49 protein-coding genes and 2 pseudogenes are annotated in these 53,810 nt (G+C 71.1%); 16 read left to right on the top strand and 35 right to left on the bottom strand.

The annotated features are described in order from the left end of the window. From dapD to RZ84_RS08825, 11 genes are all read right to left on the bottom strand, one after another. Positions 1 to 997: 2,3,4,5-tetrahydropyridine-2,6-dicarboxylate N-succinyltransferase (dapD, locus tag RZ84_RS08775; RefSeq protein ID WP_043269433.1), on the bottom strand; the 997-nt coding region annotated here is incomplete at its 3' end. Positions 998 to 1,137: 140 nt separating this feature from the next. Further along, entirely contained in the window at positions 1,138 to 1,677 is a 540-nt protein-coding gene (locus RZ84_RS08780; protein ID WP_043263825.1) for a TetR/AcrR family transcriptional regulator, read from the bottom strand. Beyond that, positions 1,677 to 1,997 carry a DMT family transporter gene (locus RZ84_RS08785; protein ID WP_043263826.1) on the bottom strand — a complete coding sequence of 107 codons (321 nt, stop codon included), beginning with the start codon at positions 1,995 to 1,997 and terminating at the stop codon, positions 1,677 to 1,679. The genes RZ84_RS08780 and RZ84_RS08785 overlap by 1 nt, the downstream gene beginning before the upstream one ends. A 118-nt stretch (positions 1,998 to 2,115) precedes the next feature. Next, positions 2,116 to 2,454 carry a metal-sulfur cluster assembly factor gene (locus tag RZ84_RS08790; protein WP_043263827.1) on the bottom strand — a complete coding sequence of 113 codons (339 nt, stop codon included), beginning with the start codon at positions 2,452 to 2,454 and terminating at the stop codon, positions 2,116 to 2,118. Continuing rightward, entirely contained in the window at positions 2,451 to 2,909 is a 459-nt protein-coding gene (sufU, locus tag RZ84_RS08795) for a Fe-S cluster assembly sulfur transfer protein SufU (RefSeq protein WP_043263828.1), read from the bottom strand. The genes RZ84_RS08790 and sufU overlap by 4 nt, the downstream gene beginning before the upstream one ends. A gap of 19 nt (positions 2,910 to 2,928) precedes the next feature. Then, on the bottom strand, positions 2,929 to 4,185 hold the full coding sequence (locus RZ84_RS08800) for a cysteine desulfurase (RefSeq protein ID WP_043263829.1): 1,257 nt from the start codon (positions 4,183 to 4,185) through the stop codon (positions 2,929 to 2,931). Between the two features lie 88 nt (positions 4,186 to 4,273). Continuing rightward, complete coding sequence (sufC, locus tag RZ84_RS08805; RefSeq protein WP_043263830.1) at positions 4,274 to 5,038, bottom strand: Fe-S cluster assembly ATPase SufC; 765 nt, start codon at positions 5,036 to 5,038, stop codon at positions 4,274 to 4,276. A gap of 7 nt (positions 5,039 to 5,045) precedes the next feature. Further along, positions 5,046 to 5,363, bottom strand: a complete 318-nt coding sequence (locus RZ84_RS08810) for a non-heme iron oxygenase ferredoxin subunit (RefSeq protein WP_043263831.1) — start codon at positions 5,361 to 5,363, stop codon at positions 5,046 to 5,048. Next, positions 5,360 to 6,544: a Fe-S cluster assembly protein SufD gene (gene sufD, locus RZ84_RS08815; protein ID WP_043263832.1), complete on the bottom strand. Its 1,185-nt coding sequence runs from the start codon at positions 6,542 to 6,544 to the stop codon at positions 5,360 to 5,362. Before sufD ends, RZ84_RS08810 begins: the two co-directional genes overlap by 4 nt. A gap of 59 nt (positions 6,545 to 6,603) precedes the next feature. Then, entirely contained in the window at positions 6,604 to 8,025 is a 1,422-nt protein-coding gene (sufB, locus tag RZ84_RS08820; protein WP_043263833.1) for a Fe-S cluster assembly protein SufB, read from the bottom strand. Next, complete coding sequence (locus tag RZ84_RS08825) at positions 8,022 to 8,882, bottom strand: helix-turn-helix transcriptional regulator (protein WP_043263834.1); 861 nt, start codon at positions 8,880 to 8,882, stop codon at positions 8,022 to 8,024. The genes sufB and RZ84_RS08825 overlap by 4 nt, the downstream gene beginning before the upstream one ends. Before the next feature lie 301 nt (positions 8,883 to 9,183). Here RZ84_RS08825 and RZ84_RS08830 point away from each other — a divergent pair, with 301 nt between their 5' ends. The 3 genes from RZ84_RS08830 (at position 9,184) to RZ84_RS08840 (ending at position 12,184) form a co-directional block, all read left to right on the top strand. Then, positions 9,184 to 10,173 carry an ABC transporter ATP-binding protein gene (locus tag RZ84_RS08830; RefSeq protein WP_078893645.1) on the top strand — a complete coding sequence of 330 codons (990 nt, stop codon included), beginning with the start codon at positions 9,184 to 9,186 and terminating at the stop codon, positions 10,171 to 10,173. An 88-nt stretch (positions 10,174 to 10,261) separates the two neighbouring features. Next, positions 10,262 to 11,035, top strand: coding sequence for an ABC transporter permease (locus tag RZ84_RS08835; protein WP_043263835.1), 774 nt, complete (start codon positions 10,262 to 10,264; stop codon positions 11,033 to 11,035). Positions 11,036 to 11,188: 153 nt separating this feature from the next. Further along, positions 11,189 to 12,184, top strand: coding sequence for a COX15/CtaA family protein (locus tag RZ84_RS08840; RefSeq protein WP_043269437.1), 996 nt, complete (start codon positions 11,189 to 11,191; stop codon positions 12,182 to 12,184). Here RZ84_RS08840 and RZ84_RS08845 read toward each other — a convergent pair. The 3 genes from RZ84_RS08845 to RZ84_RS08855 form a co-directional block, all read right to left on the bottom strand. Further along, on the bottom strand, positions 12,157 to 13,203 hold the full coding sequence (locus RZ84_RS08845) for an amidohydrolase (RefSeq protein WP_043263836.1): 1,047 nt from the start codon (positions 13,201 to 13,203) through the stop codon (positions 12,157 to 12,159). The genes RZ84_RS08840 and RZ84_RS08845 overlap by 28 nt on opposite strands. A 132-nt stretch (positions 13,204 to 13,335) precedes the next feature. Beyond that, positions 13,336 to 13,725 carry a hypothetical protein gene (locus tag RZ84_RS08850; RefSeq protein WP_043263837.1) on the bottom strand — a complete coding sequence of 130 codons (390 nt, stop codon included), beginning with the start codon at positions 13,723 to 13,725 and terminating at the stop codon, positions 13,336 to 13,338. A 60-nt stretch (positions 13,726 to 13,785) separates the two neighbouring features. Next, positions 13,786 to 14,736 carry a heme o synthase gene (locus tag RZ84_RS08855; RefSeq protein ID WP_043263838.1) on the bottom strand — a complete coding sequence of 317 codons (951 nt, stop codon included), beginning with the start codon at positions 14,734 to 14,736 and terminating at the stop codon, positions 13,786 to 13,788. A gap of 485 nt (positions 14,737 to 15,221) precedes the next feature. Here RZ84_RS08855 and tkt point away from each other — a divergent pair, with 485 nt between their 5' ends. The 5 genes from tkt to pgl are packed head-to-tail and all read left to right on the top strand — an operon-like array spanning position 15,222 to position 21,853. Next, the gene (tkt, locus tag RZ84_RS08860) at positions 15,222 to 17,324 is read left to right on the top strand and encodes a transketolase (RefSeq protein ID WP_043263839.1); all 2,103 of its coding nucleotides are present in this window, start codon (positions 15,222 to 15,224) and stop codon (positions 17,322 to 17,324) included. Positions 17,325 to 17,358: 34 nt separating this feature from the next. Then, positions 17,359 to 18,477 (top strand): transaldolase, encoded by a 1,119-nt coding sequence (gene tal, locus RZ84_RS08865; protein WP_043263840.1) that lies wholly within the window; start codon positions 17,359 to 17,361, stop codon positions 18,475 to 18,477. A 6-nt stretch (positions 18,478 to 18,483) separates the two neighbouring features. Then, positions 18,484 to 20,016, top strand: coding sequence for a glucose-6-phosphate dehydrogenase (zwf, locus tag RZ84_RS08870; RefSeq protein ID WP_043263841.1), 1,533 nt, complete (start codon positions 18,484 to 18,486; stop codon positions 20,014 to 20,016). Further along, positions 20,013 to 21,074, top strand: coding sequence for a glucose-6-phosphate dehydrogenase assembly protein OpcA (opcA, locus tag RZ84_RS08875; protein WP_043263842.1), 1,062 nt, complete (start codon positions 20,013 to 20,015; stop codon positions 21,072 to 21,074). The genes zwf and opcA overlap by 4 nt, the downstream gene beginning before the upstream one ends. Continuing rightward, positions 21,071 to 21,853: a 6-phosphogluconolactonase gene (gene pgl, locus RZ84_RS08880; protein ID WP_043263843.1), complete on the top strand. Its 783-nt coding sequence runs from the start codon at positions 21,071 to 21,073 to the stop codon at positions 21,851 to 21,853. The genes opcA and pgl overlap by 4 nt, the downstream gene beginning before the upstream one ends. A gap of 60 nt (positions 21,854 to 21,913) precedes the next feature. On the opposite strand, the gene pgi is transcribed toward pgl, so the two are convergent. The 13 genes from pgi to RZ84_RS08945 form a co-directional block, all read right to left on the bottom strand. Further along, the gene (pgi, locus tag RZ84_RS08885) at positions 21,914 to 23,590 is read right to left on the bottom strand and encodes a glucose-6-phosphate isomerase (RefSeq protein ID WP_043269439.1); all 1,677 of its coding nucleotides are present in this window, start codon (positions 23,588 to 23,590) and stop codon (positions 21,914 to 21,916) included. Positions 23,591 to 23,647: 57 nt separating this feature from the next. Beyond that, the gene (locus RZ84_RS08890) at positions 23,648 to 24,922 is read right to left on the bottom strand and encodes an MFS transporter (RefSeq protein WP_052230450.1); all 1,275 of its coding nucleotides are present in this window, start codon (positions 24,920 to 24,922) and stop codon (positions 23,648 to 23,650) included. A gap of 284 nt (positions 24,923 to 25,206) precedes the next feature. Next, a complete protein-coding gene (locus RZ84_RS08895; RefSeq protein ID WP_016578660.1) occupies positions 25,207 to 25,542 on the bottom strand; it encodes an RNA polymerase-binding protein RbpA in 336 nt (111 codons plus the stop codon). A 154-nt stretch (positions 25,543 to 25,696) separates the two neighbouring features. After that, positions 25,697 to 25,933, bottom strand: coding sequence for a preprotein translocase subunit SecG (secG, locus tag RZ84_RS08900; RefSeq protein ID WP_030411885.1), 237 nt, complete (start codon positions 25,931 to 25,933; stop codon positions 25,697 to 25,699). A 142-nt stretch (positions 25,934 to 26,075) separates the two neighbouring features. Then, positions 26,076 to 26,831 (bottom strand): triose-phosphate isomerase, encoded by a 756-nt coding sequence (gene tpiA, locus RZ84_RS40805; protein ID WP_043269441.1) that lies wholly within the window; start codon positions 26,829 to 26,831, stop codon positions 26,076 to 26,078. Positions 26,832 to 26,870: 39 nt separating this feature from the next. Then, entirely contained in the window at positions 26,871 to 28,082 is a 1,212-nt protein-coding gene (locus tag RZ84_RS40810; protein ID WP_043263845.1) for a phosphoglycerate kinase, read from the bottom strand. Positions 28,083 to 28,197: 115 nt separating this feature from the next. Then, positions 28,198 to 29,202: a type I glyceraldehyde-3-phosphate dehydrogenase gene (gap, locus tag RZ84_RS08915; RefSeq protein ID WP_043263846.1), complete on the bottom strand. Its 1,005-nt coding sequence runs from the start codon at positions 29,200 to 29,202 to the stop codon at positions 28,198 to 28,200. Between the two features lie 251 nt (positions 29,203 to 29,453). Next, positions 29,454 to 30,443, bottom strand: coding sequence for a DNA-binding protein WhiA (whiA, locus tag RZ84_RS08920; protein WP_030282946.1), 990 nt, complete (start codon positions 30,441 to 30,443; stop codon positions 29,454 to 29,456). Further along, positions 30,434 to 31,495 carry a gluconeogenesis factor YvcK family protein gene (yvcK, locus tag RZ84_RS08925; RefSeq protein WP_043263847.1) on the bottom strand — a complete coding sequence of 354 codons (1,062 nt, stop codon included), beginning with the start codon at positions 31,493 to 31,495 and terminating at the stop codon, positions 30,434 to 30,436. The genes whiA and yvcK overlap by 10 nt, the downstream gene beginning before the upstream one ends. Beyond that, positions 31,492 to 32,466, bottom strand: coding sequence for an RNase adapter RapZ (gene rapZ / locus RZ84_RS08930; protein ID WP_241777627.1), 975 nt, complete (start codon positions 32,464 to 32,466; stop codon positions 31,492 to 31,494). The genes yvcK and rapZ overlap by 4 nt, the downstream gene beginning before the upstream one ends. Next, the gene (gene uvrC, locus RZ84_RS08935; RefSeq protein WP_043263849.1) at positions 32,463 to 34,514 is read right to left on the bottom strand and encodes an excinuclease ABC subunit UvrC; all 2,052 of its coding nucleotides are present in this window, start codon (positions 34,512 to 34,514) and stop codon (positions 32,463 to 32,465) included. Before uvrC ends, rapZ begins: the two co-directional genes overlap by 4 nt. Positions 34,515 to 34,899: 385 nt before the next feature. After that, positions 34,900 to 35,778: a hypothetical protein gene (locus RZ84_RS08940; protein WP_043263850.1), complete on the bottom strand. Its 879-nt coding sequence runs from the start codon at positions 35,776 to 35,778 to the stop codon at positions 34,900 to 34,902. Between the two features lie 4 nt (positions 35,779 to 35,782). After that, positions 35,783 to 36,373, bottom strand: a complete 591-nt coding sequence (locus RZ84_RS08945) for a papain-like cysteine protease family protein (RefSeq protein WP_043263851.1) — start codon at positions 36,371 to 36,373, stop codon at positions 35,783 to 35,785. 238 nt (positions 36,374 to 36,611) lie between these two features. On the opposite strand from RZ84_RS08945, the gene RZ84_RS08950 reads away from it, so the two are divergent. Next, the gene (locus RZ84_RS08950; protein WP_198539957.1) at positions 36,612 to 37,571 is read left to right on the top strand and encodes a hypothetical protein; all 960 of its coding nucleotides are present in this window, start codon (positions 36,612 to 36,614) and stop codon (positions 37,569 to 37,571) included. Positions 37,572 to 37,598: 27 nt separating this feature from the next. On the opposite strand, the gene RZ84_RS08955 is transcribed toward RZ84_RS08950, so the two are convergent. The 4 genes and pseudogenes from RZ84_RS08955 to RZ84_RS36330 form a co-directional block, all read right to left on the bottom strand. After that, complete coding sequence (locus RZ84_RS08955) at positions 37,599 to 38,012, bottom strand: Rieske (2Fe-2S) protein (protein WP_043263852.1); 414 nt, start codon at positions 38,010 to 38,012, stop codon at positions 37,599 to 37,601. Between the two features lie 35 nt (positions 38,013 to 38,047). After that, entirely contained in the window at positions 38,048 to 38,278 is a 231-nt protein-coding gene (locus RZ84_RS40815) for an MFS transporter (protein WP_043263853.1), read from the bottom strand. Beyond that, the gene (locus RZ84_RS40820) at positions 38,275 to 38,370 is read right to left on the bottom strand and encodes a hypothetical protein (RefSeq protein WP_241778027.1); all 96 of its coding nucleotides are present in this window, start codon (positions 38,368 to 38,370) and stop codon (positions 38,275 to 38,277) included. The genes RZ84_RS40815 and RZ84_RS40820 overlap by 4 nt, the downstream gene beginning before the upstream one ends. 108 nt (positions 38,371 to 38,478) lie before the next feature. Beyond that, positions 38,479 to 38,760: pseudogene (locus RZ84_RS36330) on the bottom strand (alcohol dehydrogenase catalytic domain-containing protein); the annotation flags it as partial. Positions 38,761 to 38,939: 179 nt separating this feature from the next. Between RZ84_RS36330 and RZ84_RS08970 the strand changes: the two are divergent. After that, positions 38,940 to 40,001, top strand: a complete 1,062-nt coding sequence (locus RZ84_RS08970; RefSeq protein ID WP_043263854.1) for a LacI family DNA-binding transcriptional regulator — start codon at positions 38,940 to 38,942, stop codon at positions 39,999 to 40,001. Beyond that, positions 39,998 to 40,957, top strand: a complete 960-nt coding sequence (locus RZ84_RS08975; RefSeq protein WP_043263855.1) for a carbohydrate kinase family protein — start codon at positions 39,998 to 40,000, stop codon at positions 40,955 to 40,957. Before RZ84_RS08970 ends, RZ84_RS08975 begins: the two co-directional genes overlap by 4 nt. A gap of 89 nt (positions 40,958 to 41,046) precedes the next feature. On the opposite strand, the gene uvrA is transcribed toward RZ84_RS08975, so the two are convergent. Continuing rightward, positions 41,047 to 44,088, bottom strand: coding sequence for an excinuclease ABC subunit UvrA (uvrA, locus tag RZ84_RS08980; protein ID WP_043263856.1), 3,042 nt, complete (start codon positions 44,086 to 44,088; stop codon positions 41,047 to 41,049). Positions 44,089 to 44,331: 243 nt separating this feature from the next. Further along, entirely contained in the window at positions 44,332 to 45,063 is a 732-nt protein-coding gene (locus RZ84_RS08985; RefSeq protein ID WP_052230451.1) for a TetR/AcrR family transcriptional regulator, read from the bottom strand. Positions 45,064 to 45,143: 80 nt separating this feature from the next. On the opposite strand from RZ84_RS08985, the gene RZ84_RS08990 reads away from it, so the two are divergent. The 3 genes from RZ84_RS08990 to RZ84_RS09005 all read left to right on the top strand — a co-directional run bounded on the left by RZ84_RS08990 (position 45,144) and on the right by RZ84_RS09005 (position 48,322). Next, the gene (locus RZ84_RS08990) at positions 45,144 to 46,694 is read left to right on the top strand and encodes an FAD-dependent monooxygenase (protein WP_043263857.1); all 1,551 of its coding nucleotides are present in this window, start codon (positions 45,144 to 45,146) and stop codon (positions 46,692 to 46,694) included. A 223-nt stretch (positions 46,695 to 46,917) separates the two neighbouring features. Further along, complete coding sequence (locus RZ84_RS09000; protein WP_043263859.1) at positions 46,918 to 47,655, top strand: maleylpyruvate isomerase family mycothiol-dependent enzyme; 738 nt, start codon at positions 46,918 to 46,920, stop codon at positions 47,653 to 47,655. Between the two features lie 10 nt (positions 47,656 to 47,665). Continuing rightward, positions 47,666 to 48,322, top strand: coding sequence for an MBL fold metallo-hydrolase (locus RZ84_RS09005; RefSeq protein ID WP_043263860.1), 657 nt, complete (start codon positions 47,666 to 47,668; stop codon positions 48,320 to 48,322). A 57-nt stretch (positions 48,323 to 48,379) separates the two neighbouring features. On the opposite strand, the gene RZ84_RS09010 is transcribed toward RZ84_RS09005, so the two are convergent. Both RZ84_RS09010 and uvrB read right to left on the bottom strand, forming a co-directional pair. Next, a complete protein-coding gene (locus RZ84_RS09010) occupies positions 48,380 to 49,408 on the bottom strand; it encodes a TerC family protein (protein ID WP_043263861.1) in 1,029 nt (342 codons plus the stop codon). A gap of 480 nt (positions 49,409 to 49,888) precedes the next feature. Further along, positions 49,889 to 52,030 (bottom strand): excinuclease ABC subunit UvrB, encoded by a 2,142-nt coding sequence (gene uvrB / locus RZ84_RS09015; RefSeq protein ID WP_043263862.1) that lies wholly within the window; start codon positions 52,028 to 52,030, stop codon positions 49,889 to 49,891. Positions 52,031 to 52,543: 513 nt separating this feature from the next. Between uvrB and RZ84_RS09020 the strand changes: the two genes are divergently transcribed. Both RZ84_RS09020 and RZ84_RS40825 read left to right on the top strand, forming a co-directional pair. Then, positions 52,544 to 53,428 carry a glycerophosphodiester phosphodiesterase gene (locus RZ84_RS09020; RefSeq protein ID WP_043263863.1) on the top strand — a complete coding sequence of 295 codons (885 nt, stop codon included), beginning with the start codon at positions 52,544 to 52,546 and terminating at the stop codon, positions 53,426 to 53,428. Positions 53,429 to 53,516: 88 nt separating this feature from the next. Continuing rightward, positions 53,517 to 53,810 (top strand): annotated as a pseudogene (locus RZ84_RS40825) (cysteine methyltransferase); the annotation flags it as partial.

Below are 53,810 nucleotides of genomic sequence, written 5' to 3' on the forward strand. Positions count from 1 at the left end.
GGCTGTGCAGGATCTCGTTCAGACCGCCCCAGACCGCCTTGTTCGGGCGGGCCTCGACGGCGCCCGTGGTGGAGTTGCGGCGGAAGAGGATGTTGTCGCCGCCGGACAGCTCCAGCGCCTTGACGATCTGGCCGTCGGGCATGGTGACCCGGGTGCCGGCGGTGACGTACAGACCGGCCTCGACGACGCACTCGTCGCCCAGCGCGATACCGATACCGGACTCCGCGCCCAGCAGGCAGCGCTCGCCGATCGAGATGATCTGCTTGCCGCCGCCGGACAGGGTGCCCATCGTGGAGGCGCCGCCGCCGATGTCGGTGCCGTCGCCGATGACCACGCCCGCGCTGATCCGGCCCTCGATCATGGAGGTGCCCAGCGTGCCGGCGTTGAAGTTGACGAAGCCCTCGTGCATGACGGTGGTGCCGGCCGCGAGGTGGGCGCCCAGCCGCACCCGGTCGGCGTCCGCGATCCGCACGCCGGCGGGCGCCACATAGTCGGTCATCCGCGGGAACTTGTCGACACTGGTGACCTGGAGGTGCAGGCCCTCAGCACGGGCGTTCAGCCGCACCGTCTCCAGCCGGTCGACGGGCACCGGGCCGAGCGAGGTCCAGGCGACGTTGCTCAGCAGCCCGAAGATGCCCTCCAGGTTCTGGCCGTGCGGCTTGACCAGCCGGTGGCTCAGCAGATGCAGGCGCAGGTAGGCGTCGTGCGCGTCCAGCGGCTTGTCGTCGAGCGAGGCGATGACCGTGCGGACGGCCACGACCTCCACCTCGCGGACCGGGTCGGGACCGATCGCCTTGAGCACGGCGGCACCCAGGAGCTCGGTGGCGCGCTGGTCCGCCAGCCGCTCGGTGCCGGCCGGGCCGAGGTCCTCGGCGGTCAAGGAGACCAGCTCGGGCTTGGGGAACCAGGTGTCGAGAACGGTGCCGTCGGAGGTGACGGTGGCGAGCCCGGCGGCGACGGCGCCGGTCGTACGGGGGGAAGCAGCAGCATCGGTCATGCTGGAAACCTAACCGGAGGTCACCCGCCGAGGCGAACCGGTCTCAGCGATCGGGCCGCGCCCGTAGGGTCGCACAACCGCCTTCGTGCGCTCGCACGAGCCGGCCGCTCCCGCCGCCGTCCTCCGCCGGGGCTCCGGCCTCAGCCGAGCACACCGGCCAACCCGTCCTGGACCAGGGCCCGTTCGAAGGGCTGACCGGTGAGCAGATGCTGCAGGAGCAGCCCGTCGGCGAACGCCACCACGGCCCGTGCGGTGGCCGGGTCACCGATCCGCCGGCCGAGCAGCGCCACCATCTCGTCCAGGCACTCCGCCGCGATCGGCCGCACCGCCTCGTGCCGCAGCGCCGCCAGATACAGCTCGTACTCCAGCTCCACCCGCGACCGGTCGCCGGCCAGCGCCCCCTCGACCAGCCGCGCCACCTCGTCGGCCAGCGGCACCGCCGGGTCGATCCCCTCCACCCAGCGCGCGAAGTCCGCCAGCCACCAGCCGTTGGCCTGCCGCAGCGCGGCGACCAGCAGCTCGTCCAGCGTCGCGAAGTGATACGTCGTCGAGCCCAGCGGCACATCCGCCGCAGCCGCCACCGCGCGGTGACTGAGCCCGGCGATGCCCCGCTCGCCGACCACCGCGATCGCCGCGTCGATGATCCGCTGCCGCCGGTCCGGGTCGTACCGCCGTGCCATCAGTGCGCACCGTCCAGATTCAGTACGACCACCCCGGCGATGACCAGCAGCACCCCGAGGATCCTCAGCGGGCTGGTGCTCTCCCCCAGGAACACCATCCCGATCGCCGCGACGACGGCGGTGCCCGCCCCGGACCAGATGGCATAGGTCGTCCCCACGCTCATCGACTTCAGGGTCTGCGCGAGCAGCGCGAACGCCACCAGGTACCCCAGCGTGGTCCCCACCGACGGCCACAGCTTGCTGAACCCGTCGCTGTACTTCATCGCCGTGGTCGCCAGGATCTCGGAGAGGATCGCCCCGGCCAGCGTCAGATAGACCATGCGTACGAGCGTACACAACGATGCGTACGGTCGTACACAACCGCTTCCCGGAAATACGGAACGGCCGTGCCCGCCAGGGGTGACTGGCGGGCACGGCCGGATCGCGGTGGCGGATCGGTCAGACGTTGAACCCCAGCGCGCGCAGCTGCTCGCGGCCGTCGTCGGTGATCTTGTCCGGGCCCCACGGGGGCATCCACACCCAGTTGATCTTCAGCTCGCTGACGATGCCGTCCGTGGCGGACTTCGCCTGGTCCTCGATGACGTCGGTCAGCGGGCAGGCCGCGGAGGTCAGCGTCATGTCGATGGTGGCGATGTTGGCGTCGTCGATGTGGATGCCGTAGATCAGGCCGAGGTTGACCACGTCGATACCCAGCTCGGGGTCGACGACGTCGTAGAGGGCCTCGCGGACCTCCTCCTCGGAGGCCGGCTTGGTGGTGGTGGCGGGGGTCTCGGTCATGCGGTCTTCGCCTCCTCGGAGAGGGCCTTGGCCGTGGCGTCCTTCCAGGCCATCCAGCTCAGCAGTGCGCACTTCACGCGCGCCGGGTACTTGGAGACGCCGGCGAACGCCACCGCGTCCTCCAGCACCTCCTCCATCGCGTCGTCGGGCTCGACCTGGCCCTTCGACTGCATCAGCTCCAGGAACGTCTCCTGGATCCGCTGCGCCTCGCCGAGCTGCTTGCCGACCAGGAGGTCGTTGAGCACCGACGCGCTGGCCTGGCTGATGGAGCAGCCCTGGCCCTCGTAGGACACGTCCTCGATGGTCGTGCCCTCCAGCCGCACGCGCAGCGTGATCTCGTCACCGCACGTGGGGTTGACGTGGTGCACCTCGGCGTCGCCGTCCCGGAGACCGCGCCCATGGGGGTGCTTGTAGTGGTCCAGGATGACGTCCTGGTACATGGAATCCAGCTTCACGACTCAGTCAGTCCTGTCCTCATCCGAAGAAGTTGCGGACGTGCTCCAGACCCTCGACCAGGGCGTCGACCTCGGCCGGGGTGGAGTACAGATAGAACGACGCCCGCGTGGTCGCAGGAATTCCGTAGCGCAGGCAGACCGGACGCGCGCAGTGGTGCCCCACCCGGACCGCGATGCCCTGCTCGTCCAGCACCTGGCCCACGTCGTGCGGATGGATGTCGCCGAGCGTGAAGGAGATCGTCGCCCCGCGGTCCTCGGCCGTGCTCGGGCCGATGATGCGCAGGTCGGGAACCTCCAGCAGCCGCTTGACGGCGTACTCGGTGATCGCGTGCTCATGCGCCGCGATCTTGTCCATGCCGATCGAGGTGAGGTAGTCCACGGCCGCGCCGAGGCCGACGGCCTGCGCGATCGGGGGCGTACCGGCCTCGAACTTGTGCGGCGCGGGCGCGTAGGTCGAGGAGTGCATGGACACCGTCTCGATCATCTCGCCGCCGCCGAGGAACGGAGGCAGGTCCTCCAGCAGCTCCTGGCGGCCCCACAGCACACCGATACCGGTCGGGCCGCACATCTTGTGGCCGGTGAAGGCCACGAAGTCGGCCTGCAGCGCCTGGACGTCCAGGACCATGTGCGGCGCGGCCTGCGAGGCGTCGATGCACACCAGCGCACCGACCTCCTGGGCCCGCCGGACGATCGTCTCGACCGGGTTGACGGTGCCCATGATGTTGGAGACCAGCGTGAAGGAGACGATCTTCGTCTGCTCCGTGATGATCTCGTCGATGTCGGACAGGTCGAGGCGGCCGTCGTCGGTGATGCCGAACCACTTCAGCTTCGCGCCGGTGCGCTGCGAGAGCAGCTGCCACGGGACGATGTTGGAGTGGTGCTCCATCTCCGTGATGACGATCTCGGTCTCGCGGTCCACGCGGTACGGCTCGTCGGCCCAACCCAGCATGTTGGCAACGAGGTTGAGCGACTCCGAGGCGTTCTTGGTGAAGATCACCTCGTCCCGGCTGGGCGCGTTGATGAAGGCGGCGACCTTGTCGCGGGCGCCTTCGTACAGCGCCGTGGCCTCCTCGGCGAGCACATGCACGCCGCGGTGGACGTTGGCGTTGTGGCGTTCGTAGTAGGCGCTCAGGGCGTCGAGGACCTGGCGCGGCTTCTGCGAGGTCGCCGCGTTGTCCAGGTACACGATCTTCTTCCCGTCGTGGACCAGACGGTCCAGGACGGGGAAGTCCTTGCGGATCGCCTCTGTGTCGAGGAGGCCCGGCAGCTGTGTCACACCCGTGCCCTTTCGTTCGCTTCTCCGCCCGCGAGGCGAACCCGCGGGTAGCAGGTCATCCGCGGGCCGGTGGCCTCGCGTGCGTCGCTCACAGGCTGGTACCACCCTTCACATATGCCTCGTAGCCCTCGGCCTCCAGCTTGTCCGCCAGCTCGGGGCCGCCGGACTCGGCGATCCGCCCGTTGGCGAAGACGTGGACGTGGTCGGGCTTGATGTAGCGGAGAATCCGGGTGTAGTGGGTGATCAGCAGGGTGCCCACCCGGCCGGTCTCGCGGACGCGGTTGACGCCCTCGGAGACGATCCGCAGCGCGTCGACGTCGAGGCCGGAGTCGGTCTCGTCGAGGATCGCGATGGCCGGCTTCAGCAGCTCCAGCTGGAGGATCTCGTGGCGCTTCTTCTCACCGCCGGAGAAGCCCTCGTTGACGTTGCGCTCGGCGAACGAGGGGTCCATCTGGAGGCGCTCCATGGTCTCCTTGACCTCCTTGACCCACAGCCGCAGCTTGGGGGCCTCGCCGCGGATCGCGGTGGCGGAGGTGCGCAGGAAGTTGGAGACCGAGACACCGGGGACCTCGACCGGGTACTGCATGGCGAGGAAGACGCCGGCCCGGGCGCGCTCGTCGACGGACATCGCGAGGACGTCCTCGCCGTCGAGGGTGACGGTGCCACCGGTGATCGTGTACTTCGGGTGACCCGCGAGGGAGTAGGCGAGGGTCGACTTGCCGGAGCCGTTGGGGCCCATGATGGCGTGCGTCTCGCCCTGCTTCACGGTCAGGTCGACGCCCTTCAGGATCTCGCGCTGGCCGTTCTCGGCCTCGACGGAGACGTGCAGGTCGTGGATCTCAAGCGTTGCCATGGGTGACTCAGGACTCCTGGGTGACGGAGACGAGCACGTCGTCCCCTTCGATCTTTACGGGGTATACGGGGACGGGGCGCGTCGCGGGAAGGCCGGACGGCTTGCCGGTGCGCAGGTCGAAGCTGGAGCCGTGCAGCCAGCACTCGATCGAGCAGTCCTCGACCTCGCCCTCCGACAGGGAGACGTTCGCGTGCGAGCAGATGTCGTTGATCGCGAACACCTCGCCCTCGGTGCGGACCAGCGAGATCGGCGTACCGTCGATCTCCACCCTCTTGGGGGTGTCCTCCTCCAGCTCGCTGAGCGCGGCCACGCGTACGTACGTCATGCCGCGGACGCTTCCAGCTCGGTTTCGATCTTGCTCATCAGGCGCTCCTCGACGTCCGGGAGGCCGATCTGCTGGACCAGCTCGGCGAAGAAGCCGCGGACGACCAGACGGCGCGCCTCGTCGGCCGGGACACCGCGGGCCATCAGGTAGAACAGCTGCTCGTCGTCGAACCGGCCGGTCGCCGAGGCGTGGCCGGCGCCGACGATCTCGCCGGTCTCGATCTCCAGGTTGGGCACCGAGTCGACCCGCGCGCCGTCGGTCAGGACGAGGTTGCGGTTGAGCTCGTAGGTGTCCGTGCCGGTGGCGGCGGCCTGGATGAGGACGTCGCCGATCCAGACCGCGTGCGCGTCCTGGCCCTGGAGCGCGCCCTTGTACGTCACGTGGGAGCGGCAGTTGGGGGTGTCGTGGTCGACGAAGAGGCGGTGCTCCTGGTGCTGGCCCCGCTCGGTGAAGTACAGGCCGTAGAGCTCGGCCTCGCCGCCGGGGCCCGCGTAGTCGATGCGCGGGTGGAGGCGGACCAGGTCGCCGCCGAAGGTGACGACCACGGACTTGAAGGTGGCGTCCCGGCCGACCAGGGCGTTGTGCTGACCGCAGTGGACGGCGGTGTCGGCCCAGTCCTGCACGGAGACGACGGTCAGCTTGGCGCCGTCGCCGAGGAGGTAGTCGACGTTGGCGGCGAGCACCGCGTCACCGGTGTGGTCGATGACCACGACCGCCTCGGCGAACGCGCCCAGCTCGACGACCTGGTGGGCGTAGGCGGTGCCGCCCTCGCCGTGGACGGTGATCCGGATCGGCTCGGTGAGCACGGTCTCCTTGGGGACCGTGACCACCGACGCCTTCTCGAACGAGCTGTACGCCTGGGCCGCGACCCGGTCCACCGGCTTGCCGGCCTTGCCGACCCGCGGGTCGGTGCGGTCGACCAGCTCGTGGGTGACGCCGTCGGGCGCGGTGATGTCGACCTTCAGGTCGGGACCGCCGGCTGCGGCGCTGCCGTCGTGCAGACCGCGCAGCCGCGCGAGCGGCGTGAAGCGCCACTCCTCCTCGCGGCCGTGCGGCACCGGGAAGTCCGCCACGTCGTAGGACGGCGGGGCGCTCATCCGGGTGGCGACGGTGGACTCCGCGGCCACCGCGATGGAGCCGGTGGTCGTGGAACCCGCCGGGATGTTCTGAGCCTCAGCCATGGCTGTCGTTGCGCTCGCTTTCTGCGTTCAGGGAGTCAGTCGCTGCGTGCGGACCGGCGTCAGCCGACCGCGCCTTCCATCTGCAGCTCGATCAGCCGGTTCAGCTCCAGCGCGTACTCCATCGGCAGCTCACGGGCGATCGGCTCGACGAAGCCGCGCACGATCATCGCCATGGCCTCCTGCTCGGAGAGGCCGCGCGCCATCAGGTAGAACAGCTGGTCCTCGCTGACCTTGGAGACGGTCGCCTCGTGGCCCATGGACACGTCGTCCTCGCGGACGTCCACGTAGGGGTAGGTGTCCGAGCGGGAGATGGTGTCCACCAGCAGCGCGTCGCACAGCACGTTGGACTTGGAGCCGGCGGCGCCCTCGCCGATCTCGACCAGACCGCGGTAGGAGGTCCGGCCGCCGCCTCGCGCCACCGACTTGGAGACGATGTTGGAGGAGGTGTTCGGCGCCATGTGGACCATCTTGGAGCCGGCGTCCTGGTGCTGGCCCTCGCCGGCGAAGGCGATGGACAGCGTCTCGCCCTTGGCGTGCTCACCCATGAGGTAGACCGCCGGGTACTTCATGGTCACCTTGGAGCCGAGGTTGCCGTCGACCCACTCCATCGTCGCGCCCTCGTAGGCGACGGCGCGCTTGGTGACCAGGTTGTAGACGTTGTTCGACCAGTTCTGGATGGTCGTGTAGCGGCACCGGCCGCCCTTCTTGACGATGATCTCGACGACCGCGGAGTGCAGCGAGTCGGACTTGTAGATCGGCGCCGTGCAGCCCTCGACGTAGTGGACGTAGGCGTCCTCGTCGACGATGATCAGGGTCCGCTCGAACTGGCCCATGTTCTCGGTGTTGATGCGGAAGTAGGCCTGGAGCGGGATGTCCACGTGGACGCCCTTGGGGACGTAGATGAACGATCCGCCGGACCACACCGCGGTGTTCAGCGACGCGAACTTGTTGTCGCCGACCGGGATGACCGTGCCGAAGTACTCCTGGAAGAGCTCCGGGTGCTCCTTCAGCGCGGTGTCGGTGTCCAGGAAGATGACGCCCTGGGCCTCCAGGTCCTCACGGATCTGGTGGTAGACGACCTCGGACTCGTACTGCGCGGCGACACCGGCGACCAGCCGCTGCTTCTCCGCCTCGGGGATGCCCAGCTTGTCGTAGGTGTTCTTGATGTCCTCCGGCAGCTCCTCCCAGGAGGCGGCCTGCTGCTCGGTGGAGCGGACGAAGTACTTGATGTTGTCGAAGTCGATGCCCGACAGGTCGGAGCCCCACTGCGGCATCGGCTTCTTGTCGAAGAGCTTCAGCCCCTTGAGGCGGAGCTTGAGCATCCACTCCGGCTCGTTCTTCTTCGCCGAGATGTCGCGGACGACCTCCTCGGAGAGACCGCGCTTCGCCGAAGCGCCGGCCACGTCGGAGTCGGCCCAGCCGTATTCGTACTTGCCCAGGCCCTCGAGCTCGGGGTGAGCAGTCTCCGTGGGGAGCGTCATGCGGGGTTCCTCCCGGCCGTGCTTGCAGATGCTGTGGTGGTCTTTGGGGTGCTGCTGTGCGCTGTGCTGCTGTGAGCCGCCTTGCCGGCCCCGGCCTTCGGGACGAAGGTCGTGCACACTCCGTCACCGTGGGCGATGGTGGCAAGTCGCTGTACGTGGGTCCCGAGCAAACGGGAGAAGACCTCGGTCTCCGCCTCGCACAGCTGCGGGTACTGCTCGGCGACATGGGCGACCGGGCAGTGGTGCTGGCAGAGCTGTTCACCGAGCTGGGGGTTGGGCGCACTGCGCGCCGTAGCAGCGTACCCGTCCGCGGTCAACGCCTTCGCGAGGGCCTCCGTACGGGCCTCCGGCTCGGCCGCCTCGACCGCCTTGCGGTATCCCTCGGCCTGGGCCGCGAGCCGTGCGCGGGCGAACGCGGCGACCGCCGCCTCGCCCTTCTCCCCGCCGCCCGCGCTCTGCGCGATCCAGCGCAGCGCGTCGGAGGCGAGCTGGTCGTACGCCTGGTCGAAGGCGTCCCGCCCGCAGTCGGTGAGCGCGAAGGCCCTGGCCGGGCGACCGCGGCCCCGCGCGCCGTAGACCCGCTTCTCGCGGGGCTCCACGACGCCCTCGGCGGCCAGCGCGTCCAGATGACGGCGGACGGCGGCCTGGGTCAGCTCCAGGCGGAGGGCCAGCTCGGCCGCGGTGGACGGACCGTGGTCGAGGATCGAGCGGGCGACGCGGTTGCGGGTGCCCTGCTGCTCGTCGTGCGGCGCCGGGGCGGGGCGTCCGGCCTGCGCGGGCCGCTCGGGCGCGGGGGAAGCCGGCCCGGCGGTCGGCTGGACCGCTGGCCTCTCCTGATCCTCGCTCGCGTATTTCACAACGCCATTGTTGCGTAATTCGCCAAAGCGATTCAAGCCTGTTTCACACCACGGACTGGTGGCCTCGATCACTTAGGGTTACCTAAACCCGTACCCGTCCAGAACTCCGGAAACGCCCTCCGGCCTGCGACGACGCGACCTGGTCGCCCCGGTCCGCCGGACGCTCCGCGGCACGACCCGGACGCCGTTTCGCCGGTCGAAGACCGCCGCCGCCCGCACCGCCGTTCCGGCGACCCGGCCCCCGGACCGTACCCGAGCCCCCACTCCCGGCCACCCGGCCCCGCTCCGTAGACTGCCCGCCATGCGCAGTACCTCCCCAGGGGGCGACCCCCAGACCCGCCCCCTTCCTTCGGCGGGGGGACCCCCAGGCCGGGAACCTGCCGTCGAGGTCGTCGGCCTGATCAAGCGGTACGGGGCCAAGACCGCCGTGGACGGGCTCGACCTCACCGTCGCCCGCGGCTCGGTGACCGCCGTCCTCGGCCCCAACGGCGCCGGCAAGACCACCACCGTCGAGACCTGCGAGGGCTACCGCCGCCCGGACGCCGGCCGGGTCCGCGTACTGGGCCTGGACCCGGTCGCCGACGCCGCCGTGCTGCGACCGCGCATCGGCGTGATGCTCCAGTCCGGCGGCGTCTACGCGGGCGCCCGGGCCGAGGAGATGCTCCGACACACCGCCACCCTGCACGCCCACCCGCTCGACGTGGCCGTCCTCATCGACCGGCTGGGGCTGGGCAGTTGTGGCCGCACCCCCTACCGGCGGCTGTCCGGCGGCCAGCAGCAGCGGCTCGCGCTGGCGATGGCCGTGGTCGGCCGCCCCGAACTGGTCTTCCTCGACGAGCCCACCGCCGGCCTGGACCCACAGGCCCGGCACGCCACCTGGGACCTGGTCCGCGAACTGCGCACCGACGGCGTGAGCGTCGTGCTCACCACCCACTTCATGGACGAGGCCGAGCAGCTCGCCGACGACGTCGCGATCATCGACGGCGGGCGGGTGATCGCCCAGGGCAGCCCCGAGGAGCTGTGCAGGGGCGGCGCCGAGAACAGCCTCCGCTTCACCGGCCGCCCCGGTCTGGACATCGCCTCGCTCCTCAAGGCCCTGCCCGCCGACAGCATCGCCACCGAACTGGTCGCCGGCACCTACCGCGTCAACGGCCGGATCGATCCCCAACTTCTGGCCACCGTCACCTCCTGGTGCGCCCAGAACGGCGTGATGCCGGACTCGATAGCCGTCGAACGGCACACTCTTGAGGACGTTTTCCTGGAGCTCACGGGAAAGGAGCTGCGCGCATGACGCGGGGTCACTCGCCTTTCGGCCGGGGGCCCGAGGGTCGCCACCCGGGACAGCACGGCCCGGAGCTCACCGGGAAGGAGCTGCGCGCATGACCGCCGGGACCGGAACGTTCGCCCCTCGGCCGGGTGCCGCCCCGCTGCCGCGGATGATCCGCGCACAGGCGGCCCTGGAGACCAGGATGCTGCTGCGCAACGGTGAGCAGCTGCTGCTGACCGTCGTCATCCCGACACTGCTGCTGGTGCTGTTCTCCGCCGTCGACATCATCGACACCGGGGCCGGCAAGTCGGTGGACTTCCTCGCGCCGGGCATTCTGGCGCTCGCCGTGTTGTCCACCGCCTTCACCGGCCAGGCCATCGCGACCGGCTTCGAGCGGCGCTACGGGGTCCTCAAGCGGCTGGGCGCCTCACCGCTCCCCCGCTGGGCGCTGATGACGGCGAAGACCTGCGCGGTGCTGGTCACCGAGGTCCTCCAGGTCGTCCTGCTGACGGTGGTCGCCTTCGCGCTGGGCTGGTCGCCGCACGGCAACCCCGTCTCCGTCGTCCTGCTGCTCCTGGTGGGCACCGCGGCGTTCTCCGGCCTGGGCCTGCTGATGGCCGGCACCCTGAAGGCGGAGGCCACCCTGGCCGCCGCCAACCTGGTCTTCCTGCTGCTCCTCGTGGGCGGCGGCGTCATCGTCCCCCTGGCGAAGTTCCCGGAGGCCGCACAGGCGGCGCTGGGGCTGCTGCCGATCTCCGCGCTCTCCGACGGACTGCGCACGGTGCTCCAGCACGGGGCCGGGATCCCCTGGGCAGACCTCGGCATCCTGGCCGTCTGGGCGGTACTGGGCCTGGGCGCCGCGGCGAAGTTCTTCCGCTGGGAGTAGGCCGCCGCGGGTCGGCACGGGCCGGCCCGGCCGGAACCGCCGGACCGGCTCACCTACGCCCCCACCTCGGCGAACACCCCCGAACCACCGGCCGGACACGGCAAACCGGACCCTCGTGAAAACGCGCACAAGCCGTTGCCTACGATGGCACCCGTGCCGAACACGCTGAATCCCCTTGAGCTGATCGCCCGCCGCTGGCAGCCGTCCGCACGGTTCGTCCGGCGGGCCGCGCTCGCCACCGTCGTGATGGCCGTGGTCATCGTCGTGACCGGCGGGGCGGTCCGGCTGACGCAGTCCGGTCTGGGCTGCTCGACCTGGCCCAAGTGCACACCGGACAGCCTCACCCCGACCGCCGCGATGGGCATCAACGGCCTCATCGAGTTCGGCAACCGCCTGCTGACCTACGTCCTGTGCGCCTTCATCGGGCTGTTCATCGTGGCCGCACGGGCCCGCTCGCCGCGCCGCCGCTCGCTCACCCGGCTCGGCTGGGCACAGTTCTGGGTCGTGATGGGCAACGCGGTCTGGGGCGGCATCGTCGTGCTGACCGGCCTGAACCCGTACCTCGTCGCCGCGCACTTCCTCCTCACCACCGGCCTTCTCACGGTGTGCGTCCTGGCCTGGCAGCGCGCAGGGGAGGGCGACGAGGAGCCGCGCGGCATCGTTCCCCGCCCGGTCCGGCAGCTGTCCTGGCTGCTGGTGCTGGCGACGGCCGCGCTCACCGTCATCGGCACGGTCGTCACGGGCACCGGTCCGCACGCGGGCGACGCCAGGAAGGTCCACCGCATCCCGCTGAACTGGCAGGAGATCACCCAGCTCCACGTCGACTTCGTCTACATCGTCGTCGGCCTGTCCGTCGCTCTGTTCTTCACCCTGCGCGCCGTCAAGGCCCCGCCCGCCCCACGGCGCGCCGTCCTGGCGCTGTTCGCCGCCATCGCCTTCCAGGGCGTGGTCGGCTACGTCCAGTACTTCATGGGCCTGCCCGCACTCGTCATCGGCCTGCACATGCTGGGTTCGTCCCTGGTGTGGATCTGTGTGCTGCGCCTCGCCCTCTCGCTGCGCGAGCGCGGTCCGGTCCCGGAGGAGGGCGCCGGCGCGGCGGCCGACGACAAGGCGCCGGAGGCTCAGCTCGCCCCCGCCACCAGCCGGTAGACCCGCCGGGCGGTGCCCGAGCCGACCATCTCGGTGATCCGCCGCCCGTCCGAGGCGGCGCACAGCCCCTCCGCGGTCCACTCCCCCACGACGCGTGCCATGGCGCGTAAGAAGAACTGCGCGCCGATGACATAGAGCTCGGGCAGCCCGCGTGCTCCCGAGGAGAACAGCAGCTTGCCGAACGGGGCCTGGCCCAGGGCCTCTTCGGGGTGCGGCCCGGTGTCGGCGTAGACATGGGAATGCACGGCGGCGAGCTGCGCGGCCCGCCGGTGGTGCGGCGTCCCGGGCAGCAGGACGAGATCCGAGCCGAGGCCGGCGGTGGCCCGCAGGAAGCCCGCCAGGGGCTGCGGATCGGGGCAGTGCAGCTGCACCGGCAGCCCGGTCGCCACCGCGCTCCACAGCAGATGCCGGACGAGCGCCGGCTCCGCCAGCCGGTCCCCGGGACGGCGCCCGCGCAGCCAGCGGTCCGCGGCCCGCCGCACCTCGGCGCCGTCGGGGGCGCGGCCCTCGCAGTACGTGGCGCCGGAGGCGAACGCGGTGGCGTGCTGGGCCGCGGCGTACAGGGCTTCCGCGGTGTAGCCGATGAAGGAGTCGACGCTGCCCGAGGTGTCGGCGACCTGCTCGGCGAGCGGTTCGAGCCGGACCACCTCATGGGCGCGGGCCTCGGCTGCGGCGGACAGTTCGGCGGCCGAGGTCAGTTCGCTGGGGGCGCCGGTCTCCAGCAGGAACGTGCCGATGCCGGCGCCGCGGAGCAGCAGCCGGCCGGCGTGGAATGCGCCCACCTCGCGCCGGCGGGCCAGATAGCGCACCGGCGGGCAGTGCGGCTCCAGGCCGAGCAGCGGGGGGCACCAGCGGCGTATCGCCAGGCCGGCGCGGGTGTCGAAGTAGCTGGTGCCGGCGGGGGCCGGGCCCTGGGCGCCGACCGCGGTGGCCAGGTGCGCCTCGAAGGACCCGAGGCCCAGTTCGCCGTGGACGGCACCGTGGCTGTACTGGTCGACGAGCGGTGGCAGTCCCTCCATCCGCCCCTCCCGGCCGTCAGCGCGCCCGGCGTGGCCGAAGCGCCGCGCCTGGTGGGCTTAACGGGCGAGGGGGTGGTGAGGTAGCGGGCGACGCGCCCCGGCGCACGGCACCGGGGCCCGTCCACGGGGGTCTCACGGGTTGGCCGGGCCGCCCACCTGGATGCCTGCCATCCGGGACCACTCGTACGGGCCGGTGCGGACCTTGGCGGCCAGCTCGCCGTCGAAGTCGTCCTGGAGCGTGATGCCGGCCAGCTCCGCGGCACCCTTGGCGCTGTCGTAGCTGTCCGCCACGAGGGTGCCCCACTCGCCGTTGGCGCCGACCAGCGCGATGCGGGTGCGCCCGCGGCCGATGTGCGCGAGCTGGCCCTCGGCGCTGCCGCCGTGCGTCTTGGCGAAGGCGCGGATCTGCCCGGCGAGCCTGGCCGTCCGCTTGTCGGCCCGGGTGTCCGCCTTGGTCGCGGACGCCGCGCCGTCCGCCGCCACCTGCTCGTCCGCCTGCTCGGTGTCTGCCATGGACAGCATGCTACCCGCGGGTAATGGAACGAGGAAGAGCTCTCCGGGAGTGACGCTCGGCGCAGGAACTCAGCGCAGGAACGGGTCCACGGCGACGGCGACGAAGAGCAGCGAGACATAGGTGATGGACCAGTGGAACAGCCGCATCTCCTTGAGCTTGGCGCCCGTGATCCCGGCCTTGGCGCGGGACTGGAGCGCGTGCGCCTCGCGGAGCCAGAACGCGCCGCAGGCGACCGCGACCGCGGTGTAGAACCAGCCGGTGTAGCCCAGCGGTTGGAGCAGCAGCGAGACGGCGACCATCACCCAGCTGTAGACGACGATCTGCCGGGCGACGACCTTGTTGCCGGCGACGGCCGGGAGCATCGGCACCCCGACCCGCTCGTAGTCGTCCTTGACCTTCATCGACAGCGGCCAGTAATGCGGCGGCGTCCAGAAGAAGATGACGAGGAAGAGGACGAACGAGGCCCAGGAGACGGAGTTGGTCACCGAGGACCAGCCGATGAAGACGGGCATGCAGCCCGCGATGCCGCCCCAGACGATGTTCTGCGAGGTGCGTCGCTTGAGGATCATCGTGTAGACGACGACGTAGAAGAGCAGCGCCCCGAGGGACAGCATCGCCGACAGCGGGTTGACCAGGAACCAGAACCAGGCGGTGGAGCCGACCGCGAGGACGGACGCGAAGACCAGGCACTCGCGCGGCGAGACCATGCCGGTGACCAGCGGGCGCTGGGAGGTGCGGTCCATCATCGCGTCGATGTCGCGGTCCAGGTACATGTTGTACGCGGCGGCGCCGCCGGCGGAGAGGTAGCCGCCGACGCAGGTCGCCAGCACCAGCCACAGGTCCGGCACCCCGCGGGCCGCCAGGAACATCACCGGCACCGTGGTCATCAGCAGCAGCTCGATGACCCGCGGCTTGGTCAGCGCGACGAACGCCTTGAGCCGGGGGCCGAACGACCGGTTACCGGGACTCCCGGGGACCTGAGAGAGCGCCCCCGCAGGACGGGTTTCGACGGCCGTCACGCACACCCCTGGAAGTAACGTCAGCGGCTTGAGCCGCGGAGATAAGGCCAGCAAGCTCCGCCGGCGTGATGACCCGGTAAGGCTTGCGCTTACCACGCCACTTTAGACGTTGGCCATACGGCGATCTTCGCGGGGGTGCCGTCGTGTTGGCCCGCCCGCCGCGGGGTGGTGGCGGTGGGTGGTCGGAGGAATGTCCGAAGGATCCCCCGATCTTTCCCCGGCCGTTCGCCCGGCGTTCGGGAGGCGAACGCGACGGCCGCCCGGCAGTCTGGTCGTATGGCGTCGCCCGTGGCGCCGGGAATGCCTGAAGCGCCGATTCAGTTGCCTGAAGCGACAGGTTTCCGTGACCGCGGCCTACCCGATGAGCGCCCATTTCACCGACTGAGCGTCGAAAAGGCGCGTGCTTTCACGGGGGTAGGCTCGACACCGCCTGGCGGACATACCGTCCGCGGTATTCGACATCTGGAGAGGAGCCCTGACTCAGGGTGAGCAACAAGCCGACCACCACAGATTTCGAGTGGACCGAACTGGACCAGCGGGCTGTGGACACCGTCCGTGTCCTGGCCATGGACTCCGTGCAGAAGGTCGGTAACGGCCATCCGGGTACGGCCATGAGCCTGGCTCCCGCCGCCTATGTTCTCTTCCAGAAGCTGATGCAGCACGATCCCGCGGACCCGGACTGGACCGGCCGCGACCGGTTCGTCCTCTCTGCCGGCCACTCCAGCCTGACGCTCTACATCCAGCTCTACCTGGCCGGCTACGGCCTGGAGCTCGACGACCTGAAGAACTTCCGCACCTGGGGCTCCAAGACCCCCGGTCACCCGGAGTACGGCCACACCGCCGGCGTGGAGACCACCACCGGGCCGCTGGGCCAGGGCGTCGCCAACGCCGTGGGCATGGCGATGGCCGCCCGCTACGAGCGCGGCCTGTTCGACCCCGAGGCGCCGCAGGGCACCTCGCCGTTCGACCACACCGTCTGGGTCGTCGCCGGTGACGGCTGCCTCCAGGAGGGCATCGCCGCCGAGGCGTCCTCCCTGGCGGGCCACCAGAAGCTCGGCAACCTCGTCCTGCTGTGGGACGACAACCACATCTCCATCGAGGGCGACACCGAGACCGCGGTCTCCGAGGACACCCTCAAGCGCTACGAGGCGTACGGCTGGCACGTCCAGCGCGTCGCGCAGCTGCCCAACGGCGACCTGGACCCGGCCGGTCTGGCGAAGGCCCTGGAGGCCGCCAAGGCCGAGACCGAGCGCCCGTCGTTCATCGCGGCCCGCTCGATCATCGCCTGGCCGGCCCCGAACGCCCAGAACACCGAGGCCGCGCACGGCTCGGCGCTGGGCGCCGAAGAGGTCGCCGCCACCAAGCGCGTGCTGGGCTTCGACCCGGAGCAGGACTTCGAGGTCGCCGACGAGGTGCTGGCGCACACCCGCGCCGCCCAGGACCGCGGTCGTGAGGCACGGGCCAAGTGGGAGAAGTCGTTCGCCGCCTGGCGCACCGCCAACCCCGAGCGCGCCGCCGAGTTCGACCGGATCGCCGCGGGCGAGCTGCCGGACGGCTGGCAGGACCACGTCCCCGCGTTCGAGACCGGCAAGTCGGTGGCCACCCGCGCGGCGTCCGGCAAGGTGCTGCACGCGCTGGGCGCGATCATCCCCGAGCTGTGGGGCGGTTCCGCCGACCTCGCGGGGTCGAACAACACCACGATCGACAAGACCTCGTCGTTCCTGCCGGAGGGCAACCCGCTGCCGGGCGCCGACCCTTACGGCCGCACCATCCACTTCGGCATCCGCGAGCACTCCATGGCCGCGGAGATGAACGGCATCACGCTGCACGGCAACACCCGTGTGTACGGCGGCACCTTCCTGGTGTTCTCCGACTACATGCGCAACGCCGTCCGGCTGTCCGCACTGATGCACCTGCCGGTGACGTACGTGTGGACGCACGACTCCATCGGCCTGGGCGAGGACGGCCCGACCCACCAGCCGGTCGAGCACCTGGCCTCGCTGCGCGCCATCCCGGGCCTGAACGTCGTGCGCCCGGCCGACGCCAACGAGACCGCGATCGCCTGGCGCGAGATCATGCGCCGCTGGACGAAGAAGTTCGGCGTGGGCGCCCCGCACGGTCTGGCGCTGACCCGTCAGGGCGTGCCGACCTACGAGGCCAACGAGGACACCGTCAAGGGCGGTTACGTCCGCTTCGAGGCCGAAGGGGCCGACGGGCAGCGCGCCGAGCCGCAGGCCGTGCTCATCGCCACCGGTTCCGAGCTGCAGCTGGCCGTCGCGGCCCGTGAGCAGCTCCAGGCCGAGGGCGTCCCGACCCGCGTGGTGTCGATGCCGTCGGTGGAGTGGTTCGAGGAGCAGGACCAGGAGTACCGCGACAGCGTGCTGCCGCCGTCCGTCAGGGCCCGTGTCGCCGTCGAAGCCGGCATCGGCCTGACCTGGCACCGCTACGTCGGTGACGCCGGCCGGATCGTTTCCCTGGAGCACTTCGGCGCCTCGGCCGACGGCAAGCTCCTCTTCCGCGAGTTCGGCTTCACCCCCGAAGCGGTGGCCGACGCCGCCCGGGAATCGCTGGCCGCCGCCGCGCGCTGACGCCCGTATACGACAAGTAGGAGATGCAGAACCCATGACAGACGCACTCAAGCGCCTCTCCGACGAAGGCGTCGCGATCTGGCTGGACGACCTGTCGCGCAAGCGCATCACGTCCGGCAACCTCGCCGAGCTGATCGACCAGCAGCACGTCGTCGGTGTCACGACCAACCCGTCGATCTTCCAGAAGGCGATCTCGGCGGGTGACGGCTACCGCCAGCAGGTCCACGACCTGGCCACCCGCAAGGTCACCGTCGACGAGGCCATCCGCATGATCACGACGGCGGACGTCCGGGACGCCGCCGACATCCTGCGCCCGGTCTTCGACGCCACCGGCGGCCAGGACGGCCGGGTCTCCATCGAGGTCGACCCGCGCCTGGCGCACAACACCGAGGCGACCGTCGCCGAGGCCAAGCAGCTGGCCTGGCTGGTGGACCGCCCGAACACGCTGATCAAGATCCCGGCCACCAAGGCGGGCCTGCCGGCCATCACCGAGGTGATCGGCCTGGGCATCAGCGTCAACGTCACGCTGATCTTCTCGCTGGAGCGTTACCGCGAGGTGATGGACGCCTACCTGGCCGGCCTGGAGAAGGCCAGGGCCGCGGGTCTGGACCTGTCCCTGATCCGCTCGGTGGCCTCGTTCTTCGTGTCCCGGGTGGACACCGAGGTCGACAAGCGCCTGGAGAAGATCGGCACGGACGAGGCCAAGGCCCTCAAGGGCAAGGCCGCCCTGGCCAACGCCCGCCTCGCGTACCAGGCGTACGAGGAGGTCTTCGCCGGCGAGCGCTTCGCCGCCCTCGACAAGGCGGGCGCCCACAAGCAGCGTCCGCTGTGGGCCTCGACCGGTGTGAAGGACCCGGCGTACAAGGACACCCTGTACGTGGACGAGCTGGTCGCCCCGGGCACGGTCAACACCATGCCGGAGGCCACCCTGGAGGCCACCGCCGCCCGCGGCCGGATCACCGGCGACACGGTGCGCGGCACCTACGCCGAGGCCCGGGCCGACCTCGACGCGCTCGCCGCCCTCGGGATCTCGTACGACGACGTCGTGCAGCTCCTGGAGGACGAGGGCGTGGAGAAGTTCGAGGCGTCCTGGAACGACCTGCTCAAGTCGACAGAGGCGGAACTGGCGCGCCTCGCTCCCTCGGAGGGCTGATCTCCCTTGTCTGGTTCACACGGAGCCAACCCGCTCCGTGACGCCGCGGACCGACGGCTCCCGCGTATCGCGGGGCCGTCGGGCCTGGTCATTTTCGGTGTCACGGGCGATTTGTCCCGTAAAAAGCTGATGCCCGCGGTCTACGACCTGGCGAACCGGGGGCTGCTGCCGCCGGGCTTCTCGCTCATCGGCTTCGCCCGCCGCGAGTGGGAGGACGAGGACTTCGCGCAGGAGGTGTACGAGGCCGTCAAGCAGCACGCCCGTACGCCGTTCCGCGAGGAGGTCTGGCAGCAGCTGGTCCAGGGCTGCCGCTTCGTCCAGGGCAACTTCGACGACGACGAAGCCTTCGAGACGCTCAAGGACACCATCCACGAGCTCGACAAGGCGCAGGGCACGGGCGGCAACTTCGCCTTCTACCTGTCGGTGCCGCCGAAGTTCTTCCCCAAGGTCGTCCAGCAGCTCAAGAAGCACGGGCTGGCCGACCAGAAGGCGGACTCCTGGCGCCGCGCGGTCATCGAGAAGCCGTTCGGCCACGACCTGGAGAGCGCCCAGGAGCTCAACCGGATCGTCCACGAGGTCTTCCCGCCCAACGAGGTCTTCCGGATCGACCACTACCTGGGCAAGGAGACGGTCCAGAACATCCTGGCGCTGCGGTTCGCCAACACGATGTTCGAGCCGCTGTGGAACCGCGGCTATGTCGACCACGTCCAGATCACCATGGCCGAGGACATCGGCATCGGCGGCCGGGCCGGCTACTACGACGGCATCGGCGCCGCCCGCGACGTCATCCAGAACCACCTCCTCCAACTGCTCGCGCTGACCGCCATGGAGGAGCCCGCCTCCTTCGAGGCGGACGCACTGGTCGCGGAGAAGACCAAGGTGCTGGGCGCCGTCCGGCTGCCCAAGGACCTCGGCAAGGAGACCGTCCGGGCGCAGTACACGGCCGGCTGGCAGGGCGGCGAGCAGGTCGTCGGCTACGCCGAGGAAGACGGCATCGACCCCAAGTCGAAGACCGACACCTACGCCGCGATCAAGCTCGGGATCGACAACCGCCGCTGGGCGGGCGTCCCCTTCTACCTGCGGACCGGCAAGCGCCTGGGCCGCCGGGTCACCGAGATCGCGGTGGTCTTCCAGCGCGCCCCGCACTCCCCGTTCGACCACACCGCCACCGAGGAGCTGGGGCAGAACGCCCTGGTCATCCGGGTGCAGCCGGACGAGGGCGTGACCGTGCGGTTCGGCTCCAAGGTGCCCGGCACCTCGATGGAGGTGCGCGATGTGTCGATGGACTTCGCGTACGGCGAGTCCTTCACGGAGTCCAGCCCCGAGGCGTACGAGCGGCTGATCCTCGATGTGCTGCTCGGCGACGCCAACCTCTTCCCCCGCCTGGAGGAGGTCGAGCTCTCCTGGAAGATCCTCGACCCGATCGAGACGTACTGGGACAAGCACGGCAAGCCCGCGCAGTACCCGGCGGGTACCTGGGGCCCCGTCGAGGCAGACGAAATGCTCGCACGAGACGGACGGAGCTGGCGTCGGCCATGAAGATCGATCTGACGGAAACCACGGCCAGCAAGATCAACAAGGCGCTGGTCCAGGGCCGCCGCGCGGTCGGCACCCCGGCCATCGGCATGGTGCTCACCCTCGTCATCGTGACCGACGAGGAGAACGCCTACGACGCTCTGAAGGCGGCCAACGAGGCGTCCCGCGAACACCCTTCGCGCACCCTCGTCGTCGTCAAGCGGGTCAGCCGGTCGCCGCGCGACCGCGCCAAGGCCCGCCTGGACGCCGAGGTGCGGGTCGGCACGGACGCCGGCACCGGCGAGACGGTGGTGCTGCGGCTTTACGGCGAGGCGATCGACCACGCCCAGTCCGTGGTGCTGCCGCTGCTGCTGCCGGACGCCCCGGTGGTGGTCTGGTGGGCCGTCAACGCCCCGCTGGACCCGGCCAAGGACCCGCTCGGCGCGCTGGCGCAGCGCCGGGTCACCGACGCCTACGCCGCCGAGGAGCCCATCCGGGAGCTGTCCGCGCGCGCCGACACGTACACCCCCGGTGACACGGACCTGTCCTGGACCCGGATCACGCCCTGGCGCTCGATGCTGGCGGCGGCGCTCGACCAGTCGCCGTGCACGGTCACCTCGGCCGTGGTCGAGGGCGAGGAGTTCAACCCCAGCTGCGAGCTGCTCGCCATGTGGCTCGCCAGCAGGCTGGACGTGCCGGTCCGGCGCACCGTTTCGGCGGGCCCCGGGCTCACCGCGGTGCGGCTGGAGTCCAGCGGCGGGACGATCGTCCTGGACCGCCCGGACGGCTCGCTGGCCACCCTCTCCATGCGCGGCCAGCCGGACCGCGCGGTGGCGCTCAAGCGGCGGGAGACCTCCGAGCTGCTCGCCGAGGAGCTGCGCCGGCTCGACCCGGACGACACCTACGCCACCGCGCTGAAGTACGGCGTGGAGCGGATCGGCGAACCGGACGGACAGCCGGCGGCACCGGCCGCGGCGGACCGGCCGGCGGCACCGGAGGCCGGCGCCTCCGCGGACGCGGGCAGCGCCCCGGCCAAGGCGGCGGCGAAGAAGGCGCCCGCCAAGAAGGCAGCCGCCAAGTGAGCACTCCGCAGGTCGTCGTCCACCGCGACAAGGAGCTGATGGCCAGGGCCGCGGCGGCCCGGCTGATCACCAAGATCGTGGACGCCCAGGCGGCCCGCGGCTCCGCCTCCGTCGTGCTGACCGGCGGGCGCAACGGCAACGGGCTGCTCGCGGCCCTCGCCGAGGCGCCCGCCCGGGACGCCGTCGACTGGTCCCGGCTGGACCTGTGGTGGGGCGATGAGCGGTTCCTGCCGGAGGGGGACCCGGAGCGCAACCACACCCAGGCCCGCGCGGCGCTGCTGGACGGCGTCCCGCTGGACCCGGCGCGGGTGCACCCGATGGAGCCGGCCGGTGGCCGCTTCGGCAACGACGCGGACGCGGCGGCCGAGGAGTACGCCCTCGAACTCGCCGCCGCGGCCGGGCCGGAGGACCACGGTCCGGTGCCGTCCTTCGACGTGCTGCTGCTGGGCGTCGGCCCGGACACCCATGTCGCCTCGCTGTTCCCCGAACTGCCCGCGGTCCACGAGCGGGAGCGGACGGTGGTCGGCGTGCACGGCGCACCCAAGCCGCCGCCGACCCGGATCACGCTGACCCTGCCGGCGATCCGCGCGGCACGCGAGGTGTGGTTGCTGGCGGCCGGCGCGGACAAGGCCGGGGCCGCGGCGATCGCGCTCTCCGGTGCCGGGGAGATCCAGGCACCGGCGGCCGGTGCCCGGGGCCGCAGCCGCACGCTGTGGCTGCTGGACGAGGCGGCGGCCTCCCAACTGCCGCGCGGCCTCTACCCGCCGGCGTCGTCCTGAGCCGCTGAGCCGCCGACGGCCCCACACCCTCCGCGGGTGTGGGGCCGTCGGCGTACCGCGTCAACGCCCGCGCAACTCGCGGTACTTGGCGACCAGCCCGGCGGTGGACGGGTCCAGGCCCGGCACCTCGCCCGCCGCGGCAGCGGCTGATGCCGACGTCTCGGTCAGCGCCGGCTCCGCGCGCTTGGCCAGCACCTTGCCCAGCTCGACGCCCCACTGGTCGAAGGAGTCGATGTTCCACACCGCGCCCTGGACGAACACCTTGTGCTCGTACAGCGCGATCAACTGGCCCAGTACGGACGGGGTGAGCTCCGCCGCCAGGATCGTGCTGGTGGGGTGGTTGCCCCGGAACGTCCGGTGCGGCACCAGCTCCTCGGCCACGCCCTCGGCGCGCACCTCGTCGGGCGTCTTGCCGAACGCCAGCGCCTGGCCCTGCGCGAAGAGGTTGGCCATCAGCAGGTCGTGCTGGGCGACCAGACCGGGCCGGAGGTCGTCGACCGGCCGGGCGAAGCCGATGAGGTCGGCCGGGATCATCTTGGTGCCCTGGTGGAGCAGCTGGTAGTAGGCGTGCTGGCCGTTGGTGCCGGGCGTGCCCCAGACGACCGGTCCGGTCTGCCAGCCGACCTGATGGCCCTGGCGGTCCACGGACTTGCCGTTGGACTCCATGTCCAGCTGCTGGAGGTATGCGGTGAACTTGGAGAGGTAGTGGCTGTACGGCAGCACCGCATGCGACTGGGCGTCCCAGAAGTTGCCGTACCAGATCCCCAGCAGGCCCAGCAGCAGCGGGACGTTCTCCTCCACCGGGGCGGAGCGGAAGTGCTCGTCGACGAGATGAAAGCCGGCCAGCATCTCGCGGAACCGCGCCGGGCCGATCGCGATCATCAGCGACAGGCCGATGGCGGAGTCGTAGGAGTAGCGACCGCCGACCCAGTCCCAGAACTCGAACATGTTGACCGTGTCGATGCCGAACTCCGCGACCTTCTCGGCGTTGGTCGACAGCGCCACGAAGTGCTTGGCGACGGCCTGTTCATCGGCGCCCAGGCCGCTCAGCAGCCAGTCGCGGGCGGAGGTGGCGTTGGTGATCGTCTCGATCGTGGTGAAGGTCTTCGAGGCGATGACGAACAGCGTCTCGGCCGGGTCCAGATCGCGCAGCGCCTCGTGCAGATCGGCGCCGTCCACGTTGGACACGAAGCGGAACTGCATGTCCCGGTGGGTGTAGGCGCGCAGCGCCTCGTACGCCATGGCCGGGCCCAGATCCGAGCCGCCGATACCGATGTTGACGACCGTCCTGATGCGCCGGCCGGTGTGGCCCTTCCAGTCGCCGGAGCGGACCCGGTCGGCGAAGGTGGCCATCTTCGTCAGGACGTGCTGCACCGCGGGGACGACGTTGACGCCGTCGGACGTGATGACGGCCGAGCCGGGCGCGCGCAGCGCGGTGTGCAGCACGGAGCGGTTCTCGGTGATGTTGATCTTCTCGCCGCGGAACATGGCCTCCCGCAGCTCGGCCACGCCGGTCGCCGCGGCCAGCTCGCGGAGCAGCCGCAGCGTCTCGTCGGTGACCAGGTGCTTGGAGAAGTCCAGGTGCAGATCGCCGACCTGGAGGGTGAACCGCCGGGCGCGGTCGGGATCCCTGTCGAACAGCTCGCGCAGGTGCACCTCCCCCAGCTGCTCGCGGTGCTTGCGCAACGCGGTCCACTCGGGCAACTGGTCGAGCCTGCTGCGGCCTTCTGCGTTCATCTCGGACATCAGCCTTCTTCGTCTCGTAGCGGCCCCGCCGTCCTCCAACCTAATTGATCAGGACACGGTATGAGGTATCTGTCCGCTGTCGGACGAAGTGCTGTCGCCGGTCCGAACAGCCGGTATCAGCACGAGGGTGCCCAGCCCCAGCAGCGCGGCGGCCAGCAGCGCCGGGGCATCGGCCCCCAGGGCCGCGGCGACCGCACCGCCGAGCAGCGCGCCCAGGGGCGTACCGGCGATGGAGACCGTGCGGAACGCGGAGCCGATCCGGCCCAGCATCCCCTCCGGGCTGCGCTGCTGCACCGCCGTCGTCTCCAGGACGTTCCACACCGCGCCCGCGAAGCCGAACAGGCCCAGCGCCAGGGCCGCGGGCCACAGCGCGCGCACCGTCCCGAAGGAGACCAGCACCGCACTCTGCAGCGAACCGGCCAGGAGCAGCGTGCGGGCCCGGCCACCGGCCGCGGCGATCACGTGGCCGGCCACCAGCCCGCCGAGCACCGTCCCCGCGCCGTATCCGGTCGTCACCACGGCATAGCCGACGTCCCCGGCGCCCAGCCAACCCCGGACGGTCACGACGAGCGTCGCGATCAGCGCGCCGATGCCGATGTTGCCCAGCGAGACGGACAGGCAGAGCGCGCGCAGCACCCGGTCGCGCCACAACGCCCGTATGCCGTCGGCTATTTCGCGCCGCAGGGTGCGCCCGGCGGCGGCCCGCGGCCGGGGCGGGGCGGCGGTCCGCAGCGAGGCCACCAGGGCGGCGGCGACGAGATAGGTCGCCGCGTCGGCCGCGAAGGGCAGCGCGGCGGCCGACCCGATCAGCACCGGCGCCACCGGTCCGCCGACGAACCGGCCGACCAGCTCCTGGCCGGTCATCAGACGGGCGTTGGCGGTCGCCAGCGACTCCTTGGCCACCACCGACGGCAGCAGGGCCGTGGCGGCGTTGTCGAAGAGCGTCTGGAGGGTCGTCAGGGCGAACGCCAGCACCAGCAGCAGCCCGATCCCGGCCCGGCCGAGCGCCACCGCCAGCGCGAACCCGGCCACCAACAGCCCGCGCGCCACATCGACCGCCCACATCGCCCGCCGCTGGTCGACACGGTCGGCGACCGCGCCGCCCAGCAGCCCGAAGAACAGCCAGGGCAGAAAGCCGCAGACGGTGACCAGCGAGATCAGCAGCGGCGAATCCGTCAGCGCGTAGGCGAGCAGCGGCAGCGCCGTCCCGCGCAGCGCGTCGCCGAACCGGGAGACGGCCGCCGCACTCCACAACCGCCCGAACCCGCCCCGCCAGGCGAGCGCCCCAACTCCCGCCGCACCGCCCGCTTCCGCGCCCGTCATGCCCACCCCCCGTACACCTCTGCCGACCGCGGAACCACGTCCTGCGGATCCGCTGCACAAGCGCCTACGAAAAACCGTACGGGCGACCACTGACAACGGGCCTCGGGCACCTTCCCCATCCGCTGCCTCAGACCGTCCACGAGTACCCGGCGGCGCCCCGACGGCGCCTCGACAGCACCCTGCCCAGGGGGCCTTGACCGGTGCGGACCACGCGAACGGCCCGGCCGGAGGGGGTGTCCCTCCGGCCGGGCCGCTCGTGTTGCGTTCTCGTCCGCCGCCGTCCGTCAGATCTCGCCGCGGAGCTTGGCGAGCGCCTCCGCCAGAATCGCCTCACCGTCGGCGTCGCTGCGGCGCTCCCGGACGTAGGCGAGGTGGGTCTTGTACGGCTCGGTGCGCGGCGGGTCCGGCGGGCTGTCCCGGTCCTTGCCGGCCGGGAAACCACAGCGCGGGCAGTCCCAGGTGTCCGGAACCTGCGCATCGCCGGCGAAGCTGGGCTGCGTCTCGTGCCCGTTGGAGCACCAGAAGGAGATGCGGATGCGCGGCGCGGACTCGCCGCGCTCGGCCTCCCCCATCGGCCCCGCCCCGACCCGACTTCCTCGGATCGCGTTGCCACTTGCCACGGTCGTAACTCCCTGCGTAATGGTGCTGCAATGCCTCTCACAGCCGCGCGCTGCGGGCGCCCCAGTCTACGTAAGGCCCAACGCGCGTCCAGTGACACGAGTTACCCGTCCCAGGACGCTGCCTTTCATGATAGGCCGCGTCTCCGACGGTATGTCAGCTGCCGAGCTTCATCAGGACGCCGAGCACGACGATGCACGCGAACCAGAGCAGACCGATCACGATGGTGATGCGGTCGAGGTTCCGCTCCGCGACCGAGGAGCCGCCGACGGAGGACTGCATACCGCCACCGAACATGTCGGACAGGCCGCCGCCCTTCCCCTTGTGCATGAGCACCAGCATCATCAGCAGCAAGCTGAAGACGATGAGGGCGATCGAGAATCCGATGACCACGGCTGGACCAACTCTCTAGGACTGACGGACGGAACGTGCCGGCCTTCCACCGAAGACCAATGGTGCGGGGCCGGGGGCGGCGCTCAAGACGCCGGACCCGGCCCCGACAGGGTACGACGGGCCGGGCCCGTCGTCATAGCTGCTACTGATCGCGGAAGCGGACGATCTTGACGAATTCGTCCGCGTCCAGCGCCGCGCCGCCGATCAGGGCGCCGTCGACGTCCGGCTGCGCCATGATCGCCGCGACGTTGCCGGACTTGACCGAGCCGCCGTACTGGATGCGGACCTTGTCGGCCAGCTCCTGGCTGTAGAGCTCGGCGAGGCGGGCGCGGATGGCACCGCAGACCTCCTGGGCGTCCTCGGGCGTGGCGACCTCGCCGGTGCCGATGGCCCACACCGGCTCGTAGGCGATCACGATGGTCTCGGCCTGCTCGGCGGGGACGTCCTTCAGGCCGCCGTCGACCTGGGCGAGGGTGTGCGCGACCTGGTTTCCGGCCTTGCGCACGTCCAGCCCCTCGCCGACGCACAGGATCGGGGTGAGGCCGTGCTTGAACGCGGCCTTGACCTTGGCGTTGCAGATCTCCTCGTTCTCGCCGTGGTACTGGCGGCGCTCGCTGTGGCCGATGGCCACGTACGCGCACTTGAGCTTGGCCAGCATCGCGCCGGAGATCTCACCGGTGTACGCACCGGAGTCGTGCGCCGACAGGTCCTGGGCGCCGTACTTGATCTTGAGCTTGTCGCCGTCGACCAGGGTCTGCACCGAGCGCAGGTCGGTGAAGGGCGGCAGGACCGCCACCTCCACGGCGTCGAAGTCCTTGTCGTTGAGGGCGAAGGCGAGCTTCTGGACGTGGGCGATGGCCTCGAGGTGGTTGAGGTTCATCTTCCAGTTGCCCGCCATCAGCGGGGTACGTCCGTTGTTCAGCGCGTTCACGGTGGTTCAGTCCTCCAGTGCGGCGAGGCCGGGGAGCGTCTTGCCCTCGAGGTATTCGAGGCTGGCGCCGCCGCCGGTCGAAATGTGGCCGAAAGCATTCTCGTCGAAGCCGAGCAGGCGTACCGCGGCGGCCGAGTCGCCACCGCCGACGACGGTGAACGCCGGCGAGTCCAGCAGCCCCTGCGCGACCGCCTTGGTGCCGCCCGCGTAGTCGGGGTGCTCGAAGACGCCCATCGGGCCGTTCCAGAAGACGGTGCCCGCGTCGGCGAGCTTCGCGGCGTAGAGCTCGCGGGTCTTGGGGCCGATGTCCAGGCCCTCCTTGTCGGCCGGGATGGCATCCGCGTCAACGACCTCGAAATCGGCCGGGGCCTTGGTCTTCAGATCCGGGAAATCGGCCGAAACCAGCACGTCGGTGGGGAGCACGAACTCCACGCCACGCTTCTCGGCGCGCGCCAGGTATTCCAGGCAGGCCGGGATCTGGTCCTTCTGGAGCAGCGAGATGCCGACCTCGTGGCCCTTGGCCGCCAGGAAGGTGTACGCCATGCCGCCGCCGACCAGGATGCGGTCGGCCTTCTCGATCAGCTGGTCGATGACGGCGAGCTTGTCGGAGACCTTGGCGCCGCCGAGCAGCACCACGTAGGGGCGCTTGACGTCCTCGGTGAGCTTCTTCAGGACACCGACCTCGGTGGCGATCAGGTCGCCGGCGGCGTGCGGCAGCCGCCGGGGCAGGTCGAAGACCGAGGCATGCTTGCGGTGCACGGCGCCGAAGCCGTCGCCCACGTACAGGTCCGCGAGCCGGGCGAGCCGGTCGGCGAAGTCGCCGCGCTCGGCGTCGTCCTTGCTGGTCTCACCCGCGTTGAAGCGGAGGTTCTCCAGGACCGCCACCTGGCCGTCGGCCAGGCCCTCGGTCACGGTCCGGGCGGAGTCGCCGACCGTGTCGGTCGCGAACGCCACGTCCTGGCCGAGGATTTCGCCCAGCCGCTCGGCCGCGGGGGCCAGCGAGAAGGCCGGGTCCGGGGCGCCCTTGGGACGGCCCAGGTGGGAGGCGACGATCACCCTGGCGCCGAGTCCGGTGAGCTTGGCGATCGTCGGGGCGACGGCACGGATCCGGCCGTCGTCGGTGATGGTGGTGCCGTCCAGCGGGACGTTCAGGTCGGCGCGGACGAAGACCCGCTTGCCCGCAACGCCGTCTCGGGCGAGGTCGTCGATCGTCTTCATGTGAAGTGACTCCGGTTGGTTCGGTACGTCATGGGTCAGGGCCCGTACGACGCATCTTCGCGCCCTACGAGCCCCGTCCTCACATCTCGGTGCCCTCGATGTCGTCAGGCAGAGATCAGAGCTGGCCGCCGACGAAGACGGTCAGGTCCACCAGGCGGTTGGAGTAGCCCCACTCGTTGTCATACCACCCGACGACCTTGACCTGCTTGCCCTGGACCATCGTGAGCTGCGAGTCGAAGGTGCAGGAGGCCGGCCAGTTCACGATGTCCGAGGAGACGATCGGGTCCTCGGTGTACTCCAGGACGCCCTTCAGCTGGCCCTCGGCGGCCTTCTGGAAGGCGGTGTTGATCTCGTCCTTGCTGACCTCGCGGTCGAGCTCCAGCACCAGGTCGGTGACCGAACCGGTGGGAACCGGCACGCGCATGGCGATGCCGTCCAGCTTGCCCTTGAGCTGCGGGAGGACCAGGGCGGTGGCCTTGGCGGCACCGGTCGAGGTCGGGATGATGTTCTCCGCGGCGGCGCGGGCGCGGCGCAGGTCCTTGTGCGGGAAGTCCAGGATGCGCTGGTCGTTGGTGTACGCGTGGACCGTGGTCATCATGCCCTTGACGATGCCGAAGTTCTCGTCGAGAACCTTGGCCATCGGCGCCACGCAGTTGGTGGTGCAGGAGGCGTTGGAGATGACGTGGTGGTTGGCCGCGTCGTACTTGTCCTGGTTGACGCCCATCACGATCGTGATGTCCTCGCCCTTGGCGGGCGCGGAGATCAGGACCTTCTTGGCGCCGGCGGCGAGGTGCTTGGCGGCGTCCTCGCGCTTGGTGAAGATGCCGGTCGACTCGACGACGATGTCGGCGCCCAGCTCGCCCCAGGGGAGGTTGGCCGGGTCGCGCTCGGCCATCGTCTTGAAGGTCTGGTTGCCGACCGTGATGGTGTCGTCGGTGTGGCTGACCTCGGCGTCGAGGCGCCCCAGGATGCTGTCGTACTTCAGCAGGTGAACCAGGGTGGCGTTATCGGTCAGGTCGTTGACACCGACGATCTCGATGTCCGCACCCTGCTCCAGGAGCGCGCGGAAGTAGTTGCGACCAATGCGGCCGAATCCGTTGATGCCTACGCGGATCGTCACGAACCGATCTCCTCGTTGGTACGCCGGTTTTGGTTACCGGCGAGCTGTATGGGCTGTCCCCGACCGCCTACGACCCTACCTCCTGGAAGAGACGTACGTGACATTGACATCGGCGCCCAAAGATGCTCAGGTGAGCGGCTTCGAGCCCCTCTGTGGTCCGCGGGTACCCGCACCCGCACGGCGTCCGCACGCACGCGCCCCCGGCACCAGTACGGGTGCCGGGGGCGCGCGGGAACGAGGGGCGCTCCGGGTCAGCCGACCATCCCGTCGGCGAGCTCCTCGGTGAGGTTGGATTCGGTGCCCGGGATGCCGAGGTCCTGGGCCCGCTTGTCGGCCATCGCCAGCAGCCGGCGGATCCGCCCGGCGACCGCGTCCTTGGTAAGCGGCGGATCGGCCAGGGCGCCCAGCTCCTCCAGAGACGCCTGCTTGTGCTCCATGCGCAGCCGCCCGGCCGCCGCGAGGTGCTCGGGAACCTCTTCGCCGAGGATCTCCAGGGCACGCTGGACCCGGGCGCCGGCGGCGACCGCGGCGCGCGCCGAGCGCCGGAGGTTGGCGTCGTCGAAGTTGGCGAGGCGGTTGGCGGTGGCCCGGACCTCGCGGCGCATCCGCCGCTCCTCCCAGGCGAGCACGGACTCGTGGGCGCCGAGCCGGGTCAGCAGCGCGCCGATCGCGTCACCGTCACGGACGACGACGCGGTCCACTCCGCGCACCTCGCGGGCCTTGGCGCCGATGCCGAGCCGGCGGGCCGCGCCGACCAGTGCGAGGGCGGCCTCGGGACCGGGACAGGTGACCTCCAGGGAGGAGGAGCGGCCGGGCTCGGTCAGCGAGCCGTGCGCCAGGAAGGCGCCGCGCCAGGCGGCCTCGGCGTCACAGGTCGCGCCGGAGACCACCTGCGGTGGCAGGCCCCGGATGGGGCGTCCGCGGCCGTCGACCAGACCGGTCTGCCGGGCCAGCTGGTCGCCGCCGGCCACCACGCGGACGACATAGCGGCTGCCGCGCCGCAGCCCGCCGGGCGCCATCACCACCAGGTCGGAGGAGTGCCCGAAGATCTCCAGGATGTCCTTGCGCAGCCGCCGGGCGGCGATGCCCGTGTCCAGCTCCGCCTCGATCACAATGCGGCCACTGACCAGGTGCAGACCACCCGCGAACCGCAGGATCGACGAGACCTCCGACTTCCGGCAGCAGGTCCGGGTGACGGGAAGCCGGGAGATTTCGTCCTTCACCGCAGCCGTCATCGCCATGGGCCGATCCTTCCATGCATCCGAAAAATACGGTCGTACGCGGCTGCCAGCAGTTCCGGGTCGTGCCGGTCGGGAGCTCCGCCGGCACCGGACCGGGCGTCATCTCCTTGTGCGGCGACCGCGGCCAGCTCGACCTCGCTGCCCACCAGCTGCTTGGCGGCAACCGTCAGACCGTCGATGTCGGGCACCGCGGCCTTGTCGGCCAGCACCACGTCGAAGGCGAGTTTAGGGGCGTGTCGGGCCAAAACCTCCAAATGACGCTGCGGGGAGAAGCCATCGGTTTCGCCGGGTTGCGGCGCGAGGTTGAGCGAGAGCACCTTCCGGGCCTTGGTCTCCTCCAGGGCCTCACGCAGCTCGGGCACCAGCAGATGCGGGATCACCGAGGAGAACCACGAACCGGGACCCAGCACCACCCAGTCGGCGTCGCGCACCGCGGCGACCGCCTCGGGGACGGCCGGCGGATCCTCGGGGACGACGTGGACGGACTGCACCTCGCCGCGGGTGAGCGCGACGGTGGCCTGGCCACGGACCGTGGAGACCGCGTCCGGATGGTCCGCGTCCAGGCCCTTGACCTGGGCCTGGAGCTCCAGCGGCACCGCCGACATCGGCAGCACCCGGCCGTGCGCGCCGAGCAGTTTGCCGACCAGGTCCAGCGCCTGGACGTGGTCGCCGAGCTGCTCCCACAGGGCGACGATCAGCAGATTGCCGACCGCGTGGTCGTGCAGCTCGCCCTCGCTGGTGAAGCGGTGCCGGATCACCCGGGCCCAGGTCTGGCCCCAGTCGTCGTCACCGCACAGCGCGGCCAGCGCCTTGCGCAGATCGCCGGGCGGCAGCACGCCCAGCTCGTCGCGGAGCCGGCCGCTGGAGCCGCCGTCGTCGGCGACGGTGACCACGGCGGTCAGGTCCCCGGTGATGCGGCGCAGGGCGGCGAGCGAGGCGGACAGGCCCATACCGCCGCCGAGTGCCACCACTTTCGGGGTGGCTCCCTTCGACGTACGGCCGCTGGAGACGAAGCGGCGGACCCGGCGCAGCCGGGGCGTACGGGCGGTCACTCGCGCCCCATGTCCCGGTGGACGACGACCGTTTCGACACCTTCGGACACCAGCCGGCGGGCCAGCTTCTCGGACATCGCGACGCTGCGGTGCTTGCCGCCGGTGCAGCCCACGGCGATGGTCACATAGCGCTTGCCCTCGCGGCGGTAGCCCTCGGCGACCAGCCGCAGCAGCTCGGCATAGCCGTCCAGGAACTCCTTGGAACCGGGCTGGTTGAAGACGTAGTTGGAGACCTCTTCGTTCAGGCCCGTGAAGGGGCGCAGCTCCGGGACCCAGTGCGGGTTGGGGATGAAGCGGCAGTCGATGACCATGTCGGCGTCGACCGGGAGGCCGTACTTGAAGCCGAACGACATGACCGTGGCGCGGAGTTCGGGAACCTCCTCACCGGCGAACTGGGCGTCCAGCTTGGCGCGGAGCTCGTGGACGTTCAGGCTGGAGGTGTCGATGACCAGGTCGGCGTCGCCGCGCAGTTCGCGCAGCAGATCGCGCTCGGCGGCGATACCGTCGACGATCCGGCCGTCGCCCTGGAGGGGGTGCGGGCGACGGACCGACTCGAAGCGACGCACCAGGGCCTCGTCGGAGGACTCCAGGAAGACGATGCGGCGCTTCACGTTCTGCGCGTCGAGGGTGGCCAGGGATTCCTTGAGGTTGGCGAAGAAGCGACGGCCGCGCACGTCGACGACGACGGCGATCTTGGCGACATTGCCCTGCGAGCGGGCGCCCAGCTCGACCATCGGCGGGATCAGCTCGGGCGGGATGTTGTCGACGACGAACCAGCCGAGGTCCTCCAGGCACTTCGCGGCCGTGCTGCGGCCGGCGCCGGACATGCCGGAGATGATCACCAGCTCGGGGATCGCGGCGCTCTCGCCCTGGTCGGCTTCGCGCATCGTGCCCGTACTCACCTGTGCACCATCTCTCTCGGATCTCTCGGATCGCTCGGGTTCTTGCATGTCATGCGGTGTGCTGCTCATCGGTCCTGCCCCCGTTCTGCTGACAACGCGGCCGGCGGGGCCTCGTCATCTTCAATGATCTCTCCTGTGGCGGTGTTCACCGCCGGTGCGGACGGCGCCGCCGCGGCCAGCGCCGCGGCGACCGTCTCGGCGGTCTTGCGGCCGACCCCCGGCACCTGGCAGATCTCGTCGATCGTCGCGGCCCGCAGCTTCTTCAACGAACCGAAGTGCTTCAGGAGTGCCTGGCGGCGGGTCTCGCCCAGCCCGGCCACGGCGTCGAGCGGGGACGCCTTCAGCCGCTTGGTGCGCTTGCTGCGCTGGTACGTGATCGCGAAGCGGTGCGCCTCGTCGCGGACCCGCTGGAGCAGATAGAGCCCTTCGCTGCTGCGCGGCAGCACGACCGGGTCCTCCTCGTCGGGCAGCCAGACCTCTTCGAGGCGCTTGGCCAGGCCGCAGACCGCGACGTCGTCGATCCCGAGCTCGTCCATGGCCCGGCGGGCCGCCGCCACCTGGGGGGCGCCGCCGTCGACGACCACGAGCTGGGGCGGATAGGCGAACCTCTTGGGGCGGCCGTCGTCGTCGGTGAGGCGGCCGTCCGCGGCATCCGGGACGCCGTCGGCCTCCGCGGGAGTGCCCTCGGGCGGCTCCTGCGTCCACTCCCCCGACTTCTGCTTCTCCTGGAGGTAGCGCTTGAAGCGGCGGCCGATGACCTCGTGCATGGAGCGCACATCGTCCTGACCCGCGAAACCCTTGATCTGGAATCGGCGGTATTCGCTCTTCCGGGCGAGGCCGTCCTCGAACACCACCATCGAGGCGACGACGTCATCGCCCTGGAGGTGCGAGATGTCGAAGCACTCGATGCGCAGCGGGACCGTGTCCAGGCCGAGGGCCTGGGCGATCTCCTCCAGGGCGCGGGAGCGGGTGGTCAGGTCGGAGGCGCGCTTGGTCTTGTGCAGGGCGAGCGCCTGCTGGGCGTTGCGCCCGACCGTGGCCATCAGGTCCTTCTTGTCGCCGCGCTGCGGGATGCGCAGCGAGACCTGGGAACCGCGGCGCTGGGAGAGCCACTGGGCGATCGGCTCGACCGGCTCGGGGAGCGCCGGGACCAGGACCTCCTTGGGGACCGCGTCGCCCTGCTCCTCCCCGTACAGCTGCTGGAGGGCGTGCTCCACGAGGCCGGCGGTGGTGACGGCCTCGACCTTGTCGGTGACCCAGCCGCGCTGGCCGCGCACCCGGCCGCCGCGAACGTGGAAGATCTGGACGGCGGCTTCGAGTTCGTCCTCGGCGACGGCGACCAGGTCGGCGTCGGTGGCGTCGGCGAGCACCACGGCGCTCTTCTCCATCGCCCGCCGGAGCGCGCCTATGTCGTCCCGCAGCCGGGCGGCGCGCTCGTACTCCATCTCCTCGGCCGCCTCCTGCATCCGGCGCTCCAGGCGGCGGAGGTACGCGCCGGTGCGGCCGGCCATGAAGTCGCAGAACTCCTCGGCGAGTTCGCGGTGCTCCTCGGGGGAGATCCGGCCGACGCAGGGGGCCGAGCACTTGCCGATGTAGCCGAGCAGGCAGGGGCGGCCGATCTGGGCGGAGCGCTTGAAGACGCCGGCGGAGCACGTCCGTACGGGGAAGACGCGCAGCATCAGGTCGACGGTCTCGCGGATGGCCCAGGCCTGCCCGTACGGGCCGAAGTAGCGCACGCCCTTCTTCTTGGCGCCGCGCATCACCTGGACGCGGGGGAACTCTTCGTCGAGCGTCACCGCGAGATACGGATAGCTCTTGTCGTCGCGGTACTTGACGTTGAACCGGGGGTCGAACTCCTTGATCCAGGTGTATTCGAGCTGGAGCGCCTCGACCTCGGTGGAGACCACGGTCCACTCGACGGAGGCGGCGGTGGTGACCATCGTGCGCGTACGCGGATGGAGGCCGGCCAGGTCCTGGAAGTAGTTGGCCAGGCGCTGGCGCAGGCTCTTGGCCTTGCCGACGTAGATGACCCGGCCGTGCTCGTCGCGGAATTTATAGACCCCCGGCGAGTCGGGGATCTGTCCCGGCTTGGGTCGGTAGCTGCTGGGGTCTGCCATGCCCACCACCCTACTGACCGCCACCGACAATCACGGCGTCAGTCGGCGGGGGTGGGGGTGGAGGTGGGGACGGGGGCGGGGTGGGGCGGCGGGCTCGGATCCCCCCACCCCCGAACCCACCCCCCGCCCCCTCCCCCCGAAGGGGGAGGAGGGGGTGGGGGCGGGGGAAGAATCCGGCGGCCAGCAGCCGACCTCCCGCCCCCGCGACCCCACCCCCGCAGCGCCTCTTCTGCGCTTCTCCGGCGCTTCTCCGGCGCTTCTCCGGCGCCTCCTCAGCGCTGCTTCCTCAGCGTCTCCTCAGCTCTTCCTCAAGGCCTGCTCGGCCTCAGGGCCTGCTCAGCCTCAGAGCCTGCTCGGCCTCGGAGTCTCCTCGGCGTTCATCCCCTCAGCGCTCCCTGCGCCGCCGCAGAGCCGCCGCACCTGAGAGGCCCAGGGCGAGCAGGGCCGCGACGCCCGCCACGGTGGAGGCGGCGGCGACCGTGATGCTGTCGCCGGTCACCGTGTCGGCCGCGACGGGCGCGCCGGGGCTGCCCGCGGCCCGGGCCGCGGCATCCGGTGCGGCGCCCTGCCCGCCCTGCGGACCGTAGCCGCCCGCCTCTCCCCGCCTGTCGTACGCGGAGCCGGGGAGCTTGTCGCCGTACGCCTTCTCGACGCGCTTCCGGTAGGCCGCGACGGTGGTTCCGCGGTCGCCCACGGCCTTGCGGGCCGCCGCGTCCAGGGGTTCGATGCGGTCGCCGCGCTGGACGTACCAGGCGTCGATCTGCGGCTCGTGGAAGACCGTTCCCGTGGCATCCCGGGCGGCCCCGGCGGCGGCGTAGCGGGTCTCGTCGTCGCCGCTGGCGATGTTGACGACCTTCCACCCGGCACCCCGCCGCACGGTCCACACGGACGCCGTGCGGCCGTCGCCGGCGACGGCCTTGGTGGCGAGGAACTCCAGGCGGGCGACGGGGGCGTCGGCCTTGCCGCGGACGAAGTCCGGCGACAGGACGTAGACCGGGACGGTGGCGCCCTCGATGTGCGGGGCGGTGCGCGCGGACGCCGCGGTGCGGGCGCCGCCGCGGGCCTTGTCGGCGGCGAAGAAGCGGGTCAGCTCCGCCACGGTCGCGGGGGCCGCGGCCACGTCGTGGGCGGCGGCCACGCTCGCCCGGGCGGGGGCCGGCGGCGCGGGCACCTGGGCGGCCAGCGCGGTGCACGGGGCGAGGCCGGCGAGGGCGGCGGCGAGCGTCCCCGTGGCGGCGGCACGTACGGCGGTGCGCTTCGTCATGGCCTCAGGCTCCTATCCGGTAGAGGGAGTGCGTCCAGGAGAAGGAGCTGCCGTTCACGTAGTAGTCGAAGTCGCCCCAGTTGTACCGGTTGTTGGAGGGCCATGGGTCGCCCCAGTACAGCCAGTTCCGTGACGTGTCGTAGCCGTAGAGGACGTGCATGTGGCCGCCGCCGGAGGACCACTCGATGCGGGTCTCGATGGGGCGCTTGGCGTTGATCTCGTTCTGCACGGTGCCGTACCGGAGATACCCGGTCACATACGAGCCAGAATTGATGCCCATCCAGTCGAATGCGTTCTGCACATTTCCCAGTGTGGCCTGGTTGTTGGGGCAGTCGGTGCCCTGCTGACGGCCGAAGGCGGCGTTGCAGAACTGGTTCTGGCTGTAGTTCCGGCCGAACCAGGACGCGATGGTGTTGCCGGATCCGGCCCAGCACCAGTTGGTCTGCTGCTGGGCCTGCATGGTGATGTCGAGGCGGTTGGCGGCCGGCGCAGCGGCGGTGGCCGTCCCCGGAAGCGAGGTCAGCGCCGCAGCGGTGAGCGCCGCGGCCGACAGCCATCTGCGGCGCGAACGGCGGGCGAGCGGTGCACGGGTCATGGCGTTCCTCCCGACGTGGGGTGAGGGGGGAGAGGAGCGCATCCGGATGCTGCTGAGGAGCATCGGGTGTTGTCGCAGGCAGGTCAACACGCTTCAATGCGAGATGACATGGGGGTGTGGACGGACGGGCCCGGATGTGAACGGCCGGTGCCCGGCGTACTGCAGTGAAATGGCAGGGAGAGCGCGCGCCGTGTGAACCGGTTGTGAACATTCACCCGCGCGCCGGAGGATCGAGGCAATGGCACAGAACACTCCCGACATCGCACAGAACACTCCCGAATCGGCCGAACTGGCACAGCTGTTGCGTACCGGCCCGTTCCACCTGGCCCTGCGCAGCGCGCTCACCGCACGCGGTCTCGCACTCACCCGCGTCCAGCACAAGCTCGCCCAGCGCGGGATCAACATCGGCGTGACCAGCCTCAGCTACTGGCAGCAGGGGGCACGCCGGCCGCAGCGCCCCGAGTCGCTACGGGCGGTGCGCGCGCTGGAGGAGGTCCTGGGGCTGCCCGCACGGTCGCTGCACCGCCTCCTGGTGCCCGAGGAAGGCGCCCGCCCGGAGACCGTGCGGCCGGCCGCCCGCACATACCGCTCGCTGGTGGCGCCGGCCGGCTCCCTCCAGCAGCTGCTCGCCGAGCTGGGGACCCCGGCGGACGGCGGGCTGCACACCGTGGGGCACCACGAGCGGGTACGGATCGGGGCCCACCGCGAGCTGCGCGAACGGGAGTCGCTCCAGGTGGTGCGGGCCCACCGGGACGGTGTCGACCGCTATATCGCCATCCACCGCGGCGACGCCGGCTGCGATCCGGCCCGGGTGCGGGTGCGGATCGGGGAGAACTGCCGGCTGGGGCGGGTGCGCGGCGACGCGAAGAGCGGGGTGGTGGTCGCCGAGCTGCTCTTCGACACCCGGCTGCGGGCCGGGGACACCCATGTCTTCGGCTACGCCTTCGAGGACGGCAGCGGCGGCCCGAGCGCCGAGTACGTGCGCGGTTTCAGCTTCGCCGGCGGCCAGTACGTCCTCCAGGTGCGCTTCGACGAGGCGGCGCTGCCGGTGCGCTGCCACCGCTTCACCCAGGCGTCGGCGGGCGCCCCGCGCGCCGGCCGGCAGGAGCTGACGCTCAGCGGCCGGTACCACGCCGTCCACGTGGTGGAGCAGGGCGTCCGGCCGGGAATCGTGGGGATCGCGTGGGACTGGCGGTGAGCCGGGCGGCGTGCCCCGTACGGCCGCTCAGCCGGCGATCAGCTTGCCGCCCTGCGCCTTGACCGGTACCTCCGGCAGCGGCTGGGCCGCCGGGCCCTGGATGACCTGGCCGGTGGTCACGTCGAAGCGGCTGCCGTGACAGGGGCAGCTGCCCTCCTTCTTCTGGACCTCGGACAGAATGCAGCCGGCGTGGGTGCACTTGGCGCTGAAGCACTTGAACTCGCCCTCGGCGGGCTGCGAGACCACCAGCCGGTCCTCGCGGTACAGCTTGGCGCCGCCGACCGGCACCTCGGCGGCGGCCCCCAGATCGACCGGCTTGGTGGGCACCGCCGACGCGTCGGCACCCGAGCCCCCCGACGAGCAGGCCGCCAGCCCGAAGCCGGCGGCACCGGCGAGTGCGGCCCCGCGCAGTACGGTTCGGCGGGCGGGGGGCTGGCTCATGGCTGCTCCAGGAGGGCGCGGGGCGGCGGCTGCCGTCAGTGGATTCCGGTTCCCGACGATACCGGCACGGATTCCCCCACCTCCGCGGGGCCCCGGTGCCCGCCGAGCAGCTCCGCTTCGATCTCCTCCGGGCTGCGGCCCCTGGTCTCCGGCAGCAGCCTCCGGACGAAGAGGAAGGCGAGCAGGGTCGTCCCGGCGAAGAAGCGGAAGGTGGCCCCGGCGCCCCAGGCGTGCGGCAGCGCGGGGAAGACCAGCGCCACGATCATGTTGACACGATCATGCTGAACAGCCAGTCGAAGAGCACGCACAGCACGACCGCGGCGGCCCGGATCCGCATCGGGAACAGCTCCGGCAGCATCACCCACCGCACCGGACCCCAGGAGACCGTGAAGGCGCGATGTGCAGCGCGATCCCGAGGAGGGTGAGGGCGGACAGCAGCGCAGTAACGGCCGGCGCCGCACGGCTTGTTGGGGTCCACCGCGACCCGGTCGCCGACCGCCCGGTCCCGCACGGCCGCGCCGACCGCGACGATCTCGCCGGTCAGCTCGTGCCCGGGAACCAGCGGCTAGCGGGCGGCCGGCAGCTCGCCGCCGAGGAGGTGCATGCCGAGAAGGTGCATATCGGTGCCGCACAGGCCGCAGGGCGTGACGCGCACCACCACCTCGTCGGGCTCCGGGCAGGGGTCGGGCAGCTCGGTGACAGCGGTGCCGCACCGGGGGCCCGGTTCGGTGACCACGAGAGCGCGCATCGGCGCCTCCTCACGGCGTCGCGCGGGTTGGCGGCGAGGACGGTACAGAAGAACCGCAGGGACGTAAACGATTGCGCAAGCGTTTACGTTTGGTCTGTGACGGACGTACTGTGATGGACTTCGGCCGGGCGGACGCGGCCCGGATGCCGTCCGCCCCGAGTCGGGGAGGAAAGAGCCGGATGACAACGATGGTGGATGTGGCACGGCGCGCGGGCGTCTCCGTCGCCACGGTCTCGCACGTGCTGAACGACACCCGGCCGGTGCGCCCCGGCACCCGGGCCGCGGTGCTGGCCGCCATCGACGAGCTCGGCTACACCCACAACACCCTGGCCCGTTCGCTGGTCACCTCCCGCACCCGCTCCATCGGCCTCGCGGTGTCCGCGATCAGCAACCCGTACTTCACCGAGATCCTCCAGGGCGTCGAGGCCGGCGCCCTGGGGGCCGGCTACAGCCTGCTGATCGCCGATCCGCACGATGATCCGCGGCACGAGCGCAAGGTCGTCCAGCTGCTGCACGAGCGGCGGGTGGACGGCATGATCGTCGCGCCCTCCGCGGAGCCCGCCGAGATGGTCGGGTACCTGGCCCGACGCGAGGTGCCCACCGTGTTCCTGGACCGGCTGGTCGGCGACGGCCACGACCAGGTCTGCGCCGAGAGCGCCGGACCGGTGCGCCAACTGGTCGAGCACCTCGCCGACTTGGGGCACACCCGGATCGGCCTGGTCGCCGGGCTGCCCGGCCTGAGCACCACCACCGAGCGGGTCCGGGGCTACCGCGACGGGCTGCGCGCCCGCGGGCTGCTGTTCGCGCCCGAGCTGCTGGCCGGCGGCGGCTCCGAGGCGGCGGGCGCCCAGGACGCCACCCGCCGGCTGCTCGCCGCACCGCAACCGCCCACCGCGATCATCACCGCCAACAACGCGATGACGATCGGCGCCCTCCAGGCCCTGCGCGACCTGGGCCTGGAGGTGCCCCGCGACATCGCCCTGGCCTGCTTCGACGACTTCTCCTGGGCGGATCTCTTCACGCCCCGGCTGACCGCGATCGCCCAGCCCAGCAAGGAACTGGGGGCCGCGGCGGTCCGGCTGCTGCTGGCGCGCCTGGACGACCCGGACCGGCCGCCCCGTACCGTCCGCCTGCCCTGCGCGTTCGTGCACCGTACGTCGTGCGGCTGCCCCGAACCCGCTCCGCCCGCCATGCCGCCGGCCGGCTCCCCGGCCGCTGAGGAAAGGACCCGTACCCCGTGATCGTCGTCGCCGGCGAGGCGCTGATCGACCTCGTACCCAGCCCGCAGGAGCCCTCTCCGCAAGGCCAGTTGCCGGCACTGCTGCCGCGGCGCGGCGGCGGTCCGTACAACACCGCGATCGCGCTGGGCCGGCTGGGCTCGCCCACCGCGTTCTGCTCGCGGGTCTCGGCCGACGCCTTCGGGGAGTCGCTGCTGAACGGGCTGCGCGGCAGCGGGGTGGACACCTCGCTGGTGCAGCGCGGCCCGGAGCCGACCACGCTCGCCGTCGCGGACATCGGCCCGGACGGCTCGGCCGGTTACGGCTTCTACGTGGACGGCACCGCCGACCGGCTCTTCACCCTGCCGCCGGCGCTGCCCGAAACGGTCCGCGCGCTGTCGTTGGGCACCTGTTCGCTGGTGCTGGAACCGGGCGCGAGCGCCTACGAGGCGCTGCTCCAACGGGAGGCGCGGCGCGGGGTGTTCACCGCGCTGGATCCCAATGTGCGGCCCGGTCTGATCCTCGATCCGGACGCCTATCGGGCCCGTTTCCGCTCCTGGCTGCCCCATCTCTGTCTGCTCAAGCTGTCCCAGGAGGACGCGCTCTGGCTGGCGGGGGCCGGGCCGGACGCCGGCCGGGGCGCGGTCACCGCTGCCGCGCGCGAGTGGCTGGGCGCCGGGCCCGCGGCGATCGTGATCACCCGGGGCGGCGCGGGGCTGACGGTGCTGACGCAGGGCGGCGGTGAGTTGACCGTTCCCGGTGAGCGGGTCGCGGTCGTCGACACGATCGGCGCGGGCGACACCGTCAACGCGGCGCTGCTGCACCGGCTGGCGGCCCATGGCGCGCTGGCCTACGGCCCGCTCGCCCACCTCCCCGCCGACACCTGGGAGGACGTCCTCCGCTTCGCCGCCCGGGCCGCCGCCATCACCTGCTCGCGGGCGGGCGCGGAGCCGCCGTTCGCCGCGGAGCTGGCGGCGTAGCGCCGGACGGAGGGGCGGGCGGGGCCGGAACGCGCCACGGGGGCGGAGTCCCGGGCCCGGCCCGGCTCCGCCCCGTCATTGACGGTGCGTCAGGAGGTCCGGCGGGCCCGCGTCGTCGTCTTCTTGGCGGCGGCCTTCTTCGCCGCCGGCTTGGACGCGGTGGACCCGGCGGCGGCCGACTCGGTCACGGTCTTCTTCGCCGTGGCGTTCGCGGCCACCGTCTTCTTCGCGGCGGACTTCCGGGCGGCCGGCTTCCTGACCGCCCCGGTCACCGGCGCCGCGTCGCTGACCCGGTCGCCGAGGATCTCCCGCAGGAACTTGCCGGTGTGGCTGGCGGGGATCGAGGCGATCTGCTCCGGGGTGCCCTCGGCGACGACCGTGCCGCCGCCGTTGCCGCCCTCGGGGCCCATGTCGATGACCCAGTCCGCGGTCTTGATCACATCGAGGTTGTGCTCGATGACGATGACCGTGTTGCCCTTGTCGACCAGCCCGGACAGCACCTTGATGAGCTTGCTGATGTCGTCGAAGTGCAGACCGGTGGTCGGCTCGTCGAGGACGTAGACGGTGCTGCCGGTGGAGCGCTTCTGGAGCTCGCTGGCCAGCTTGACGCGCTGCGCCTCACCGCCGGAGAGGGTCGGCGCGGACTGGCCGAGCCGGACGTATCCGAGGCCGACCTCATGGAGCGTCTTGAGATGCCGGGCGATGGTCGGCACCGCCTCGAAGAAGCTCAGCGCCTCCTCGATGGGCATGTCCAGCACCTCGGCGATGGACTTGCCCTTGTAGTGGACCTCCAGCGTCTCGCGGTTGTAGCGCGCGCCGTGGCAGACCTCGCACGGTACGTACACGTCCGGCAGGAAGTTCATCTCGATCTTGATCGTGCCGTCGCCGGAGCAGTTCTCGCAGCGACCGCCCTTGACGTTGAAGGAGAAGCGGCCCGGCAGATAGCCGCGGACCTTCGCCTCCATCGTCTCCGCGAAGAGCTTGCGAACGTGGTCGAAGACGCCGGTGTAGGTCGCCGGGTTGGATCGCGGGGTGCGGCCGATCGGCGACTGGTCGACATGGACGACCTTGTCGACGAGGTCGTCGCCGGCGACCCGGGTGTGCCGGCCGGGAACCGACTTGGCGCCGTTGAGCTCGCGTGCGAGGTGGGTGTACAGGATGTCGTTGACCAGCGTCGACTTGCCGGAGCCGGAGACACCGGTGACGGCGGAGAGCACGCCGAGCGGGAAGGAGACGTCGATGTCGCGGAGGTTGTTCTCCTTCGCGCCGTGGACCGTCAGCTGCCGGGCCGGGTCGGCGGGGCGGCGGATGCCGGGCGTCGCGATCGCCTTCTTGCCGGACAGGTACTGACCGGTGATCGACTCCTTGTTGGCCAGCAGCTGCTTCATCGGGCCGCTGTGGACGACCTTGCCGCCGTGCTCGCCGGCGCCCGGGCCGATGTCGACGACCCAGTCCGCGACCTTGATGGTGTCCTCGTCGTGCTCCACGACGATCAGGGTGTTGCCCATGTCGCGCAGCCGCACCAGGGTCTCGATCAGCCGGTGGTTGTCGCGCTGGTGCAGGCCGATCGACGGCTCGTCGAGGACGTAGAGCACGCCCACCAGGCCGGAGCCGATCTGGGTGGCGAGGCGGATGCGCTGGGCCTCGCCGCCGGAGAGGGTGCCGGCCGCGCGGTTCAGCGAGAGGTAGTCGAGGCCGACGTCGACCAGGAACCTCAGCCGCTCGTTGACCTCCTTGAGGACCCGCTCGGCGATGGTCTTCTCGCGGGCGTTCAGCTTCATCGAGCGCAGGAAGTCGGCACAGTCGCTGATCGACATGGCCGCGACCTCGGCGATCGACTTCTCCTGGACCGTCACGGCGAGCACGATCGGCTTGAGCCGCGTCCCCTCGCAGGTCGGGCAGGGCACCTCGCGCATATAGCCCTCGAAGCGCTCCCGGCTGCTGTCGCTCTCCGCTTCGCTGTGCCGCCGCTTGACGAACGGCACGGCGCCCTCGAAGGCGGTGGTGTACGCCCGCTCGCGACCGTAGCGGTTGCGGTAGCGCACCTCGATCCGGGTCTTGTGGCCGTACAGCAGGGCCTTCTTGGCGCGCTGCGGCAGCCCGGCCCACGGGATGTCCGTACGGAATCCGAGGGCGTCGGCGAGGGCGCCGACCAACCGGCCGAAGTAGTCCTTGGTGTGGCCGCCGGACCAGGGGTGGATGGCGCCCTCGTCCAGCGAGCGGTCCTCGTCGGGGATGATCAGCTCGGGGTCGACCTCCATCCGCGTGCCGATGCCGGTGCAGTCCGGGCAGGCGCCGAAGGGCGAGTTGAACGAGAAGGAGCGCGGCTCCAGTTCCTCGAAGGAGAGGTCGTCGTAGGCGCAGTAGAGGTGCTCGGAGTACATCCGCTCGCGCTGCGGGTCGTCGGCGTCCAGGTCGACGAAGTCCAGGATGACCATGCCGCCGGAGAGGCCGAGGGCGGTCTCGACGGAGTCGGTGAGCCGCCGCTTGGCGCTCTCCTTGACCGTGAGGCGGTCGACGACCACCTCGATGGTGTGCTTCTCCTGCTTCTTCAGCTTCGGCGGCTCGGCGAGATGGATCGTCTCGCCGTCGACGCGGGCGCGGCTGTAGCCCTTGGTCTGGAGGTCGGAGAACAGATCGACGAACTCGCCCTTGCGCTCGCGCACCAGCGGGGAGAGCACCTGGAACCGGCTGCCCTCGGGAAGCTCCAGGACCTTGTCCACGATGGCCTGCGGCGACTGGCGGGCGATCGGCCGCCCGCACTCGGGGCAGTGCGGCTTGCCGATACGGGCGAAGAGCAGCCGGAGGTAGTCGTAGACCTCGGTGATCGTGCCGACCGTCGAGCGCGGGTTGCGCGAGGTCGACTTCTGGTCGATCGAGACCGCGGGGGACAGGCCCTCGATGAAGTCCACATCGGGCTTGTCCATCTGCCCGAGGAACTGCCGGGCGTAGGAGGAGAGAGACTCGACATAGCGCCGCTGCCCCTCGGCGAAGATCGTGTCGAAGGCGAGCGAGGACTTGCCCGACCCGGAGAGCCCCGTGAAGACGATGAGGGAGTCGCGGGGGAGGTCGAGCGAGACGTTGCGGAGGTTGTGCTCGCGAGCGCCACGGACGATGAGACGGTCGGCCACGCCGGTCGGCACCTTTCTTGGAGAGGGGCGGGAGCCGCGGGGCTGCGCCCGCCGCACGGTGAATGAGCAGAGGCGGCGGAGCGGAGCGGGGCCCCCGACCAAGGGTAGGGGGGCCGCCACGGCAGTGTCTTTGTGATGCCATACACGAGCCTATAGCACGCGCATTCGATTTACCGGCCCCGCAAGCCCTGTTCACCCAAACGTGTGGCCGCCCCGTACCCTTCCCGCCCCGCCGACCAGGCGTTACGCCATCCGGCTCGCGGCGGACCCGCCCCCGGCGCCGTCCGGCAGCGCCCGCTCCAGCACGTCGAAGGTGCGCCGGATCACCGCCTCCTGGTCAACGGCCACCTCATCCGCGGAGTCACCCGCCAGCGCCCGGGCCGCGGCTTCCGTGTACGCCGCCCGGCACCCGGAGATGATCAGCGCCGCGGCCAGCCGGTGGTCGTACCCGGGCCGCCCGGCATCGCCCCCGGCGGCCTCGGCCAGCAGCCCGGCCAGCGTGCCCTCGATCTCCTCGACCGCCTCGCGCGCCCGCGCCCGCAGCGCCGGCGCGTCCAGCACCGTGCGCCAGAAGTGCTCGAACCCCTCCCCCACCGCACCCAGCGGATGCCGCCGGGCCAGCAGGTCGAGCAGCAGCCGGCGCAGCGCGGCCGGCGGCGACTCGTCCGCGCCGCGTTCGCGGACCGCGCGGACGATCAACTCCGCGGCCTCCGGGATCCGGTCGAGGAAGAGGTCCTCCTTCCGCGGGAAGTAATTGAAGACCGTCATCGTGGACACCTCGGCGGCGCGGGCGACCTCGGCCACGGTGACGTTGTCGAAGCCGCGCTCGATGAAGAGCAGCGTCGCCTCCCCGGAGATCCGCTGCCGGGTGCGCAGCTTCTTGCGCTCGCGCAGCGTCAGTCGGCCGTCCTCCCCGGCGTACCCGGCCTCCGGCCCGGCGCCGGCCGCCGCGCCGCCGCCCCGCTCCTTCTCCACCACAAAGCCTCCCACCTGCCCGGGAACCGTTCGCAGAAAATTGTAGCCGGAACAAATTTTTAGTCACTACACTCACGCTCATGACACATGACGCAGACGTAGTCGTCGTGGGGGGCGGCCCGGTGGGGCTGATGCTCGCCTGCGAACTGGCACTGGCGGACGTCCGGGTCACCGTCCTGGAACGGCTGACCGACGTGGACCCGACGATCAAGGCGGGAGCCATCAACTCCCCCAGTGCGGAAGCCTTCTACCGGCGCGGACTGCTGCCCGCCCTCAGGGAGGTGCAGCACGCCGCCATGGAGCAGTTCAGCTCCTTCATGCGGCAGCGGCAGGCCGCCGGTGCCTCCGGGGTGACGTCGCCGCCCCGGTTCGCCGGGCACTTCGCGGGCATCATGCTGCGCGGCGACCTCCTGGACGAGTCCGACCCGGACTTCGGCGCGCCCGGCCCCGCCGCCGAGGTCGGCCTCATCCCCCAGGAAGCCCTGGAGCGCGTTCTCGGCGCCCGCGCCGCCGAGTCGGGCGTCACCCTGCGCCGCGGGGTGACGCTGACCGGCTTCGACGCCGAGGAGGACGGCGTCACCGTCCACACCTCGGAGGGGTCGCTGCGCACCGGGTGGCTGGTGGGCTGCGACGGCGGTCGCAGCACGGTGCGCCGGCTCGCCGGATTCCCGTTCCCCGGTACGGACCCGGAGATCACCGGTCATCAGGCCATCGTGGAGATGACCGGCTCCGATGCCCTGGGCGCGGGCTGGAACTGGACCGAGACCGGCACCTACGTCCATGGCCCGATGACCGGCCGGATCCTCACCGTGGAGTTCGACGGACCGCCCAGGGACCGTGAAGCGCCCATCACCGCCGAGGAGTTGCAGACCTCGCTGCGCCGCGTCTCCGGCGTCCAGGACGTCACGATCACCAAGGTGCACACGGCCACCCGCTTCACCGACAACGCCCGCCAGGTGCCCGAATACCGGCGCGGCCGGGTGCTGCTGGCCGGCGACGCGGCGCATGTGCACTCGCCGTTCGGCGGCCAGGGGCTCAACCTCGGCATCGGCGACGCGATGAACCTCGGCTGGAAGCTGGCCGCCACGGTGCACGGCTGGGCTCCCGAGTGGCTGCTCGACACCTACACCGCCGAGCGGCACCCCATAGGCGCCTGGGTGCTGGAGTGGACCCGGGCCCAAGTGGCGCTGATGCGGCCCGAATCCCACGCCAGGGCACTGCGCGAGGTGATCGCGGAGCTGTCGCTGACCAGCGCCGCCACCACCTTCTTCGTCAAGAAGATCTCCGGCGTCCAGCAGCGCTACGAGCTGCCCGGCAGCCATCCGCTGACCGGCCGCACCGCCCCCGATCTGGAGCTGTCCGACGGCAGCCGGCTCGCGGACCATCTGCACGGCGGCCAGGGCCTGTTGCTCGATCTGACCGGCGACCCCGACCTGCGCAAGCGCGCGACGGGCTACGGGCGCCGGGTGCAGGTCCTGGCGGCCGGCTGCCCGCAGCGGCCGGACCTGGCCGGGCTGCTGGTGCGTCCGGACGGCTGCACCGCCTGGGCCGCCGACGCCCCGGGGGAGTACGGCGAGCTGGACGCGGCGCTGCGGCGGTGGTTCGGAGTGCCCGAGGGCGCGGTGGCCTGAGGGCGGCGGGCCCCGGCGGGGCCGGTGCGCGGCGTTGTGCCCCGGTGGCAGGGGCCCGGGGAAGCGGTCGGCCCCCGGGGCACCGCACCGCCGAAGGGGGGCGGCGCCCCGCCCGCCCCTTCCGCGCCCTGCGCACCACCCGTGCCGCCGGCACCACCCCGCAGCCGCTCGGACCGCCGTCGACCGACTCCCGAACTCGCCCTCCTGGCGCTAGCGTCGAACCATGACCTCCCCTGACTTCCCCCGCGATGTGGCCGCCGTCCACGAGGCCACCGACCGCCTCCTGATCTCGCTGGGCAAGCTCGACGACGCCGCGATCGGCGAGCCGTCCCTGCTGCCCGGCTGGACCCGCGGCCATGTCCTGGCCCATCTGGCACGTAACGCGGACGCCCTGGTCAACCTCCTGACCTGGGCCCGTACGGACGTCCGCACCCCGATGTACGCCAGTGCGGCGGCGCGCGACGGCGATATCGAGCGGGACGCCGACCGCCCGCTGGCGGCCCACCTGGAGGACCTGCGGGAGAGCGCGGCCCGGTTCGCGGCGGCGGCGCAGGCGCTTCCGGAAGACCGCCGGGCGTTCCGGGTCGAGATGCGCAACGGTGTGGTCGAGCGGGCCGACCGGCTGGCGCTGCGCCGGCTGGCCGAGGTCGAGCTGCACCATGTCGACCTCGGTGTCGGCTACGCCGTGGAGCAGCTGCCGCCCGCCTTCCTGGACAGCGAGCTGGAGTTCCTGGCCACCGTGAAATTCGCCGGGCACCCGGAATTGCCCGCACTGGAGCTGCGGACCGATGACGGCCGCACATGGCGCACCGGGCGCACCGGCTCCGGGGATGACGCCGGGGACGCATCCGTGGTGGTGACCGGCCCGGCGACCGCCCTGGTCGGCTGGCTGACGGGGCGTGCCGACGGTGCCGGTCTGGACACCCAGGGCTCGCCGTTGCCGGTCATCCCGCCGCTCTAGAGTTGATCCCATGGGCTACAGCGGAGCAGTGAAGGTCGGCGGACCGGCCGAGGTGCATGAGCTATCCGACCTCATGATCTCGAAGGTTGCGGTCGGTCCGATGAACAACAACGCCTATGTGCTGCGGTGCCGTGCGACCGACGAGCAGCTGCTGGTCGACGCCGCCGCCGAACCGCACACCCTCCTGACGCTGATCGGCGACAGCGGCCTCACGTCCGTGGTCACCACGCATCAGCACGGCGACCACTGGGGCGCGCTGCGCGAGGTGGTCGATGCGACGGGTGCGCGGACGTACGCGGGGCGGTACGACGCCGAGGGGATCCCGGTCCCCACGGACGTGCTGGTGGAGGACGGCGACACCGTGACCGTGGGCCGGGTCCGGCTGACCGCGCGTCATCTGGTGGGGCACACCCCGGGCAGCATCGCGCTTATCTACGACGATCCGCACGGCCATCCGCACGTCTTCACCGGGGACTGCCTGTTCCCCGGCGGGGTCGGCAACACCTGGGGCAGTGCGGAGCGGTTCACCAGCCTGCTCGACGACGTGGAGACCAAGCTCTTCAACCGGCTGCCGGATGAGACCTGGGTCTATCCGGGCCATGGTGACGACACCACGCTCGGCGCCGAACGGCCGCATCTCGCGGAGTGGCGCGAGCGCGGCTGGTAGCGGCGGATCCTGCAATTCCGGGCCCGGCGGCGGAAATCCGGCGCCGGGCCCGGTGCGTCAGCCGCGGACGCGCTCACCGGCCTCCACGGCCGCCGCGTCCCGCCCGGCCGCCGCTTCCTTCCCGGCCGTCGCCTCGGCCGTCGTCTGCCGCTTCGAGGCCCGCAGGCTGGTGACGGTCGTGACGACCAGCACCGCGCAGATGACGCCCAGCGAGACCGGGATGCCGATCTCCGGGACGGCCACCCCGGACTCGTGCAGGGCGTGCAGCACCAGCTTGACGCCGATGAACCCCAGGATGATCGACAGGCCGTAGGAGAGGTGGACCAGCTTCTTCAGCAGCCCCCCGATCAGGAAGTACAGCTGCCGCAGGCCCATCAGGGCGAAGGCGTTGGCCGTGAAGACGATGTACGGGTCCTGGGTGAGGCCGAAGATCGCCGGGATGGAGTCCAGCGCGAAGAGCACGTCGGTGGTGCCGATGGCCAGCATGACGATCAGCATCGGCGTCATCAGCCGGCGGCCGTTCTCGACCACGAACAGCCTGGTGCCGTGGTAGCGGTCGGTCGACGGGAAGCGCCGCTCGACCGCCTTCAGGAAGCGGTTCTCCTCGAACTCCTCGTCCTCCTCCCCGGCGCGCGCCTCCTGGACGAGCTTCCATGCGGTCCAGATGAGGAACGCGCCGAAGAGGTAGAACACCCAGGAGAAGTTGGCGATGATCGCGGCGCCCGCGCCGATGAAGCCGGCCCGCAGCACCAGGGCGATCAGCACGCCGACCATCAGCACCCGCTGCTGGTATGTCGCCGGCACCGCGAACTTGCTCATGATCAGGACGAAGACGAAGAGGTTGTCGACGCTCAGCGACTTCTCGGTGATGAAGCCCGCGAAGAACTCGCCGGCCGGCGCACCCCCGCCGAACACCAGCAGGCCGAGCCCGAACAGCGCGGCGAGCGCGACCCAGACGGCTGTCCAGATTCCGGCTTCCTTGAGGGAGACCTCATGGGGTTTGCGTCCGCCGATGAAGAAATCGACGGCGATCAGGGCAGCCAGACCGAGGATGGTCAGCCCCCACAGGGTCGGGGAAACGTCCACTGCTCCTCCGGCACGGTCGTACGGCACACACAGCGTCGTCGCTGCCGGGGATCTCGGGGCCCCTCGCACAAAGAAGGGTAAAGGAAGGCCATGAAACAGTAAAGGAAAGCCCAAAATTGCTGGTCGAGTGTGTTTCCGGGTAGGGCGGCGAGGTTCCCGGTGGGACGGATGCCGGTGGACCGCCGTCGGCCGCTCGCACCCCGATGACCGGTCGTGCGCCGGAAGCCGGTCGGAGGGCCGGAAGCCGGCCGGGGGCCAGCGCGCGGCCGGGCGCCGGTGAACCGACGTCACGGGCACCTGGCCCGGCGGGCCGCGGCAGGGCGCGCCGGAGCGGACCCAGCACCGGCGCGATGCCGCCGCGATGCCGCACCGCCATACCGACGCGATGGCGCACCGCCATCTGGAGCAGCCCCACCCGCCGGATCGGCGCCGCCCAGGGGTGGCGACCCTGGGCAGCGGCAGACGGGGCCTTCGCCCCTCCTACTTCACCCCGGCCTCCCTCATTTGCCGCAGCTCCTTCTTCAGTTCGCCCACCTCGTCCCGGAGTCGGGCGGCGACCTCGAATTGCAGCTCGGCCGCGGCGGCCCGCATCCGCTCCGTCATCTCCTCGATCATCTCGGCGAGTTCGGCGGCGGGGCGGTCCGTCAGGGGCGCGGCGGCCTTGCCGCCCTTGCCCTTCGCCGCCTTGCCGGCCTTCCCGCCGAGCGCCGGGACGGGCGCCTTGGTCTTGCCGTCCTTGGCGTCCGCGCCCTTGCGGTAGCCGGTGCCGAGCAGCTCCTGGGTGTCGATCTCCTCGCGGGCGATGGTGGCGACGATGTCGCCGATCTTCTTGCGGAGCGGCTGCGGGTCGATGCCGTTCGCCGTGTTGTACGCGAGCTGCTTCTCGCGGCGGCGGTTGGTCTCCTCGATGGCCTTCTCCATCGCCGGGGTGACCTTGTCGGCGTACATGTGCACCTGGCCGGAGACATTGCGCGCCGCGCGGCCGATCGTCTGGATCAGCGCCGAACCGGACCGCAGGAAGCCCTCCTTGTCGGCGTCCAGGATGGCCACCAGGGAGACCTCGGGCAGGTCCAGTCCCTCCCGGAGGAGGTTGATGCCCACCAGGACGTCGTACTCCCCCGCCCGCAGCTCGCGCAGCAGCTCCACGCGCCGCAGGGTGTCCACGTCGCTGTGCAGATAGCGGACCTGGATGCCGAGCTCCAGGAAGTAGTCCGTCAGGTCCTCGGCCATCTTCTTGGTGAGGGTGGTGACGAGAACGCGCTCGTCCTTCTCGGTGCGCTTGCGGATCTCGTGCACCAGGTCGTCGATCTGCCCATCGGTGGGCTTGACGACAACCTCCGGGTCGACCAGGCCGGTCGGCCGGATGATCTGCTCCACGAAGCCGTCGCTGCGTGCGAGCTCGTACGGGCCGGGCGTCGCGGACAGATAGACGGTCTGGCCGATGCGCTCCAGGAACTCCTCCCACTTCAGCGGCCGGTTGTCCAGTGCGGACGGGAGCCGGAAGCCGTGCTCGACGAGGGTCCGCTTGCGGGAGGCGTCGCCCTCGTACATGGCGCCGATCTGCGGGACGGTGACATGCGACTCGTCGATGACCAGCAGGAAGTCGTCCGGGAAGTAGTCGATGAGGGTGTTGGGCGCGGAGCCCGGCTCGCGGCCGTCCATGTGCATCGAGTAGTTCTCGATGCCCGAGCAGGAGCCGATCTGGCGCATCATCTCGATGTCGTAGGTGGTGCGCATCCGCAGCCGCTGGGCCTCCAGCAGCTTGCCCTGCTTCTCCAGGGTGGCGAGCCGGTCCACCAGCTCCGCCTCGATCCCGGCGATGGCCTTCTCCATGCGCTCGGGGCCCGCGATGTAGTGGCTGGCGGGGAAGATGTACAGCTGCTGGTCGTCGCTGATGACCTCGCCGGTGAGCGGGTGGAGGGTGGACAGCGCCTCGATCTCGTCGCCGAACATCTCGATCCGTACGGCCAGCTCCTCGTAGACCGGGAAGATCTCGATGGTGTCGCCGCGGACCCGGAAGGTGCCGCGGGTGAACGCCATGTCATTGCGGGTGTACTGGATGTCGACGAAGCGGCGCAGCAGCTGGTCGCGGTCGATCTCGTCGCCGACCTTCAGGGGCACCATCCGGTCGACGTACTCCTGGGGCGTACCCAGGCCGTAGATGCAGGACACCGACGCGACCACGACGACGTCGCGCCGGGTGAGCAGCGAGTTCGTCGCGGAGTGGCGCAGCCGTTCGACCTCCTCGTTGATGGAGGAGTCCTTCTCGATGTACGTATCGGACTGCGGGACGTACGCCTCGGGCTGGTAGTAGTCGTAGTAGGAGACGAAGTACTCGACGGCGTTGTTCGGCAGCAGCTCGCGGAATTCGTTGGCGAGCTGCGCCGCGAGGGTCTTGTTGGGCGCCATCACGAGCGTCGGGCGCTGCAGCTTCTCGATCATCCACGCGGTGGTCGCCGACTTGCCGGTGCCGGTCGCGCCCAGCAGGACGACATCCTTCTCACCCCCGCGGACGCGCCGCTCCAGCTCGGCGATGGCCGCCGGCTGGTCACCACTGGGCTGGTAGGGGCTGACGACCTCGAAAGGCGCCACCGTGCGTTCGATCTTTGATACGGGCCGCATGGGATCCACCGTACGACCCGCCACTGACAATCGGCGCCACGCACGCTCTGACCAGCGGCTTTGCCGGGGGGGATGAGGGGCGGTGGCGAGCTGCGGCGGTGCGGCGGCCGTCCGGTCCGCCGCCGGGCCGCACGCCTGCTCGCAGCGTGGTCGACCGCGGCGAGCCCGGTCGCGGAAACCGGCAGGTCCCCGCCGGCGCGTCCCGCCGCCGCGCTACGCCATCGGTGCGACCGGTAAAACCGTTCAAGCGCACGAAGGGTGACGAACCGTCGGCCGAGATGCGCGGATGCCGAGGCTCCGGCAAGTTGGACGACGTCGGGCGTTCGTCTGCTGCACGGGCATTCCGGGCCTCCTGCAATCACGGCGCCCCGCACGGAACACCGGCCACTTCTCGTTCAGCGCCCGGCCACCGCCCGACTCCCCCGCTTCGGCCCGGCTGCGAGCCTCCGTCCGTCCGCCCCCGTTCACCTCACTTCACGTCAGCTCACTTCCACGACGTCACGAGGAGTCCGTATGCGTATTCGCCCCGTCACCGCCGTTGCCACCGGTGCGCTCATGGGTCTTTCCGCGCTCGTCCTCTTGCCGGCCGATGCCCAGGCCGCGTCCCATGGGCATCCGCCGGTGGTGGTCGGCCACCGCGGCGCCGCGGCGTACGCGCCCGAGAACACCCTCGCCTCGATCGACACGGCCCACCGGCTCGGCATCACCTGGGTCGAGAACGACGTCCAGCGCACCAAGGACGGACATCTGGTCGTCCTGCACGACACCTCGCTGGCCAGGACGACCAACGTCAAGAAGCTGTTCCCGAGCCGTTCCCCGTGGAACGTCGGTGCCTTCACGCTCCGCGAGATCGAGAAGCTGGACGCGGGCAGCTGGTTCGGCGCGAAATTCAAGGGCGTGCGGGTGCCCACCCTTCGGAAGTACCTGCACGAGGTCGACCACAACGGGCAGAGGCTGCTGATGGAGCTCAAGAACCCGGAGCTCTACCCGGGCGTCGAGCGCCAGGCCCTCCGGGAGCTGCGCCGCGACGGCTGGCTGGACCGGCGGCACATCAAGCACCGCCTGATCATCCAGAGCTTCAACGCCGACAGCCTCAAGAAGGTCCACCGGCTGAACCCGACTCTCACCACGGGCTTCCTCGGCAGCCCCCCGGCGGCCGACCTCCCCAAGTACGCGAAGTTCTGCGACCAGATCAACCCTCCGCACACGGCCGTCACCCGGCGGTACGTGAACGCCGTGCACGCGCTGCGGGGCCCGCACCACTACCGCCTGGACCTCTTCGCCTGGACCGTCGACGACGGCCCGTCCACCGTCAAATACGCCGACCTGGGCGTCGACGGGATCATCAGCAACAAGCCCGACGTGGTACGCGACGCCCTGAACGACGGCGACGACTGACCGCACCGGGGCGACCGGAGCGGGCCCGGGCACCGGCCGCCGCTCCGTTCCCCACCGCGTTGTCGGTGGCGCGCCCTACCCTGATCACGTGACGAACTCAGAGCAGGTTCCAGGCCCGGCGAGGGCGCCGGACGCGGGTCCGGAGGCGGACCGCCCGGCCCGCCGCGACTGGGGCCGGACGCGTATCGAGACCCCCATCGGGCCGCTGCTGCTCGCGGCGACCCGGGAGGGGCTGGCCCAGGTCGTGTTCCATGCCGACGAGCGCGTGGCCCGGCGCGCGCAGGCCCGTCTGGAGCACTCCTTCGGCGGCCCGCCGGTCCCGGGGATATCCCACCTGGCGACGGCCGCCGCCGAGCTCGGCGGGGATTTCGCGGGGGGGCTG

Origin of the sequence: Streptomyces sp. CT34 (genome assembly GCF_000805335.1) — a bacterium.
Taxonomy (GTDB): Bacteria; Actinomycetota; Actinomycetes; order Streptomycetales; family Streptomycetaceae; genus Streptomyces.

Bases quoted from the DNA above. Each gene is read 5' to 3' on its own strand.
- RZ84_RS08780 (WP_043263825.1), bottom strand. From the start codon at position 1,677: ATGGCACGGCGGTACGACCCGGACCGGCGGCAGCGGATCATCGACGCG.
- RZ84_RS08785 (WP_043263826.1), bottom strand. From the start codon at position 1,997: ATGGTCTATCTGACGCTGGCCGGGGCGATCCTCTCCGAGATCCTGGCG.
- RZ84_RS08790 (WP_043263827.1), bottom strand. From the start codon at position 2,454: ATGACCGAGACCCCCGCCACCACCACCAAGCCGGCCTCCGAGGAGGAG.
- sufC (WP_043263830.1), bottom strand. From the start codon at position 5,038: ATGGCAACGCTTGAGATCCACGACCTGCACGTCTCCGTCGAGGCCGAG.
- RZ84_RS08810 (WP_043263831.1), bottom strand. From the start codon at position 5,363: ATGACGTACGTACGCGTGGCCGCGCTCAGCGAGCTGGAGGAGGACACC.
- sufD (WP_043263832.1), bottom strand. From the start codon at position 6,544: ATGGCTGAGGCTCAGAACATCCCGGCGGGTTCCACGACCACCGGCTCC.
- sufB (WP_043263833.1), bottom strand. From the start codon at position 8,025: ATGACGCTCCCCACGGAGACTGCTCACCCCGAGCTCGAGGGCCTGGGC.
- RZ84_RS08830 (WP_078893645.1), top strand. From the start codon at position 9,184: ATGCGCAGTACCTCCCCAGGGGGCGACCCCCAGACCCGCCCCCTTCCT.
- RZ84_RS08835 (WP_043263835.1), top strand. From the start codon at position 10,262: ATGACCGCCGGGACCGGAACGTTCGCCCCTCGGCCGGGTGCCGCCCCG.
- RZ84_RS08845 (WP_043263836.1), bottom strand. From the start codon at position 13,203: ATGGAGGGACTGCCACCGCTCGTCGACCAGTACAGCCACGGTGCCGTC.
- RZ84_RS08850 (WP_043263837.1), bottom strand. From the start codon at position 13,725: ATGCTGTCCATGGCAGACACCGAGCAGGCGGACGAGCAGGTGGCGGCG.
- tal (WP_043263840.1), top strand. From the start codon at position 17,359: ATGACAGACGCACTCAAGCGCCTCTCCGACGAAGGCGTCGCGATCTGG.
- opcA (WP_043263842.1), top strand. From the start codon at position 20,013: ATGAAGATCGATCTGACGGAAACCACGGCCAGCAAGATCAACAAGGCG.
- pgi (WP_043269439.1), bottom strand. From the start codon at position 23,590: ATGAACGCAGAAGGCCGCAGCAGGCTCGACCAGTTGCCCGAGTGGACC.
- RZ84_RS08890 (WP_052230450.1), bottom strand. From the start codon at position 24,922: ATGACGGGCGCGGAAGCGGGCGGTGCGGCGGGAGTTGGGGCGCTCGCC.
- tpiA (WP_043269441.1), bottom strand. From the start codon at position 26,831: ATGGCGGGCAACTGGAAGATGAACCTCAACCACCTCGAGGCCATCGCC.
- RZ84_RS40810 (WP_043263845.1), bottom strand. From the start codon at position 28,082: ATGAAGACGATCGACGACCTCGCCCGAGACGGCGTTGCGGGCAAGCGG.
- whiA (WP_030282946.1), bottom strand. From the start codon at position 30,443: ATGGCGATGACGGCTGCGGTGAAGGACGAAATCTCCCGGCTTCCCGTC.
- rapZ (WP_241777627.1), bottom strand. From the start codon at position 32,466: ATGAGCAGCACACCGCATGACATGCAAGAACCCGAGCGATCCGAGAGA.
- uvrC (WP_043263849.1), bottom strand. From the start codon at position 34,514: ATGGCAGACCCCAGCAGCTACCGACCCAAGCCGGGACAGATCCCCGAC.
- RZ84_RS08940 (WP_043263850.1), bottom strand. From the start codon at position 35,778: ATGACGAAGCGCACCGCCGTACGTGCCGCCGCCACGGGGACGCTCGCC.
- RZ84_RS08945 (WP_043263851.1), bottom strand. From the start codon at position 36,373: ATGACCCGTGCACCGCTCGCCCGCCGTTCGCGCCGCAGATGGCTGTCG.
- RZ84_RS08950 (WP_198539957.1), top strand. From the start codon at position 36,612: ATGGCACAGAACACTCCCGACATCGCACAGAACACTCCCGAATCGGCC.
- RZ84_RS08955 (WP_043263852.1), bottom strand. From the start codon at position 38,012: ATGAGCCAGCCCCCCGCCCGCCGAACCGTACTGCGCGGGGCCGCACTC.
- RZ84_RS40815 (WP_043263853.1), bottom strand. From the start codon at position 38,278: ATGATCGTGGCGCTGGTCTTCCCCGCGCTGCCGCACGCCTGGGGCGCC.
- RZ84_RS40820 (WP_241778027.1), bottom strand. From the start codon at position 38,370: ATGCTGCCGGAGCTGTTCCCGATGCGGATCCGGGCCGCCGCGGTCGTG.
- RZ84_RS08970 (WP_043263854.1), top strand. From the start codon at position 38,940: ATGACAACGATGGTGGATGTGGCACGGCGCGCGGGCGTCTCCGTCGCC.
- RZ84_RS08990 (WP_043263857.1), top strand. From the start codon at position 45,144: ATGACACATGACGCAGACGTAGTCGTCGTGGGGGGCGGCCCGGTGGGG.
- RZ84_RS09000 (WP_043263859.1), top strand. From the start codon at position 46,918: ATGACCTCCCCTGACTTCCCCCGCGATGTGGCCGCCGTCCACGAGGCC.
- RZ84_RS09005 (WP_043263860.1), top strand. From the start codon at position 47,666: ATGGGCTACAGCGGAGCAGTGAAGGTCGGCGGACCGGCCGAGGTGCAT.
- uvrB (WP_043263862.1), bottom strand. From the start codon at position 52,030: ATGCGGCCCGTATCAAAGATCGAACGCACGGTGGCGCCTTTCGAGGTC.
- RZ84_RS09020 (WP_043263863.1), top strand. From the start codon at position 52,544: ATGCGTATTCGCCCCGTCACCGCCGTTGCCACCGGTGCGCTCATGGGT.